At 33.2% G+C, this 57671-nt stretch carries 49 protein-coding genes and 18 pseudogenes (1 of these 67 running past the window's edge); 53 read left to right on the forward strand and 14 right to left on the reverse strand.

The window, feature by feature from the left end:
• The first annotated feature begins 489 nt into the window (after positions 1 to 489).
• The 5 genes and pseudogenes from ACU8YW_RS27190 to ACU8YW_RS27210 all read left to right on the forward strand — a co-directional run bounded on the left by ACU8YW_RS27190 (position 490) and on the right by ACU8YW_RS27210 (position 6011).
• Positions 490 to 1152: a response regulator transcription factor gene (locus ACU8YW_RS27190; protein ID WP_097890038.1), complete on the forward strand. Its 663-nt coding sequence runs from the start codon at positions 490 to 492 to the stop codon at positions 1150 to 1152.
• The gene (locus tag ACU8YW_RS27195; RefSeq protein ID WP_426934667.1) at positions 1149 to 2492 is read left to right on the forward strand and encodes a sensor histidine kinase; all 1344 of its coding nucleotides are present in this window, start codon (positions 1149 to 1151) and stop codon (positions 2490 to 2492) included. The genes ACU8YW_RS27190 and ACU8YW_RS27195 overlap by 4 nt, the downstream gene beginning before the upstream one ends.
• Before the next feature lie 20 nt (positions 2493 to 2512).
• A complete protein-coding gene (locus ACU8YW_RS27200; protein WP_426934668.1) occupies positions 2513 to 3046 on the forward strand; it encodes a VanZ family protein in 534 nt (177 codons plus the stop codon).
• A 734-nt stretch (positions 3047 to 3780) separates the two neighbouring features.
• Positions 3781 to 4770: a glycerophosphodiester phosphodiesterase family protein gene (locus ACU8YW_RS27205; protein ID WP_426934685.1), complete on the forward strand. Its 990-nt coding sequence runs from the start codon at positions 3781 to 3783 to the stop codon at positions 4768 to 4770.
• Between the two features lie 486 nt (positions 4771 to 5256).
• Positions 5257 to 6011: pseudogene (locus ACU8YW_RS27210) on the forward strand (DUF975 family protein).
• A gap of 644 nt (positions 6012 to 6655) precedes the next feature.
• Here ACU8YW_RS27210 and ACU8YW_RS27215 read toward each other — a convergent pair.
• Positions 6656 to 7537 (reverse strand): LysR family transcriptional regulator, encoded by an 882-nt coding sequence (locus tag ACU8YW_RS27215; RefSeq protein ID WP_097859116.1) that lies wholly within the window; start codon positions 7535 to 7537, stop codon positions 6656 to 6658.
• Between the two features lie 243 nt (positions 7538 to 7780).
• On the opposite strand from ACU8YW_RS27215, the gene ACU8YW_RS27220 reads away from it, so the two are divergent.
• A complete protein-coding gene (locus ACU8YW_RS27220) occupies positions 7781 to 8119 on the forward strand; it encodes a VOC family protein (protein ID WP_097859115.1) in 339 nt (112 codons plus the stop codon).
• Positions 8120 to 8371: 252 nt separating this feature from the next.
• Complete coding sequence (locus tag ACU8YW_RS27225) at positions 8372 to 9283, forward strand: NADP-dependent oxidoreductase (RefSeq protein WP_446894137.1); 912 nt, start codon at positions 8372 to 8374, stop codon at positions 9281 to 9283.
• Between the two features lie 73 nt (positions 9284 to 9356).
• Here ACU8YW_RS27225 and ACU8YW_RS27230 read toward each other — a convergent pair whose 3' ends face one another.
• A complete protein-coding gene (locus ACU8YW_RS27230) occupies positions 9357 to 9872 on the reverse strand; it encodes a hypothetical protein (RefSeq protein ID WP_426934683.1) in 516 nt (171 codons plus the stop codon).
• Positions 9873 to 10004: 132 nt separating this feature from the next.
• Entirely contained in the window at positions 10005 to 10319 is a 315-nt protein-coding gene (locus tag ACU8YW_RS27235; RefSeq protein WP_426934682.1) for a hypothetical protein, read from the reverse strand.
• A gap of 445 nt (positions 10320 to 10764) precedes the next feature.
• Between ACU8YW_RS27235 and ACU8YW_RS27240 the strand changes: the two genes are divergently transcribed.
• The 8 genes and pseudogenes from ACU8YW_RS27240 to ACU8YW_RS27275 all read left to right on the forward strand — a co-directional run bounded on the left by ACU8YW_RS27240 (position 10765) and on the right by ACU8YW_RS27275 (position 16718).
• The gene (locus ACU8YW_RS27240; RefSeq protein ID WP_060488470.1) at positions 10765 to 11709 is read left to right on the forward strand and encodes a nucleoside hydrolase; all 945 of its coding nucleotides are present in this window, start codon (positions 10765 to 10767) and stop codon (positions 11707 to 11709) included.
• Between the two features lie 505 nt (positions 11710 to 12214).
• Positions 12215 to 12595, forward strand: coding sequence for a GntR family transcriptional regulator (locus ACU8YW_RS27245; protein ID WP_088123242.1), 381 nt, complete (start codon positions 12215 to 12217; stop codon positions 12593 to 12595).
• Positions 12592 to 13290, forward strand: a complete 699-nt coding sequence (locus tag ACU8YW_RS27250) for an ABC transporter ATP-binding protein (protein WP_098625688.1) — start codon at positions 12592 to 12594, stop codon at positions 13288 to 13290. Before ACU8YW_RS27245 ends, ACU8YW_RS27250 begins: the two co-directional genes overlap by 4 nt.
• The gene (locus ACU8YW_RS27255) at positions 13287 to 14081 is read left to right on the forward strand and encodes an ABC transporter permease (protein WP_088123240.1); all 795 of its coding nucleotides are present in this window, start codon (positions 13287 to 13289) and stop codon (positions 14079 to 14081) included. The genes ACU8YW_RS27250 and ACU8YW_RS27255 overlap by 4 nt, the downstream gene beginning before the upstream one ends.
• A gap of 39 nt (positions 14082 to 14120) precedes the next feature.
• Entirely contained in the window at positions 14121 to 14855 is a 735-nt protein-coding gene (locus ACU8YW_RS27260) for a Bax inhibitor-1/YccA family protein (RefSeq protein ID WP_426934681.1), read from the forward strand.
• Between the two features lie 319 nt (positions 14856 to 15174).
• Positions 15175 to 15801: pseudogene (locus ACU8YW_RS27265) on the forward strand (ribonuclease domain-containing protein).
• Positions 15802 to 15821: 20 nt separating this feature from the next.
• Positions 15822 to 16097, forward strand: a complete 276-nt coding sequence (locus ACU8YW_RS27270; protein ID WP_098961703.1) for a barstar family protein — start codon at positions 15822 to 15824, stop codon at positions 16095 to 16097.
• Between the two features lie 264 nt (positions 16098 to 16361).
• Positions 16362 to 16718, forward strand: a complete 357-nt coding sequence (locus ACU8YW_RS27275; protein ID WP_431144419.1) for a hypothetical protein — start codon at positions 16362 to 16364, stop codon at positions 16716 to 16718.
• Between the two features lie 180 nt (positions 16719 to 16898).
• On the opposite strand, the gene ACU8YW_RS27280 is transcribed toward ACU8YW_RS27275, so the two are convergent.
• The 3 genes from ACU8YW_RS27280 to ACU8YW_RS27290 form a co-directional block, all read right to left on the reverse strand.
• A complete protein-coding gene (locus tag ACU8YW_RS27280) occupies positions 16899 to 17789 on the reverse strand; it encodes a helix-turn-helix domain-containing protein (RefSeq protein WP_157349567.1) in 891 nt (296 codons plus the stop codon).
• A 574-nt stretch (positions 17790 to 18363) separates the two neighbouring features.
• Positions 18364 to 18474, reverse strand: a complete 111-nt coding sequence (locus tag ACU8YW_RS27285; protein WP_000540373.1) for a YjcZ family sporulation protein — start codon at positions 18472 to 18474, stop codon at positions 18364 to 18366.
• 333 nt (positions 18475 to 18807) lie between these two features.
• Positions 18808 to 19470 carry a CPBP family intramembrane glutamic endopeptidase gene (locus ACU8YW_RS27290; RefSeq protein WP_176546164.1) on the reverse strand — a complete coding sequence of 221 codons (663 nt, stop codon included), beginning with the start codon at positions 19468 to 19470 and terminating at the stop codon, positions 18808 to 18810.
• An 840-nt stretch (positions 19471 to 20310) separates the two neighbouring features.
• Between ACU8YW_RS27290 and ACU8YW_RS27295 the strand changes: the two genes are divergently transcribed.
• Complete coding sequence (locus ACU8YW_RS27295; RefSeq protein WP_426934679.1) at positions 20311 to 20736, forward strand: DUF4879 domain-containing protein; 426 nt, start codon at positions 20311 to 20313, stop codon at positions 20734 to 20736.
• A 326-nt stretch (positions 20737 to 21062) separates the two neighbouring features.
• On the opposite strand, the gene ACU8YW_RS27300 is transcribed toward ACU8YW_RS27295, so the two are convergent.
• Positions 21063 to 21791 (reverse strand): hypothetical protein, encoded by a 729-nt coding sequence (locus tag ACU8YW_RS27300; RefSeq protein ID WP_242015969.1) that lies wholly within the window; start codon positions 21789 to 21791, stop codon positions 21063 to 21065.
• 158 nt (positions 21792 to 21949) lie between these two features.
• Here ACU8YW_RS27300 and ACU8YW_RS27305 point away from each other — a divergent pair.
• From ACU8YW_RS27305 to ACU8YW_RS27350, 10 genes and pseudogenes are all read left to right on the forward strand, one after another.
• Positions 21950 to 22772: pseudogene (locus tag ACU8YW_RS27305) on the forward strand (putative phage replisome organizer).
• Positions 22756 to 23516: pseudogene (locus tag ACU8YW_RS27310) on the forward strand (ATP-binding protein). Before ACU8YW_RS27305 ends, ACU8YW_RS27310 begins: the two co-directional pseudogenes overlap by 17 nt.
• A 14-nt stretch (positions 23517 to 23530) precedes the next feature.
• Entirely contained in the window at positions 23531 to 23794 is a 264-nt protein-coding gene (locus tag ACU8YW_RS27315) for a hypothetical protein (RefSeq protein ID WP_426934678.1), read from the forward strand.
• Positions 23751 to 23996 carry a helix-turn-helix domain containing protein gene (locus ACU8YW_RS27320; protein ID WP_426934687.1) on the forward strand — a complete coding sequence of 82 codons (246 nt, stop codon included), beginning with the start codon at positions 23751 to 23753 and terminating at the stop codon, positions 23994 to 23996. The genes ACU8YW_RS27315 and ACU8YW_RS27320 overlap by 44 nt, the downstream gene beginning before the upstream one ends.
• On the forward strand, positions 23993 to 24256 hold the full coding sequence (locus tag ACU8YW_RS27325) for a hypothetical protein (RefSeq protein ID WP_426934677.1): 264 nt from the start codon (positions 23993 to 23995) through the stop codon (positions 24254 to 24256). Before ACU8YW_RS27320 ends, ACU8YW_RS27325 begins: the two co-directional genes overlap by 4 nt.
• A 782-nt stretch (positions 24257 to 25038) precedes the next feature.
• A complete protein-coding gene (locus tag ACU8YW_RS27330) occupies positions 25039 to 25284 on the forward strand; it encodes a hypothetical protein (RefSeq protein ID WP_426934686.1) in 246 nt (81 codons plus the stop codon).
• Between the two features lie 1566 nt (positions 25285 to 26850).
• Positions 26851 to 27480 carry a Holliday junction resolvase RecU gene (locus ACU8YW_RS27335; protein WP_426934676.1) on the forward strand — a complete coding sequence of 210 codons (630 nt, stop codon included), beginning with the start codon at positions 26851 to 26853 and terminating at the stop codon, positions 27478 to 27480.
• A 136-nt stretch (positions 27481 to 27616) separates the two neighbouring features.
• Positions 27617 to 27981 (forward strand): annotated as a pseudogene (locus ACU8YW_RS27340) (ArpU family phage packaging/lysis transcriptional regulator).
• A gap of 1055 nt (positions 27982 to 29036) precedes the next feature.
• Positions 29037 to 29234, forward strand: a complete 198-nt coding sequence (locus tag ACU8YW_RS27345; protein WP_016119215.1) for a hypothetical protein — start codon at positions 29037 to 29039, stop codon at positions 29232 to 29234.
• A 441-nt stretch (positions 29235 to 29675) separates the two neighbouring features.
• Positions 29676 to 29867, forward strand: a complete 192-nt coding sequence (locus tag ACU8YW_RS27350; RefSeq protein ID WP_446894138.1) for a hypothetical protein — start codon at positions 29676 to 29678, stop codon at positions 29865 to 29867.
• Positions 29868 to 29976: 109 nt separating this feature from the next.
• On the opposite strand, the pseudogene ACU8YW_RS27355 reads toward ACU8YW_RS27350, so the two are convergent.
• Positions 29977 to 30084: pseudogene (locus ACU8YW_RS27355) on the reverse strand (DUF3956 family protein); the annotation flags it as partial.
• Positions 30085 to 30379: 295 nt separating this feature from the next.
• On the opposite strand from ACU8YW_RS27355, the pseudogene ACU8YW_RS27360 reads away from it, so the two are divergent.
• Positions 30380 to 31166, forward strand: a pseudogene (locus ACU8YW_RS27360) (N-acetylmuramoyl-L-alanine amidase); the annotation flags it as partial.
• 40 nt (positions 31167 to 31206) lie between these two features.
• On the opposite strand, the gene ACU8YW_RS27365 reads toward ACU8YW_RS27360, so the two are convergent.
• Positions 31207 to 31518 (reverse strand): contact-dependent growth inhibition system immunity protein, encoded by a 312-nt coding sequence (locus ACU8YW_RS27365; RefSeq protein WP_000923399.1) that lies wholly within the window; start codon positions 31516 to 31518, stop codon positions 31207 to 31209.
• 16 nt (positions 31519 to 31534) lie between these two features.
• Positions 31535 to 32950: pseudogene (locus ACU8YW_RS27370) on the reverse strand (WXG100 family type VII secretion target).
• Positions 32951 to 33406: 456 nt separating this feature from the next.
• Between ACU8YW_RS27370 and ACU8YW_RS27375 the strand changes: the two are divergent.
• The 8 genes and pseudogenes from ACU8YW_RS27375 (at position 33407) to ACU8YW_RS27410 (ending at position 40773) form a co-directional block, all read left to right on the forward strand.
• Positions 33407 to 34087 (forward strand): S-layer homology domain-containing protein, encoded by a 681-nt coding sequence (locus ACU8YW_RS27375; protein ID WP_426934675.1) that lies wholly within the window; start codon positions 33407 to 33409, stop codon positions 34085 to 34087.
• Positions 34088 to 34183: 96 nt separating this feature from the next.
• Positions 34184 to 34747 (forward strand): annotated as a pseudogene (locus ACU8YW_RS27380) (MerR family transcriptional regulator).
• Positions 34748 to 34919: 172 nt separating this feature from the next.
• Positions 34920 to 35120 carry a cold-shock protein gene (locus ACU8YW_RS27385; RefSeq protein WP_000434817.1) on the forward strand — a complete coding sequence of 67 codons (201 nt, stop codon included), beginning with the start codon at positions 34920 to 34922 and terminating at the stop codon, positions 35118 to 35120.
• Positions 35121 to 35897: 777 nt separating this feature from the next.
• Positions 35898 to 36623 (forward strand): annotated as a pseudogene (locus tag ACU8YW_RS27390) (pre-toxin TG domain-containing protein); the annotation flags it as partial.
• Between the two features lie 16 nt (positions 36624 to 36639).
• The gene (locus tag ACU8YW_RS27395; RefSeq protein ID WP_426934734.1) at positions 36640 to 37185 is read left to right on the forward strand and encodes a hypothetical protein; all 546 of its coding nucleotides are present in this window, start codon (positions 36640 to 36642) and stop codon (positions 37183 to 37185) included.
• A gap of 297 nt (positions 37186 to 37482) precedes the next feature.
• Positions 37483 to 38013 carry an RNA polymerase sigma factor SigX gene (locus tag ACU8YW_RS27400; protein WP_426934736.1) on the forward strand — a complete coding sequence of 177 codons (531 nt, stop codon included), beginning with the start codon at positions 37483 to 37485 and terminating at the stop codon, positions 38011 to 38013.
• 3 nt (positions 38014 to 38016) lie between these two features.
• On the forward strand, positions 38017 to 38994 hold the full coding sequence (locus tag ACU8YW_RS27405; protein WP_446894139.1) for a DUF4179 domain-containing protein: 978 nt from the start codon (positions 38017 to 38019) through the stop codon (positions 38992 to 38994).
• Positions 38995 to 39352: 358 nt separating this feature from the next.
• A pseudogene (locus ACU8YW_RS27410) lies at positions 39353 to 40773 on the forward strand (IS4 family transposase).
• Between the two features lie 21 nt (positions 40774 to 40794).
• Here ACU8YW_RS27410 and ACU8YW_RS27415 read toward each other — a convergent pair.
• Positions 40795 to 41037, reverse strand: coding sequence for a DUF3937 family protein (locus tag ACU8YW_RS27415; RefSeq protein WP_088610648.1), 243 nt, complete (start codon positions 41035 to 41037; stop codon positions 40795 to 40797).
• A gap of 328 nt (positions 41038 to 41365) precedes the next feature.
• Between ACU8YW_RS27415 and ACU8YW_RS27420 the strand changes: the two genes are divergently transcribed.
• From ACU8YW_RS27420 to ACU8YW_RS27435, 4 genes and pseudogenes are all read left to right on the forward strand, one after another.
• Positions 41366 to 41794, forward strand: a complete 429-nt coding sequence (locus tag ACU8YW_RS27420; protein WP_426934560.1) for a GNAT family N-acetyltransferase — start codon at positions 41366 to 41368, stop codon at positions 41792 to 41794.
• 463 nt (positions 41795 to 42257) lie between these two features.
• A pseudogene (locus tag ACU8YW_RS27425) lies at positions 42258 to 42686 on the forward strand (MFS transporter).
• Positions 42623 to 43786 (forward strand): FAD-dependent oxidoreductase, encoded by a 1164-nt coding sequence (locus ACU8YW_RS27430; protein WP_426934559.1) that lies wholly within the window; start codon positions 42623 to 42625, stop codon positions 43784 to 43786. Before ACU8YW_RS27425 ends, ACU8YW_RS27430 begins: the two are co-directional and overlap by 64 nt.
• Before the next feature lie 55 nt (positions 43787 to 43841).
• The gene (locus ACU8YW_RS27435) at positions 43842 to 44522 is read left to right on the forward strand and encodes a TetR/AcrR family transcriptional regulator (RefSeq protein WP_170958245.1); all 681 of its coding nucleotides are present in this window, start codon (positions 43842 to 43844) and stop codon (positions 44520 to 44522) included.
• Between the two features lie 415 nt (positions 44523 to 44937).
• Here ACU8YW_RS27435 and ACU8YW_RS27440 read toward each other — a convergent pair.
• Positions 44938 to 45147, reverse strand: a pseudogene (locus ACU8YW_RS27440) (hypothetical protein); the annotation flags it as partial.
• A gap of 585 nt (positions 45148 to 45732) precedes the next feature.
• Here ACU8YW_RS27440 and ACU8YW_RS27445 point away from each other — a divergent pair.
• From ACU8YW_RS27445 to ACU8YW_RS27455, 3 genes and pseudogenes are all read left to right on the forward strand, one after another.
• Complete coding sequence (locus tag ACU8YW_RS27445) at positions 45733 to 46227, forward strand: DUF2716 domain-containing protein (protein ID WP_098155618.1); 495 nt, start codon at positions 45733 to 45735, stop codon at positions 46225 to 46227.
• Between the two features lie 256 nt (positions 46228 to 46483).
• Positions 46484 to 47068 (forward strand): annotated as a pseudogene (locus ACU8YW_RS27450) (IS4 family transposase); the annotation flags it as partial.
• A 386-nt stretch (positions 47069 to 47454) separates the two neighbouring features.
• Positions 47455 to 47688 carry a hypothetical protein gene (locus ACU8YW_RS27455; protein ID WP_141499126.1) on the forward strand — a complete coding sequence of 78 codons (234 nt, stop codon included), beginning with the start codon at positions 47455 to 47457 and terminating at the stop codon, positions 47686 to 47688.
• A gap of 309 nt (positions 47689 to 47997) precedes the next feature.
• Here ACU8YW_RS27455 and ACU8YW_RS27460 read toward each other — a convergent pair whose 3' ends face one another.
• Complete coding sequence (locus ACU8YW_RS27460; protein ID WP_426934558.1) at positions 47998 to 48867, reverse strand: hypothetical protein; 870 nt, start codon at positions 48865 to 48867, stop codon at positions 47998 to 48000.
• A gap of 94 nt (positions 48868 to 48961) precedes the next feature.
• Here ACU8YW_RS27460 and ACU8YW_RS27465 point away from each other — a divergent pair.
• The 7 genes and pseudogenes from ACU8YW_RS27465 to ACU8YW_RS27495 form a co-directional block, all read left to right on the forward strand.
• Positions 48962 to 49585 (forward strand): annotated as a pseudogene (locus ACU8YW_RS27465) (peptidase M4 family protein); the annotation flags it as partial.
• Positions 49568 to 49792 (forward strand): annotated as a pseudogene (locus tag ACU8YW_RS27470) (acyl-ACP desaturase); the annotation flags it as partial. The pseudogenes ACU8YW_RS27465 and ACU8YW_RS27470, both read left to right, overlap by 18 nt.
• 252 nt (positions 49793 to 50044) lie before the next feature.
• On the forward strand, positions 50045 to 50506 hold the full coding sequence (locus ACU8YW_RS27475) for a CarD family transcriptional regulator (protein WP_426934557.1): 462 nt from the start codon (positions 50045 to 50047) through the stop codon (positions 50504 to 50506).
• Positions 50507 to 51053: 547 nt separating this feature from the next.
• Positions 51054 to 51200, forward strand: a pseudogene (locus ACU8YW_RS27480) (BC1881 family protein).
• Between the two features lie 297 nt (positions 51201 to 51497).
• Complete coding sequence (locus tag ACU8YW_RS27485) at positions 51498 to 51731, forward strand: hypothetical protein (RefSeq protein ID WP_098155388.1); 234 nt, start codon at positions 51498 to 51500, stop codon at positions 51729 to 51731.
• 237 nt (positions 51732 to 51968) lie between these two features.
• Positions 51969 to 52202, forward strand: coding sequence for a YuzF family protein (locus ACU8YW_RS27490; protein ID WP_330939165.1), 234 nt, complete (start codon positions 51969 to 51971; stop codon positions 52200 to 52202).
• A gap of 215 nt (positions 52203 to 52417) precedes the next feature.
• Positions 52418 to 52532, forward strand: a pseudogene (locus tag ACU8YW_RS27495) (RNA chaperone Hfq); the annotation flags it as partial.
• A 307-nt stretch (positions 52533 to 52839) separates the two neighbouring features.
• Here the strand turns inward: ACU8YW_RS27495 and ACU8YW_RS27500 are convergent.
• A complete protein-coding gene (locus tag ACU8YW_RS27500) occupies positions 52840 to 53424 on the reverse strand; it encodes an SCO family protein (protein WP_098155382.1) in 585 nt (194 codons plus the stop codon).
• Positions 53425 to 54228: 804 nt separating this feature from the next.
• Between ACU8YW_RS27500 and ACU8YW_RS27505 the strand changes: the two genes are divergently transcribed.
• The 4 genes from ACU8YW_RS27505 to ACU8YW_RS27520 form a co-directional block, all read left to right on the forward strand.
• Complete coding sequence (locus ACU8YW_RS27505; RefSeq protein WP_097890057.1) at positions 54229 to 54576, forward strand: cupin domain-containing protein; 348 nt, start codon at positions 54229 to 54231, stop codon at positions 54574 to 54576.
• A gap of 396 nt (positions 54577 to 54972) precedes the next feature.
• A complete protein-coding gene (locus tag ACU8YW_RS27510; RefSeq protein ID WP_097890058.1) occupies positions 54973 to 56247 on the forward strand; it encodes an ATP-grasp domain-containing protein in 1275 nt (424 codons plus the stop codon).
• A 149-nt stretch (positions 56248 to 56396) separates the two neighbouring features.
• Positions 56397 to 57305: an arginase gene (gene rocF, locus ACU8YW_RS27515; protein ID WP_426934556.1), complete on the forward strand. Its 909-nt coding sequence runs from the start codon at positions 56397 to 56399 to the stop codon at positions 57303 to 57305.
• A gap of 91 nt (positions 57306 to 57396) precedes the next feature.
• Positions 57397 to 57671, forward strand: the 5' portion of a protein-coding gene (locus ACU8YW_RS27520) for a lysine N(6)-hydroxylase/L-ornithine N(5)-oxygenase family protein (RefSeq protein WP_426934555.1). Its footprint extends 1015 nt past the window's final position; 275 of the gene's 1290 nt are visible here — the first part of the coding sequence; it begins with the start codon at positions 57397 to 57399; its stop codon lies off the right edge, out of view.

The following is a 57671-nucleotide window of genomic DNA, read 5'->3' on the forward strand; positions in this document are numbered from 1 at the left end:
TGGCAGTACCCCTTATAGGCAAAGGTTTTGACCCTTATTTTAATGGTGGGTGTTGTATATTGATAATAAAGTCATTTAAAAACAAAAGTAAATCTCTTATTTTTATTTTGTTAATTTTTACCATGCGAAAAAATAAAGTTAAAAGTGATGTAAAATGAATTCTTAGATTTGAATAAATAGGAGGGAAGTTCTAATAAACGAAAAAGAAATTGAAGAATTATTTGAAGGCGTAACCCCAACATTTCGGCACTTTGTTTTTGGTAATGAGTTTTGGTGACAGCGAAAGAAGCCAGTGAGAAATGGGGCATTTCAGATCGTCGGATATAGCTTTTATGTAAGTAGGCAGGATTATAGGTGAATATCGCTCGGCTGGACATGGGCTATTCCAGAGAATACCGTAAAACTTGTTGATGGACGAATGAAATAAATCTTAAAACTACAGGGAAAATACAGATTGCTGTGTTATCCTTTTTTCGGAGGTATACATTTATGGATATACGAATACTGCTTGTCGAGGACGATGAGCATATTTGCAATGCAGTAAAAGTCTTTTTATCTGGAGCGGGATATAAGGTGGATGCCTGTTTTAACGGGGATGAAGCGCATACCAAGTTTTATGATAACACCTATCAGCTTGTCATTCTTGACATCTTGCTGCCGGGAATGAACGGTCATGAGCTTTTAAGGGAATTCCGTAAGCTGAATAATACGCCGGTTCTGATGATGACTGCTCTTTCCGATGATGAGAATCAAATCAGAGCGTTTGATGCGGAAGCGGACGATTATGTGACTAAGCCGTTCAAGATTCAGCTATTGCTGAAACGTGTGGAGGCGCTGCTCCGTCGCAGCGGTGCGGTGGCAAAGGAACTTCACTATGGCAAGCTGACTCTTTTGCCGGAAGATTTCAAGGTTTTTTATGACGACGAGGAATTACTTTTGACCCTTAAAGAGTTTGAAATCTTAATGCTACTGGTGCAAAAAAACGGAAAAACACTATCTCATGAAGTTATTTTGTCCCGCGTGTGGGGCTACGATTTTGACGGTGATGGCAGCACCGTGCATACTCACATTAAAAACCTACGGGCGAAGCTACCGGATAATATCATCAAAACAGTGCGCGGAGTGGGCTACCGATTGGAGGAAACTTCATGAAAAAGAATGGTATATTTGTTAAGACTTTTGCCTATACGATAGTTGCTATGCTGTTGATTGTTTTCGTAACTGCCGCATTGTTTTCAAGTCAATTCTTAACACTGTACAGAGCAGTTGAAAGGGAACAAATAGTAGTGTCCTATCAGCCTTTGGTCAATAGAGTAAAAAATAGTGATTATAACGATATTCGCGCAGCAGCGCAAAGGTTTCGTGACAACAACCAATCATTTGAGTTTTGCATTATAGATGATAATCGCGGCGTGATTTACGCTACGCCGGGTGCTGATACCACGGATAATTTCAATGGTGACTTTTACTATGTGGTGCATAATGATAAAGCCCACGGTTATTCTGTCGTCGCCCAGACCAGACCGGGATTAACTGCCTTTTACAATGAAATAATTGTGCAGGCATTGGTCGCGTTTACCATTATACTCGCCCTCTGCCTTGTGTGCGCGTATGTTTTTGCACGGCAGATAACCAACCCAATCAAGCGACTGGCGGATGACGCCGGGAAAATGACAAGGCTTGAAGATGTACCGCAAAGCCTGCCTATACGCCGGGATGAATTAGGCGATTTGTCGCGTGACATTCACTCTATGTACGATAAGTTGAAAGATACCATTTCCCGGTTAGAAAATGAAATCCTGCGGGTAAGGGAAATGGAGGAAGCACAGCGATATTTCTTTTCGGCGGCTTCACATGAGCTAAAAACGCCTATCGCGGCAACAAGTATCTTGCTGGAGGGTATGCTCGAAAATGTAGGTGATTACAAAGATCATCCCAAATACCTGCGCGAATGCGTGAAGATGATGGAGGCGCAGGACGATGTGATTTCCGAGATACTGGAGATTGTCAACCTGAGCGATGGGAAAATCTCTCAAGATCCTGAAAAACTGAAAGTTAGGCAATTAGTGGCTGACATACTGCCTGACTTTCAGATATTAGCTGAAGCAAACGGTCAGTGCATGGTTATGGACATTCCTGACGGACAAAACTGCCTTGTCGATTCTAAAATGCTTCAAAAAGCACTTTCCAATATCATTTTGAACGCAGTACAGAATACGCCTATAGGCGGTGAAATTAGGATATGGAGCGAGCCTGCGGCTAAACAATATCGCCTTTGTATACTAAACACAGATGCAAGGATAGACGCTACAGTTCTGCCTAAGTTATTTGACCCATTCTACCGTATGGATAAAGTGCGGGGGCGGAAAAGTGGGCGCAACGGTTTAGGCTTGACCATCGTGCGGAAAACGTTGGAAGTAATGAACATTGAATATGCTTTGGAAAACGTTCCGGATGGCGTTCTATTTTGGATGGATTTGCCAAAGGCATAAATAACACAAGGAGAAAAATAATGAAATCAGAAAACCGAAATAAACTTACAATTGCATTGTTTGTAATATATATGCTGCTGTTGACAGGCGTCATTCTCTTCAAATTACCGTTTTTTTCTTCTGAAATATCAGACGGGATACGAGTAATCAATCTGATTCCATTTCAGGGGTCTTTCGATGACAGCGGAACTATTGATTTTAGAGAAATAAGAGGTAATATACTTATTTTTATCCCTTTAGGTATATATATTTGTATACTAAAAAGCAAATGGCCTTTTATGAAGAAAGTTCTTCCAATTGTTGCTTTGACATTGGCGTTTGAAGCTATACAATTCATTTTCGCAATAGGAAGAAGCGATATTACTGATGTACTTGACAATACGCTTGGAGGGGTAATCGGCATTGGTATTTATGCTTTATTTTTCAAGATTTTCAAAAATAGGACTGTTAAGGTTGTAAATATACTTGCCTTGGTAGTAACTGTATTCGTAGTATTATATTTCGCCTATCTGTTTTATCTCAGCCATTTTGTTATGAGGCGTCTGCACCCCTGATGTTAGCAACCAAGCTTTATCACTTTGATCGACAGGGTTATTCCTGCCGGTCTTTTTTGATTTTCTCCGCTACAGAAAAACTACAGGTTGACTACAGGGAAAATACAAATTGCTTTGCCATAATAGGAGCATGACAAACGTAAATGTCTATTTTACGCCATACATAGAATGACTACCGCAATGAAAATGAAAAAACTAATCCCACTCGCTTTAGCACTTTTTCTCGTACTATTATTTCAACCAACCTGCTGGTTGATTGAAATAGGGATATTTGATTAACTTTATTGTCATTGGATCCTGCCATATTCCAACCACCTATACTCCAAAAAATGAAAATCCGAGCTGTATTCCGCAAATAAGTCTTTAAAATTATCATTTTGGGGTATTTATTTTTCTTAGCTTGATGGGTATGTGGCGAGCCCCCTGTTAGAGCAAATAAAAAAACGTTTTTTAAATAGTTTCATTTAAAATCAATTGAATTTCATTAATTGAAAGAGAGGAAAACACTACGATTTTTTTCAAATCAATGCATAAGACATAGAATTACCTAATAGAAAAAGCGTAGCAACATATTTATATTAATTTTCAATTTCTCCCGCTTTATATCAAAGTACGAATCTTTAATTTCCAATGATATCCATTGCATTGTAATAAGATAGGTTGTAACATTTACCGGTATTTAAATGACAAACGTTGTTTAAATCATTTCAACAAATAGTTAAGAGGAGAATACAATGATTAAAATAAAAAGGTTACTGAAACGTAAAACGATTTGGATAATTCTTATCCTATTTGTATTTATTTATGTAAATAACAGTTCTTTTTTTGCTAAAAGGGACGAGGGGGCTCCTATTCTTCTTGCTCACCGAGGACTTTCACAAACATTCAGCATGGATGGGATTGAGGGTGATACATGTACAGCAGAACGTATAAATAAACCTGAACACTCTTATTTAGAAAATACAATTCCATCTATGGAAGCTGCATTTAAAGCTGGAGCTGATCTAGTAGAGTTTGATGTTCAACCAACTAAAGATAATAATTTTGTTATTTTTCATGACTGGACGCTTGATTGCCGTACTAATGGTAAAGGCGTTACAAGAGATTTTACAACAAAAGAATTACAAGCACTTGATATTGGATACGGTTATACAGCTGATGGGGGGAAAACATTCCCGTTCCGTGGTAAAGGGATTAATCTTATGCCAACACTCGATGAAGTACTTAACCATTTTCCAGATCGTTCTTTTCTTATTCATATCAAAAGTGATGATGAAAATGAAGGAATCCAATTGGCTGATTATCTCAAGAAACTACCAGCAAAACGCCTTGAGCAACTAACTGTATATGGTGGTGATAAACCAATTGCTGCGATTGAGGAGCGTATCCCTAGTTTACGAACAATGTCAAAAGCAACTATGAAAAAGGATCTTCTTACTTATATTGCGTTAGGGTGGACTGGTTACATGCCTTCAAGTCTAAAGCATGGAGAGTTGCATATTCCAGACAAAGTAGCTCCTTGGCTTTGGGGATGGCCGAACCGTTTTCTTAATAGAATGGATAAAGCAGATACTCGCGTTATCATTGTAGGTGGAAATGGATTTGGATTTTCAAGTGGATTTGACTCATCCGAAGATATAAAACGTATTCCTGAAGATTATACAGGTGGAATTTGGACAAATCGGATTGATAAAATAGCACCTTTATTTAAGAATAAGTTATGATATAATACTCGAAGTGTTCATATGCTGAAAGAATTACTTTATGCTCCTAGAATTGTTTTGTAGAATTAAGTCTTTAACAAATAAGATGAATTTGTGATGTGTTTTTAAAGTAGTGCACAAGTGCAAAATTACAAAAAAGATCACCTATGAAATTGTGTAGGTGGTCTTTTCATGTTCATAAAAAAACTTTTGTTCCAATTAGTCCAAATGTTTTTTTACTTATTTTCAGTAGATAAAACTACATGGGAAAAAGTAAAAAAGTGGAGAAATATTTATCTGAATATATATAATTTTTAACAAAAATTCATAATTATGTTATATAATGATGATAACAAACCATATTTTAGGCATTACCCCCGATTGTGTAGAATAAATGATTTTTTACTGAGTTAAAGTGTTTGGCTAAAAGAACTTGTAGCGGGGCCTGCTACAAGTTCTTTTGTTTTTTCAGTAAAGGAAAATAAGAAAAAAGAAGGGGACACAAGTATGATTGGAAAATTAAAGAAAGCAGCACTGAATTCGTTAGATGGGAAATGGGGGGTAGGTATAGGAGTATCAGCTTTATTCTATTTTGTACCAACCTTAAGTGCATCAGCAATTGCCTTTTTTATGTATTTAATATTTGTACTGTTTATCGGGATAATTGGCCCTGATGCATTATTTATTCAATAGGTGGGCAACCACAAGTAGATCCAGTAGCACTTGCTGTACTTATTTTAAGTTATATTTGTTTAGGTGGGGTTTGTTTCCTAATTTACAGTGTTATACAAGGTATCTTTAATTATGGATATTCTGTTTTTACTTTACACTTAGGGAAACAAGAAGAAGTTAAGGTAGACGATGTATTTTCAGGATTTAAAAAGAAGAATTTGTTTAAATCAATAAAATTAGGTTTGATACAAGCTATTTTTCTTTTTTTATGGAGCCTATTATTAATTGTTCCAGGTATTATTAAATATTTTTCTTATTCCATGTCGTATTACATATTAGTAGAGAATCCTGATTATACAGCAAGTGAAGCGTTGAGAGAAAGTAAAAGAATAATGAAAGGACAAAAGTTAAAGTTATTTGTTCTTTGGCTATCATTTATTGGTTGGTTTTTATTAGCTGCATTTATAGGAATGTTTACGTTTAATCTATCATTTATTTTCATTTCTCCTTATTACAATACAACTGTCTCACATTTTTACTTAGATTTAATTAAAAAACAGGATATTGGAGAAGCGAAGGTAAGTATATAAGTAGGAAGAAAGTATGTGCAAGGAAAGTGTATACTATCTTGATAGTGGATATATTACGTTTATTATGATTAAAGCAAGGGTACTGCAAACATGTTGCAAGTTGAAGTGTATAAGATAAGGATAATACAAAGACTGGAGTACAGCTTACTACGAACCGTTTTGATACAGAATTATATTGTAGATTTAAAATAAAGTTTAATCAATTTGATACTAATAATCTTGATAAACGATCATAGAAAAGGGCGTGTTTTGAAAAAGATTGATCAAAACACGTTCTTAATATTTTCATTTAGTCCATTATTTCATAAAAAAATTTGAACATTTTCTGCCTGTGTTACTCCACAATCACGCCCTTTAATGGAAGATCGTTCAATAAGTTTCTGAGATATATGTCTACGTATGTTAAGGGAAAAAAGCTCCAGTATGTTAAAAGTATTATTTTACTTCATATTAATAATCTTTAAATTTATCAACTACTAAATAGAGACTACTAGTTAATTTATGTAAGAAGAGGTGTGATCATGTATGAATCCATCATTGGCCTGAAAGTTAAGAAAGGAGACAGTCATGTTCAACCTTTTACCTTCGGGTCCTAATATTTAGAGCTATAGGCTGATAAAGTTCGAATCTAAACTAAGGGTTTATTACTTCCTTAAATCAGTAAAGTTCTGGACAAAAAACTCCTGAAATTTACGTTCCGCCACGGACATATAACGGCCTTCAAGCCATGCAATTTGATAGGTACGCTGACAAATAGGATTATCAATATGCACTAAATGAAATGACGTCTCTATTTTTTTTATTAAGGTTTCTGGCATAAAAGCAATACCAATTCCCATACGGATGAAATAACTTACTGCAGAATGTTCGTCAACTTCACATATAATATTCGGAGTAAATCCTGCTTTTTGACAAAATTCATCCGTCATTTCTCGGAATGGATTCCCTTGCTTTATACAAATAAAAGGATCATTAGCCACTTCTCTCAAGTCTATGTTGCTCCGATTAACAAATCGATGTGTATGAGGAACAGCTAGTAAGATTTTTTCAGTGAGAAAAGACAATCCCTCTATCCCCGTCTGCTCAATAGGAGGGAAAGTGATACAAAAATCGATATCTCCACTTCGGAGCTGTTGCACCTTTTCCCTCTCTGAAGCTTGAGTGATTTGAAGTTTGATATCAGGGTGCAAGGATATAAAAGAACCTATTACATCAGAAAAGCATTTATGAGTTGTTGTTGCTAAAGAAACACGCCCTCTTTCCATTGCCGCAAGATCTTCAACTTCTCTTCTGCCCTCTTCAAGTAACATGAGTGCCTTTTCTACTTTCTTTAGATACGCTTTTCCAAATGAGTTGAGTCGAATCTTCCTTCCTTGGCGATCAAATAATGGTACACCTAAATCCTCTTCCAACCTAGCGATGGTTTTGCTGAGAGCAGGCTGCGCGATGTGAAGCTCTTGCGCAGCCTGCGTCATATGCTCCAACTTAGCGACTTTTAGAAAATAATGCAGTTGCAGTAGTTCCACATTCATCACTCCTTTATTCATATACTCGAGTATATAAAGAGATATATTAAAATGTCTTTTTATTTATTAATAATCAATTATAGAATAAAACATGTAAGCAATAAAAACTTTCAAAGATTTTAAAGGATTCTACTGTTTTAATTATGAGTATTTTTTCTTAACTACTTCCCATTTTGGGAAGGCATTCTTAAACAGTGAATATGGAGATGAAGGTATTATACCTAAAGAGAGGAAGTGGAACCTTTGAAACTAAACCATATCAACCTAACGGTCACTGACGTTAACGCTGCTCGAAAGTTCTTGGAGAAATACTTCAGCCTACAAACTAAGAGCACGCATGGCGATTCGTTCGCTGTACTATTAGACGAAGATGGATTATTGCTCGCTTTGATGAAAGGTACTCAGGTCAGTTATCCGAAGTCCTTTCATATTGGTTTTTCACAGGAGAGCGAAGAACGGGTGAACGAGATCTATCAACACTTGAAGAATGATGGATTTGATGTAAAACCACCCAAAAGGGCCCATCGCTGGACATTCTATGTTAAGGCCCCGGGTGGATTTACCATCGAGGTGCTTAGTTGAATAAAGACATTCAATAATCGTTCAATAGCAGAACATGTCAATTTGTAATCCTGAGATTACATTTTAAAATAATGTAAAGGGCTGATTACCTATGAATAACGATCAAACGATTCGATCAATTAATCTTTTCAAACAAGAAAAAGAGATTTTAAATTTCGCCTGTCTGGGTGTTAATAAATATAATTACCTAATTCATGCTCAATTCCACTCCACTATAAGCTGGAACGCCTACCCATTAAGGAGGGATATAGCATGAAAGCTGCTGCAATTTCTACTTCTGGTGCTCCAAATGTTTTGAAAGTGATGGAATTTGATACCCCTCATGCTGGTGTAGGGCAAGTTCGGATCCGGGTTAAGGCTGCTGGAATCCAGCCATTCGATTTGTCGGTGCGTAGTGGCTGGGCACCACCCGGTTTTTCGGTGCAGTATCCACAGATTCTCGGTAACGAATTCGCAGGAATTATTGATCAAGTCGGGGATAAAGTTACAGACTTCTCTATCGGCAATGAAGTACTTGGATGGGCATTACTGGCCTGCTATGCAGAATATGTGGTGGTTAGCGTTGACCAGATTGTGCATAAGCCACAGAGTATGCCTTGGGAGGAGGCTGGTGCAATAACAGCTTCTGGTCAAACGGCTCACATCGCATTACAGGAACTTCGTGTTGACAAGGGAGACACCATATTGATTCACGCTGCAGCTGGTGGAGTTGGTACATTCGCTGTACAACTGGCCCAGGCATGGGGAGCAACTGTCATCGGTACGGCCAGTGAACGAAACCATGATTACCTTCGATCGCTGGGTGCAATCCCTGTCACTTATGGAGACGGTCTTGTTGATAGAGTTCGTGCTCTAGCACCGGATGGCGTGGACGTAGCCCTTGATGCCGCTGGGGACGATGCTCTGCGCGCATCGTTGGGGCTTGTCGAAAACAAAGAACGAATCGGCACAATTGTTGCTTTCGACCTTGTAGAGGAGCTTGGTGTTCGCCCTATACGCAGCCAAAGGCCCGTGGATCGGCTTGCCCAGCTGGTAGAGCTTTACTCCAAAGGGAAATTGCACATCCACATTAGGAAGTCATTTCCGCTACACCAAGCCGCAGACGCACATCGAGAGATCGAAAGTGGTCACGGCAGAGGAAAAGTGGTTCTTACAATTGGCTAAAGCGTTACATCTTTTTATAAACAGTTAATCTTTATTTTAAATCCACACAATAAGAAAAAGGTATCTATGATTATTAAAGTGGCCCACCTTCAAAACCAATAGGCCATCCATTGTCTTTAAATTTTACTTTATACTGAAACTCAAAGATACCTTCATAAATAAATGCTAAACTAAAACCAGGAAATATATAATCGTCAAAATTAACCATCTTTCCAAAATATATAGTGGATAGGTAGTAGTTCTTCATTTCTTGATTAGGGAAGAATTTTTGTAAATATTTTAATGCACAACTTATATGTAGAGGGAGTTCATCGAATATTTTTTCTGCCATTTCGATAATCTGAACATTTGGATTTTCATTATTTCCTTCAATAATAATATCTACATCTTCCCATTCTCCGATATTAATACTATAAAACCACCGTTCTTGAATGAGATACTTCTCATTTTCGTATACAGTAGGATTAACTAAGTTTAATTTTTTTATCTCATCTTTAGTTAGCGGTTTATCAAGAATAAGCTTTTTATGCAAAATATCTTTGATATTAGAGACAATATATTTAGATTTGTTTAATTCTAAAGAGTCCATTTTCCACCTCATAAATTATAATATAAAGTAAACTGCCCTTAATTATATCATCATCCCTATTAAACTATCTTGCACAGTTAGTTTAAAAAGAATTAAACAATAACTTTATTATCTCTTTATATAAGAAAACAATTATTTACGACGCCTTCTCTTTGCTTTTTTTCGCTGATTTGTTTGACTATATTTTTTTATATGAGTGCTTTTGCTCCTATTATAATTAGGTAACTTTAATATAAAAACAGAAATCGCAGAAAAAATGCAAAATATAAATATTGCAATCATCCAAAGGTTAATGTCATAGTCATATAGCTTACTAATATACTTTTTGTCATGAGTAATATAGCTTACATTACTGTCAATGGTTTCTAGGGTGTAGGGAATAACCCATAAGAAACCAATTAACATAACAAATGTTCCGAGTATGAAACGGAGTATATGTTTTATCATGTTCTGTTCTCCTTAAAGTATGTTTAATGTATACGTGTATATAGTATATATGGTTTTGCTGCAAGGATTATATTTATTTGAAGGAGTAATATAAATTTCTGTTGGAATCTATTTTTATTAATAGGTTATCACGGCATCACAGTCAAACCATTAAAGGCAAATGTTTCTAAATGAAGCGTTTGCTTTTTTAGTTCGGAATATACAATTATATTTTTTAGGGGCCACTTAATGAGCATGGGATATCAGAAAAAATACGTTAAGATTAGTAACTATAAACTATTTCATTTTATAGAAAAGGAATGTATTCATTATTAACGAAATTATATGTTAAATAGATAAATTATCGCATAAACAATACTACAAAATGACTTGGGAATAACCTTATACTACGATCCCATAATTATAATCTGTTGAAAAAACCATTAAAAATAAGGAGTCACATTGTATGGGAAAAAAAGTATTGTTTTTTGGAGATTTTGGAATTGACGATACAATAGCTATCATATATGCGCACTTAACAGATAAAATTGACGTTATAGGAATTGTTGCAGACTATGGAAACGTACCTCAAGCTGAAGTTGTTAGAAATGTTCGTTTTTTACTTAAAAGTGTAGGAAAAGAATATATAAAAGTTTTTGGTGGGGCGGAGCATTCTATGTCTTCAGAAACTGAAACTTTTTATCCGGAAGTTCACGGTAAATTTGGGATGGGGCCCATCCAAACAGGACTAGAGCTTCAAACATTTGAGAACTTTTTTGAAGTTCTTACACTTATAAAACAGTATAAAAATGAACTTATTATCGTGAATACCGGCAGGCTAACTTCACTTGCAACTTTATTTCTCCTTTATGGAGATATGATGGAATATGTACATTCTTATTATATTATGGGCGGATCTTTTCTATATCCAGGAAATGTTACTCCTATTGCTGAAGCTAACTTTTATGGCGATCCTGGAGCTGTCAACATTGTAATGAGATACGCAAAAAATCTATCAATTTATCCTTTGAATGTTACACAATCCGCTATTGTAACACCAGAAATGGTCAATTATATTCACTCTAAAGGAAAAACTAAGTTTTTAAAGCCTCTTTTAGACTATTACTATTATCAATTTTATAAAAAAAAAGTTCCTGGAATACAGGGTAGCCCGGTTCACGATGCACTCACTTTGATTGCGATTAATCGTGATGATATTTTTACGTACCATCAATCAGCAGTTACGGTTAATGTACTTGATACTGTACGAGGACAAAGTATAGGAGATTTCAGGTCTACCTTTGAACCAGAAACATTCGGTAATCGTCCAAAACATAGGATTGCAATGCAAATGAATTATGAACAGTTTTTTAAAGAGTTTATGAGTGTAATGACTGGCGACCTATTTTAGGAAAAACCTTATATATCTAATCACTACATGGTTATCAAGTTTAACTTTTTAAGCATCCTCTAAATGTTCGTTTTTTTTTTATAGAACTGGAATTTTTTTTATAATTTTGGAAGAAGTTTATATTGTAGTTTCTTAATTAAAAACCAGGGCATAATAGAAAGAAACTGTAAAGATAGAATAAGGGCATTATCTAATTTTACTTTTAATTTAGTAGAACTGTTGAATTTAATCAGTGTATATTAGGAAACTGAGTTGAAATTTATAATTTTAAAAAAAGCGTAGAAATAGACCTTATTTCTACGCCTTTTCTTATTAATGGGGTCCCACCAGGTGCCCATCAAGCTAAAATCTTGAATTGTTTCAAAGTAGAAATCACATTATTTTACAGTTGTTAATAAGAATTTATGCTCTTCTTTTATTTATTATAGTTTTCAAAATAACTATTTACATATAATTTACATTAGTGTACTATTTGTCTAGTACACTAATACAGAGGAGGAAAGAAATGAGAACTGAGTTTTCTCCTAATATCCCCATTTATGTTCAGGTAATGGAATACATCAAAAAAGAAATTGTAACAGGACGTTTGATGCCAGGTGAAAAAATTCCTGCTGTACGTGAATTAGCGGGGGAATTACAAGTGAATCCAAATACAATTCAACGTACATTTCAAGAGCTAGAACGGGAAGGTGTTGCTGAGACACGTAGAGGAACAGGAAGATTTGTAACAATGAATGAAGAAAAAATTACAGAGCTACGCAAAGAAATGGCTAAAGAGTTGCTTGATAATTTTATAAATGGAATGAATAATTTAGGTTTTATGGAAGAGGAGATTCTCTCAATACTCCATTCTTCTTTGGAAAAGAAAAAGGAGGGGAATGAATGAAAGAATTATTGAAAATTGAAAATCTATCGAAAAGATATGATTTAAAAACAGTGATTCAAGATGTAAGCTTAACAATATCAGAAGGGAAAATTATCGGTCTTGTTGGTGAAAATGGTAGTGGTAAAACGACATTATTAAAAATGATATCTGGTTTACGTTACCCTTCTAAAGGAAGTATTACAATTAAAGATAAAAGGGTGGGATTAGAAACGAAAAAAATCGTTTCATTTATGCCCGATAGTCCTGTTTTTGAAAAATGGATGACTGTAAAAGATGCCTTGTTGTTCTATCGAGATATGTATGCCGATTTTAATCTACAACAAGCAATAGAATTAATAGCTAACTTTAAAATCCCGCTAGAGGAGAATATAAGCATCTTATCAAAAGGGAAAACAGGGATATTGCAGCTAATATTAACCTTTTCAAGGAAAGCAAAGGTATATGTATTAGACGAGCCATTGGGTGGAATTGATCTTGTTTCTAGAAAGCATATATTAGATTTAATTCTTAACTTTTATCGTGAAGATAGTACCATTCTTATTTCGACTCATTTAATAGAGGAAATTGAAAATATATTTGATGAGGTAATCTTTTTAAAAGACGGGAGTATTGTATTGCATGAAAATGTAGAAGAAATTCGTTTTCATCATGGAAAAGCAGTACATGAGTTATTTAAGGAGGTTTTTGGGAAATGAATCCGCTTTTTCGTTATTTATTTAATTGTAATAGAAAAAAGATAGCCGTTTTTTATTTTGGATTTATTACTATTTCGTTACTTCTTTTATTTAATATGATGGGATTATCGGAGGTTACAAATCAGCTTACAAAGGATATAACATTAGGTATATTTATTTCAATAATAGGTAGCACTGCATTTTTACTGATTTTAATAGCTTTGCCTTCTTTCAATAAAATGCTAAAAAATACCATGATACGTTATACAGCCATCTCAGGAAAAAAGTATATATATGCAAATTTATTCTTTTTCACGTTAATGTTTATTCTTTTCCTAGTAATAGGCTTAATTTTTCTATACTATTTCTCCCAGAGTACCTACGGTGGAAAAGTAGTCGGGGGATACCAACAGGAATTTCATGAGTTATATGCATATGGATTTCTTCATCACATACTTTCTGTTTTATTATGGGGAATCGATTTCATGAGTATATTAATCTCCTGTTATTTCATCATGGTAATTACAAAGTTGATTCCTATAAAGTCATCAAAGAGTAAGATGGTTTTATCTGTTATTTTCTTTGCTTTATTTTTAACAATCCAAACAGTCGTACTGGATTTATTAAGTAAATTAGAGAAATATGTAATCACTATAAAGAGTACGGAATTCATAGATAAAAATGGTTTTATTGACACATCACTGTATCCTAGTGAAGGATTTACTATTTTAGATGTATGTTTTACTTGCTTATTCATAATTGTCCTAGCAGCTATTACAGGGCGTATCATTGATAAAAAATTAGAAATATAAAGATCCACTTTAAAGGTAGAGTGTATTTAGGAGGAACAAATGAGAACAACTAATCCAATATTAAAAAAAGAAAAATTTCATAAAGAGAAGACAAATACTTCTACAATGACTATTGGTGGAACGATAGCAAAAACATTCATTTTGCTTATCTTACTTCTTACAGCGTCTGTCTATTCATACGTACAAATGACACAAGGGACAATGAAAATACCTGTGTTAATTGGAATTATAATAGTTACTCTAATTGTCGCATTTGTAGTTATATTCATTCCTCGCATATCACCAATTTGCGCACCGATTTACGCAGTATTACAGGGTATTTTATTAGGAAGTATTTCAGCATATTATACAATGCGATTTGGTGATTCTATCGTTTTAACTGCCGTATTACTAACAATTTCGATTTTATTTGCCATGTTAGTGTTATACGCAGCTCGAATAGTAAAAGTGACTAAAAAGTTTCGTGCGGTTGTAACGGTTGCAACACTTGGAATTCTTATTATGTATTTTATTGTTTTCTTACTGGGCATCTTAGGGGTGACTGTTCCATATATTCACCAAGGTGGGACAATTAGTATCATCATAAGTACAATTGTAATTATTGTCGCTGCATTAGATTTATTACTAGATTTCGATTCAATTGAAAATGGTGTTCATAGTGGAGCACCAAAGTATATGGAATGGTACAGTGCAGTAGGGCTTATAATGACATTAGTATGGTTATACTTGGAGATCCTTCGTCTGGTTTCTTACATTATGAAAAACAAAGACTAAAAACATCCTGCATGGTTCAAACATGCAGGATGTTTTTGGTATCTCATATTATCAATTAGATTAATATAGGTAGTAACAAATGTATGATGTTACTGTACAAAAGGCCCAACCCATACTTATAAGCTTTAAGCGCCCCCTCTGTAATCTTCCTTTGATTACTACAAACGAATTAACAGTTTACAAAAACCGATTATTCCTTATCGTACGATATTCACGTTATGTTGGCGGAACCCCATGCCCATCAAACTAAGAAAACGGATCAACCGCAAAACAAAAAAATCCTTCGCATAATATGTGAGAGTAAAGGAGAGATAAAGGTATTTTAACCTTATCTCTCTTTTTCTATATTAATTTATTTTCGGGTAAGGAGTCGATTAGTTATTACTATTTGGGTATTACACCTATAATTGGTACAGGAAAAGAAATTGGACAACTCATAAAAGGGGAAGACTTAGTAACAGGTCAAAAATATGTTCCAGAAGATTATGCATGGGGGACACTGGCTGTCGTATCTGGTGGTACAACACGAGTTGTTGGTAAAGTTTTTGGAAAGATTGGTGATTTTGAGAAGAAAGGTAAGGCTTTAGAAGCGGCAGCCAAAAATACAAAATTCACGCATTATCCTACGGGTTTTGATGAAGTTGCTCAGTATATAAAATAAAGCAAGAAATTACCGGATAATTACATCACAAAGCAACAAGCTGAGGCTCTAGGATGGGATAGAAAGAAAGGAAATCTCCAAGAAGTAGCTCCAAGAAAAAGTATTGGTGGAAATGTTTACTATAATAATGAAAGGCTATTACCAAGTACCCCATATAGGACTTGGCATGAAGCGGATATTAATTATTCATCAGGGTATCGAGGGAATGATAGAATTCTTTATTCTAATGATGGATTAGTGTATAAGACTTCTGATCATTATAAAACGTTTACCGAAGTAAAATAGGAAATAGAGGGATTAAATTTATGGATATAGTAAAATTGGATGGAAGAACATTCACTAGTAAAGAAGTATTGCACCAAGCATTAAAAAAACAATTAGATTTCCCTAGTTTTTATGGGGAAAATGCAGATGCTTTGTGGGACTGTTTAACTGGATTTATAGGTCTTCCTATAACAATAGAATGGGAATTTTTCGAGAGTACTCAAAAAATGTTAGGGCCTTATGCAGATTTAATTTTAAAAACATTTCAAGATGCACAAAATGAAATGCCAGGTAAGTTCTATATTGTTGTAAAATAATTTAAAGAGCCTTAGGTAAACATAAAAACCGTGAAAATATTTAATTTCTACGGTTTTTATTGTATCAATTAGATTTTATTTCATAGTGGCCCCTCATACCCAGAATCGTTTCCGTACCCCTTATTAGTAAGGGGTTATGATTGTGATGCTAAATTAAAGGTTATTTTGGGATGTTTGAATCGTGAATTTGATAAAGGGATTATAAGAACGAGTTCTATGTCTGATATATCATTTCAGATTAATAGTTCTTTTAAGAAGGATCTTTTGCCTTATACAGTTAAATCAACAACAAATTATGAAATAGGTAGAATGCTTGTTAATATAAACAGTTATGTAACTCATACAAAGTCTAATCCTAGAGGCAATGGAAATACATTCACTTTGTTTTATCCTGTTCAAACAGTTTTAGATAATGAAAAAAGATATAAAAAATTTCTTGATGAACTGAAGAGTACAAATTCGAAAAAAGTTATACTTATTACAACGAATGAATGGAGTATAAAAGAATGGGATATTGAAAATTACATGGATGAAGTATATTTTTATAGTGTAGAAAATGACAATCCGGAAATTATGAGGAATTTAAGGAATAATGGCTTTATTGTAGTCTTATTTGAATGAAGCGAAAATTAAAGATTTTAGTGAGAATACCTGCATATTGTGTGGGTATATTTTTAATAAAGAAAAGACACCCTAAGGTGCCTTTCTCCGACTTGAACCACTTTAATTTTAATAATATAGTTCTAATTTAAAAAACTATAGGGATTTTTCCTGTGGGCTTTGTAAGTAGTTTTTACGAAATTATGAGTGGTTATATTTTTTTTCGAAATATTCTTTTTTAATTATTTTTAATTTATTTTCGTTTTTTGTTAATTCAAATATAAATAACGCTGTTTTCATGTTATTAGCAACATTTTCGTCATTAGATTGTTTAAGCTTTAATAAGTTTGAACCTTTTCCATAGTATAGTTCACCCAATAAGTATAAAGTATTTAGATTAATAGCTAATTGGATGCCCTTATCAATGTATTTTAGTGCCTCTTCGTATTGACATGTGTAACTTAAACATTTTGATAAATTATAAATGATTTTTAATTTAATTTCTTTATCTCTAGGAAAATCTAACTTGTTAAAATTAGTTAAACATCTTCTTAATATATTAATACTTTTTTTGTATTCTTTATTTTCTGCATGAAATATAGCCATTGTTTGCATAATATCTATTTCTCTCTCAGATAAAAAATCAATATTTGTTAAAGTTAGTTTTAATGCATTATTTAAAAGAGTTAAAGCCGATTTTATTGAGTTATTCACAAGATATATAGCAATTGCTTCATGCCATAGTAGAAATTGTTTATCTTCTTTTGTTTGAAAATTATTTAAGTTTTTTTCTTTTGTTACTATTTCATAAAGCTCTGTATATTGATGTTGTCTTATGCAATCCTTTATTACATATTTTACATTTTCTATATATTTTAATTTTTTATTTTGAGTTAGTGCAAATATATTATTTGGATCAACACCAAGTCTTTCAGATAATTGATATAACAATATGCTAGATGGATAAATCACACCTTTTTCGATTTTGCTAATTTGGCTTTGTGAACATATTCCATGACATAATTCGGATTGAGATATATTTTTTTTAATTCGAAGTTCTTTAATGGTATTACCCAAATCGTTAAATTCCATTTTCTCCACCTACTATTTAGCGCTTTATTAGTATAGTATTCTCTAATCTTAATGTAATGTAAAATTAATTTAGTTGCAATTATTATTTGTTGTAAAGGCCTTATCCTTTCTATAGGAAGGATAAGGCTTTTTATGCATAAAAAAGACACCCAAAGGTGCCTTTCTCTGACTTGAACCACTTTAATTTTAATAATATGTATTGGACATTAAGTAAACACGTCCTATAAAACAGATTATTTATTTTCACCAGATTGTTAGTGTACAAATACAAGAGAATCGAGATCGTTTGTTTGGCTAGATTAAAGCAACGCCACATCTATATGGTTGAGATGTGTTACGCCTTCTAATCGGAAAATCTGCTTTATAGAATGTGTTCACAAGTTATATTTTACTACGTGTAATATTTATTTGGTGTAATTTTATTGAATATGTATAATTGCATTAAGTTTACGAGAAAAAGAGAGTATACTTTGGTATTGTGTAATAAAGATAAAGCCCACCTGCGGAAATAGGTGGGCTTTTTAACGCATAAGGAAAAGACACCCATATAAGAGTGTCTTTTCCGATAGTTTGTTTAGCAGAAGCAGCTAGCTCCAACTATAATTAATAAAATAAATAATACAACTAATAAAGCAAATCCTCCAGCGAAACCGCAGCCTTCGCCGCAACTACCACCATATCCCATAATAATAGTGCCTCCTTTAGATCAGAGGGTAAAACTAGGGTTCATTCCATACGTTTAATGGGTTCACTTTACCTTATGTTTTGAAGAATGAATTGAGCAGGTCCTTTTGAAAATAAAGAAAAGACACAAAAAGGTACCTTCCTCCAACTTAAGCTACAAGCTTTTTTATGTAGAATTAATAGTGAAAATAATAAACCCAAAACAAACCGGACCGTCCGGTTTGTTTTGGGTTTAAGATATTAACAAATTAATTTTCTTAATATTCACTTGAGAATTTAACATATTCCTTCTTATTCTCTGGATTAAAAGAATCATACTATAAGATTCTTTTAATTAAAAATAGTAAATAGCAATCACTGCTAGCGAATTACTAATCATGTGCATTATAATTCCCACATATAAACGACCGGTTAACTTATAAGTACAACCTAAACCAATTCCCAGAAGGAAATATGGAATTGTTTCCAAAGAAAGAAGGCTAACATGCAAACCCGCAAAAATAGCTGAAGAAACAAGTACACCTAACCAGGAATTTTTAAAAATTCCATGCTGTATAACACCACGATAGACAATTTCTTCTCCAATGGGCGCTACCAGAGCAATAGAAAATGCGAAAACTAAAATGGGTAATGTTACTTGGCTTTCTACTTCAACTTGATTAGATGATTGAAAACTTATAACGTCTGCTAGTAACAGCGGTAGAAATTTACATACTACAGTTAGTACTAGACCTAAAAGTAAGCTCTTTTGCAAACTCATCGTAAAATTATTTTGATTTGTAAAGGGCTCTTTAGATCTACGATAATAAAAATAAATTATTAGAACAATTAACAAATCAATTGCATCAAACGAAAAGCTAATCCCACCGAACTCTTCATCACTAATGAAATAAACTAGTGCGATAAGTTGCTTTAAAATCATATAAAACACAAAAATCCCTAACGATATTGCCGACATTTTATTGAATCGACATTGTTTTTTTAATATACCAAACACCAAAAAGCCTCCTTTAAATAATTTTAATTCGTAGAACATGATAACAAGGCCTAACTTCTTTTGCACTACTTATATAATTAAAATACAATTTGAATATATTGGAATTGTATAATATTAACTTAGAGATATTTAAATAAATGGTAATAAGGGTTACCATTTATCACACCTAGGGAAATAGGTGGGCCTTTTCCATAAAGAAAAGACACCCCAAAGTGCCTTCCTGCGACTTGAACCATCTTAATTTTATTGTGTTGTTATCATATAAGAAAAGAAGACATCGATTAAGATGTCTTCTTTTCCTTGTACAATGGGTGTTAAGAAGGTATTTTATTACTTAAAAACCATAACAAAATATAACAATCATCGAGTAAGATTATTATAGCTTCAATAAATAGGGTTTTATATGTAATATTTAATATATATAGATTTATTTATGTTTTATCTATATAGTTTAATTGTCTGTTATTTGTTTTAATTCATTTACTTATATTATTTTTTGAGCGCTCCAGAAATGGAGCTTTTTTTATACAATAAAACATTTTCTTTACATTATTTAGTCGATCTATATTAGCTTTTTCTTCTTAAAAGATACCTATATTTTACTAAACTATTGTATAGACGACCAGTCTTTTAATGAGAATTTAGTGAGTTAATAGTATTAAATTTGAAAATAGTTTTTATATTGAAAGTAGTGGATGGATTATTTTGTATGTCAATCAATATGCTAAATTGCATATTGAAAAAAAGTAGAATTTGTTAACGTTTCCAAAATAAAGAATATTCTTATAAAATCCTGCTAATATCAAACTTGTACTTATTAAAAAACAAGGGGATGTTTATATGTTTAAAAAAGTTACATTAGGGATATCATCATTAGCGGTGGCAGCGGTAGTTGGGTTAGGAATGGCATCGGAGGCATCAGCAGGACCAGCAGCACCTCTAACTTCTTTAAGTGTAGTAAAAGTGGAATCACAATTGGGTGGAGTTGAATACATTACTCCTAATAATTTTAGTACAACTAAAGATCATGGGGGAAGTTACTTATATGTTTACACAAAAGAAATAGGATATGGCCAGTTTCCTTTTGCCAAAATGAATGGATTTGATGTGAAAAGTATTGGTTCACAAATAATTGGTGGTAATCCTATTGTAGGTTGGGAATATAAATGGGACGCATCAAATCATCAAGAAGGGACTTTTGAATATCAAAAGACTTCAATAAATTATCCAAGAGATACGTGGCGCACTTCGTTATATATTAAATAATCAGTTTTATATATTCGTAGCATGAAAATCCCTGCACTTTGTGTAGGGATTTTTCCATAAAGAAAAGACACCCTAAGGTGCCTTTCTCCGACTTGAACCACTTTAATTTTAATAATATGTATTGGACTCCCATCCAAATATTATTTTACCATGTTAAGTAATGTTGTGCATTGAGAAATACGGTACATTTCTTTATTTAAACGTAAAAAGCCCTAGAGGGGACTAGGGCTTTTTGACAGAATGAAAATGATTCAAAAAAAGGACTTTTATAACGTAACATACGAATGTTTCATAAATGTATCGTAAAAGTGAACAAAATCTATATTTTAATTAAAAGTATCCATCTGTACTTTCTCGTAAATGTATCCAGCTTCTTTAGCTGTAATTCCGAAACGTTTAGCAGCTATTTCAGCAACCTGAGGATCATGGACTTCAGGTATGTAGTTTTCATCGTTATTTGTTAGGATGTTATATTGTTGTTTCATAAAGTCGAATATGACCGTATAGCTTATTCCGTTACTTGCATATTGTCCGTTATTTTGCGATGTATTATTTGAATTAAGCGTATTATCCTTATTAGCGTACTCTCTTTCTTTCTTTTCTCTTTCTGTATTCATATCTGACTTATAATCGCTTTTTGTATACTTTTCAAAATCATTAATAATAAGTATGTCGTCAAAAATGTCCATAACATATATATCGTCGTCATAGAATACTTTGAGTTTCTGGTAACGGCATGAATTATTTTCACCGCAAGAAACAGAATTAAAAGACCCCATTATCTTTTCAAATGTATTGTTCAAAACTTCATATTTTTCCATAGTTGATAAGTCGGAGAATCTTTCATCTACATGTATTTGGATGTTTACTGGCGTGGTATCGTCTTCCTTTTTATCAGCTTTATAATCGACTTTTTCAATATATGGGCCTAACGGACTATCTTCTAATTTTTCCTTAGTTTCATGTTCTACATATTTCATATTCGCTGAACAACCTGTGAATATAAGACATATAGCAGCCAATAATATCCCCATAAATCTCTTCTTCACACACATCACCCCTAATTTTATTTATGTCTGAGAACAAACTAAAAGCACTCTTTTGAGTGCTTCCCTCCAACTAAAATCATCTTAATTTTAATGCTATCCGTATTGAAAACTTGTTCAAATGTTATTTTTTTAAACTTTCTTCGTACGCTTTTACTTCATCTAGTATGTTTGAAGATGAAAAGATTCGGTTGATTGAAAGCTTACCAGAGGCAGACACACTACTAATTATTTGGATTAAATTGTTGTCTCAAGCAGGTAGAACGAATGCCAATGGTTACATTTTCTTGAGTGAAAACATTCCTTTTACAGAAGAAATGCTTTCTACACTTTTTAATAGACCGATAGCAACTGTAAGACTGGCACTACAAACATTTAAACAGTTCGGAATGATTGATGTAACAGATGATCAGTACATATGCATCTCGAACTGGGAGAAGCATCAGAACATTGATGGATTAGAACGCGTAAAACAATTGAATGCAGAACGAAACAAAAAGTACCGCGAACGCAAGAAACAACAGCAATTAGCACTGGAAGATAAGGGTGAAGAAAGTGACGCAACAGATATAGAAGAAGATAAAGAATTAGATATAGATAAAGAAAAAGATAAAAAGAAGAAAGAAAGAAAAGCATTCCCGTCACAAGTTTGAAACCTGCGACACCAACGGGGCTAATTATCTATTTGAAAAAATTAAGGGTAATAACCCTAAACAAAAAGAACCTAACTTCGATTCTTGGGCTAACGACTTTAGATTAATGCGCGAAAAGGATAACCGTGAATTACAAGAGATTAAGGATGTTATTGATTGGTGCCAAGCTGATCCATTCTGGCAAGGAAACATTTTATCTCCTAAAAAGCTACGTGAAAAGTTCGACCAGTTAACAATCCAAATGAATTCTAAAAAAGGAGCGAAAAACAATGCAGAGAGCAGCGGCAGCAATACCAACCGATATAGCCAAAAAGGTGAATATGACTATGGATTCTGATGTATGTGATACGCATGGCATGAATAAGATGAAGTTCGGTGGACAAGTTGTTTGCCCTCGCTGTTTCCTTGAAAACGATAGTAGGAAGCTTCAGCAACAGGAACAAGCGAAATACGATGCAGATAAGGCGAATGAGAAGAAATTCATGTTCCACCAACAAAGTATGATCGCTGATAGCAACATCAAGAAAGCTAATTTTGATAATTACCAACCTACTAGCGATGAAGGAGCAAAGAACCTTGAACTCTCAAAGGTAATCGCAACTGATTATCTCAACGGGAAAGTGTTTAACACGATTATGGCCGGGAATTGCGGAGCGGGGAAAACACATCTTGCTTACGCTATAGCGGATCAGCTTGCTGGAACAGGTAAGTCAGTTGTCTTCGTCACAGTTGGTGAATTGCTACGGAAGATTAAAAGTACATTCAATAAAGATTCTACATTAACTGAGGATGCAATTATACGAAGTTTAGTAAGAGCAGAAGTATTGATAGTCGATGATTTGGGAGCAGAATTAGGCGCATTAGATGCCAATACAAAAGCAACAAACTTCATTAACAGGGTATTATTCGATGTTTTCGATGGAAGGCAAGGTAAATATCCACTATCTTTACGACAAACCTTACAGGAGAGCATTTAGAGGGCGCATACGATGAACGGATTGTATCACGTATCTTCAATAAATTCAGGGCGCTAGTTTTCAAAGATACAAAGGATTACAGAAGAAAAGCATTGCCATTTTAAAAGGGGGATTTGAGATGTGTGCGTGTAACGGAACGGGAGTAATTCAGAACAGCATTGGAATGGGTATGTATCAGTTTGGACCATGTATTTGCGAAGCGGGGAATCGCAGTCCTGAAGAAGTGGATAGAAAATGTCATGCTGTTATGGCGGAGTTAAGAGAGATTCATCAATTGCAACTGGAGGTGAATTGGGATGCCAAGACTTGGAACGGATTTGGAAAAGGAAAATTATATGATGGCGTTGCAGCAGAGGAAGTACATGAAGAAATCGCGTCGTAACTTGTATATCGCTTTAGAAGAGTGGGACCTGGTATTTGATGAGATCGAAGTGATTCGATTGCAAGAAATGTGGAAGGAAGGCAAAGGAATCCTTGAAATTGCAAAAGAGTTGGGAAGACATCAATTAGAAATTGCCGCTTTGATTATGGATCAGGCAGATAAAAATATCATTAAATCGCGTCCGATGGGGCTGGGGGCATGAAACAACTAACACTAGAGGATGTTGTGAGAAGTTTCAATTACACAGCAACAAGTACCGTGGACAAATTTTTGAAGCGTAATAGCTTTATGACGTACTCAGTAGAGTTTTACGACAAAGACGAAAAGTGGAAGCTTCGTTGGTTTGAGGCGAAGTCCGAGGGCGAGGCTATAGAAATGGCTAAAAAGAAATACGAAAGGATACAAATCATTAATACTTATATTTCGGATAGAACTTTAGAGGAAATCATGAATTTGGATTAGGAGGCATAGCGCTATGACATGTAAAACAAAGTTAAGGATCGTTTTTGGAACTGTGGAAAGAGCACACAGCAAATGTGTACTCATAACAATCTCAATTATTTTAAGGACCATGATATATCATCAAGGGCTTTATAAATATAGCTATACATGTGGTAAAAGAGATACTTTGGATTGTATTTTTGTTTCCAGTTCATAATAATCACCTCTCATACAAATAGTTTAATTATATTATACAGTCATTAATTCGAATGTTAAGAAAACTTAATGTGAATTAAGGTAAATTTAAACAAAATAGTTATTTGAAAAAAAGACCTCTTACGGAAAGATAAGAGGTCATCAAGAAAATGTTGTATTTGAAACACATGATGTTTCACAAAGGAATTATAACATATATTCGTATATTAAGTATATATAATATTAAGAGCGTAATGAAGATAGCACGTGAATGTTTCATAAATGTATTAAAAAAGTGATTTTGTAAATCAAGGTAGTCAGCACAGTTAACTAAGGGCTTGTTGAAAAAAAGAAGCCCCGCAGAAAATGTTACTGGGCTTCATAAAATTGAGCTATGTCGTACTCACAAGAGATTTTAACATGGATTTAGTGGTGAATAAATCGGTAAATATGTCCAATTAATCTAGAGCTATTATCTTAAACAAAAACGCTATTTTCATAGCTGAGGGGGATGAATGATGGTTGTAGAAGCAAATGTGAAATTTGAATTAGATGAAGAACAAAAATTACAGTTTCAGAATGTAAAAGAAAACGAAGGGCAGTTATCGATATTTGATATAGATGAAACAAAGATCAAGCTGTATGAAGTCTTGGAAGCTAATGGCTGCCATTACGAGATTAGGAGTTATTACCTACACAACGATTACATGGGTGAAGTTAAGTACTTCTTTATTAGAACTACAGGTGACACAATTATTGACATGTGTTTAAGCCAGTTCCCTGAATTGTTCGCTGTGTACAAGGGATTCACTGAAACGCAGATCAAGAAGATATACAGAGGTAGATTGCAATAATCCTATTTTATAAAAAAGAGAAGCCCTTAATCAGGTCGCTCCTCTTACTGCCAATATACAATAACTATTCCATTATAATGTATGAGCTTAAAATATTTAATAATTATCTTCATGGTAAAAATTTCATTTTGTATGTATTTGAAATACGAAAAGAGCACTTAATAAAGTGCTCTCGTGACGAGATCATCCGTTTGTAAAGACTAACTTATTTCATATAGAAAGGAACACAGAATATTATATGTGTTTCTTGTCAATTGAGTGCTTTTTTACAAACAAAGAGCAGCTAGCAAAAGCTAACTGCTCAATACAAGGAGATACAGAGAAAACTAAATGGATTTTGGCATACAGCCTATCAACATTATGGACATAATATTGATTTTTATTCGAAGGATTTCATGTTTTATAAATCAGATTATGATAGTCGATATTCTCCATATTGACCAGAAAAGAACCAAGAGTTCTAGGAAAATTCCAAGTGTTCTTTTTCTAGTTTTTTGAAATTCTTTTACTAAATAGCCAATAGCACAAATTGCTAGAAGAATGAAAAGAATAAGTTCTAGTGTAACTGGCATTTAATCTACTCCTAATCCATTAATTAATTTATTATATAACGATTATAAGATATTTTTGCGGTTAATGGTGAAAAATTAAACAAAACTATCTCTATATGTAAAAAGGACCTGTTGTCTCCAACAGGACCTTTCCTAAAATGGAAAAGAGTAACTCTTACCTTACTCTTTGTTCATATACTACAAGATTGTTAAAAGAAATCCAAGGATCTTTATATTGAGAAATAAAGAAGAGTCATTATAAACAATTTTATATTTTTTCATAAATAAAAGAGCAGCTAGCAAAAACTAACTGCTCGGCTGGTTCTCCAACAGGGGGAAAGGAGAAAGGTTAGGGACTTCATTAAATGAGTTCTGGCCATCGCCTATCTATATTATTGACGGAATATTGGGTTTTATTCAGTCGATTACGTTAAATGTTTGACGATATAGTCTTTTATTAGTAAAAAAGCTGCAAGGAGAAACATTACGTCAATTGAGAACCAAAACATATCTTTTTGAGGTTTCTTAAACTCTGATATTATCGAAAACATTAAAAATAAGGCAACGGCTATTACAATACAGAGTTTAATCATATCAGACATTTATAGCACTCCTAACATTTAATCTATTTTATTATATAGCTATTTCCAATGTTGAGGAATTTAAAAAGTGTTTTATGAGAATTCAAACAAAATAATCCTTTTACGAAAAAAGGCCCCGTTGTCTCCAACAGGACCTTTCCTAAAATGGCAAAGAGTAACTCTTACCTTACTCTTCTGCTATATAATACATAAAATACGTATAGATGTGTAGAACAAGAAATTCCAATACAATTATTTTGATATATAAATTAAATGTATTTTAGCGAGATTAAACATCAGGAATTAAATTACAAATGTTGATTTATCAATGAATATCAATGGTGTGATAGAAAATAATTATTAATAAAGGAGTATTATAATAAGAAAATATGAAATATTGCATATTCAATTAAAGTAGAAAGCAAGGAATAACAATGGGACAAGGAAACCGTGGTATGGCTTTTGAAAAGCTTATCAATCTAGCGAATGAAATATATCAAAGAGGGGGAGTGGCACTTATAAACAAGCGTCCGACTCCTGTGAAGGTGTTAATAAGTAAAGGTGGTCGTGTACTAAGTGGTTACTATGAAGCTAAAAGTACAGTAGATTATGATGGCGTGTATAAAGGGCGAGCTATAGCATTTGAAGCGAAGTCCACAGAGAATCCTACACGATTTGATTTAAAGAACATTGCACAGCATCAATTAGATTGCCTGGAGAAAGCAAAGAAGATGGGAGCAATTTGCTTCTTCCTTATTGAATTTAGCAAGGACAAGTCAGTATTCGCAGTACCACTATCAGTCATTCAATCTTACGTAAGGATATCGCATCAACCAAAAGGCAAGAAGTCTATACCGAGGGTGGACTTTGATATTTATGGGTACTTAGTAGAACAGATGGAACGAGCGCCAGTGGATTACTTACAATATGTAGACGAAGCAGTAACTCCAGTTATGTTTGACGGCATGATTCAATTTGATCAGGACCATCAAAAGGTAGCGAATAGCATTGAAGCAGCGAAAGAGAAGATGGCCAACAAGAAACGTAAATTTTTAAAGGCTTAATGGATAACGGAACTATGCAGGGGGGATGGTGGGGATACTCGCTATGCATGTTTCTCTTATTCAACAAAGAGATAGTAAAATTTCACGTACCTGATGTGAATGCAAAAACCAAAATTCGAAATAGGGGGATTCCTTCATGGAACAATTAACTTTATTACCAGCAATCGATGACAAGAAAGTGCAAAAGGAAGTAGTCAGCATCTTAAAGGAATACCGTGCATTAAAGATGCGACTCAATAATGAAGTGGAACAAGAAGGGATCAGTCTGTTTCCAGAGATACGAAATTCAAGAAAAGTAAGCGAATTAAAGGTGAAACAAATAGAGAAGACTTTAGAACATATCTTAGATGCGGATGAAAGAAACATCATCACTATGAAGTTCTTAGACAACAAACCAGTTAAAGATTCATTCGTACAAAACGAATTGATGATGAAAATTCATACTTTTATGAGAAGAAGAGTGCAATTAAACGGATCGCTACTACATTAGGAATCATTTGAAAATGGCAGAGAAAAAGCAGAGAAATAGCATATTTTTTGGGGAGTTTTTGCAAATGAAAATAACGGTAAATTATATGTACAAGCCCTTTGACAACCGCATATCGAAGAGGATTAGTACACCTTAAAGTATACCGCGGCAGGGCGGGCATGGGCGGTAAGAATCTCGCCATAAGGGTGGTAAGATTCCCTTAAATGATTAATAATGACATATTCCAGGGTGGCGGGTGTGAGATAACTCGCATTCGTCATGCTGTTTCTAATTTGTATTTATCAATTAGTTCGGAACGCGTCCTCTGGGTTGATAATAAAGTGAAACTTTAATCAGTGGGGGTTTTCTTCATCCCCCACTGATTATTAGTTGAACCAATCGGACTTTAATGGGCAGTTGATCCCCCACCTAAATTCTTTGCTTTCGCTAAATTTTGAGGTGGGGGTCTTACTGCCCATTAAAGCGGGATAAATATAAGTCTATTACTCTCTAGTATGTCGGTCTTGAAAATGGAATGGGGGTGGTTGCTCATGATTGAGTGACACTTGCATTCTAAAAGTCTAAAACAGTATACGTGATCTCGTGCATTAGTAATTATTCACGACTCTTATTAATGACCAAAACAAGGGCAAAGAGTTCCACTCTTTGTTTGAGCCAATACAGCGGAAATATTCCCCTTCCGTCCCCTTAGTGTATTGGTTCAAACAAGGCGTCGGAAGAAACACATACGTCTTGATATAAATCCTTTATAATTTGGCAACGGTCAGCTAAGGTCAGCGACAACCGATGTATTGACCAGGACGACAAATTCTCATAGGGAGGACTATTCTTAGTCTTCTCCCAGTCACCGAACGTAAAGTGCGTAGCTAATAAGAGCTAAAAAATTACATGATGCGGTGGCTTGGATAAGGTTGCGAGTACTCAGCCTTGATCTAAGAGAAACTTTGCCATTTGTTTTCTCTCTTCCCCTTTAGGAGCTGTCACCTTTCGGTGATGGCTTTTTGTTTTGTAGGATATTCTTCTTTTCTGTCGAATAGATAGATTGGGAGAGGCGGGGGATAAGTAAATGAAAAAATTTATAATAAGTATAGAAGCAGTCGATGGTAAACAACACGAATTTGAAATTGAGCATAAAAAGACAGTAACAGTTGCTGCTATAGAAAATTCTATACAAGCAAGAGAAGCTAGATTCTTCAGATTTGGAGATCGTATGGTTAATTTGGACAATGTATTCTCTTTGGTGGTAAAGGAGAAGAAGGATTAAATACAAAAAAAGCATCCATAACGGGTGCTTTTTTCTTTGTTAGATAGAAATTACACATTAAACCAGTAAAACTTTGAATGAGACAAGCATATACTAATAACTGAACACGACGTATTCATTCTTTATAATCGTATCGGACGAGCACCTTTTAGGGCTCTTTTTTTATTGCACATAAGGAATTCCCAAACATACAATATCGAGTCAATGCCAACTAACTTATTCCTTTTCCGAGAGCTATATATATTCCGCTATAAAGCTCTTTTATGTTGCGCCATTAGAACGGGCTGGGCATTGTCGTATATTTAATACTCAGAAGCTTAGGGCACTTTATAGTGTTCTTTTTTTATTGAACAAAATGGACATTTGGGTTAAAGGATATCTATATAAATAGGTAGAATCTAATTAGTTGGTTCACATTTTAATCCAAGGGGTACTAATTCGATGCGGCGTGAAAAGGGTTTGTTGAAACAATGGAAGGCGGATCTGCAAGCTATTCAAGAAGAGAAAAGACTGAAGAAGAAGGCTAAGAAAAAGAATAAGAAATATAGCATTCCTGGTAATACAGCTGACTTCATGAATGGCAAGAATACTTATCGTAAAGAGAATGGGGTATGGAAGCAAAGAAATAAATAATGTGAGGAAATATGATTTTGATTAAGTGTATAGGAATTATCGTAGGCGCTACCGCAATCTGGGTGGCGTCTTGTTTGTTGTTAAGGAAAGATAAAGGAGAAATAAAAAAGAGAGCTAATGCTACTTGAAGAGAAATCTCCAATCTAGCAATTTCAATACCAGCTACTGAGAGAACTAAAAAAGGTTGTCCATTTACAAACACAACGCAACTATCCATGGTTACGCCTCCTTTCTAGTAATCTACTATAGTATATGTATTAAACTTTAATATGTAATAGTCGAATTAATTGATTTAATATAATTGATAGATTAACCTATTTAAACAAAACAATGGATGGTTTTAATTTTACAAAAAGAACCCGATAGAGTTCGGGTTCTTTTCAGAAGTGATGATGTTTCCTCGGCTTGGTAACTGAGAAAATACAAAAATATAATACAATGAGTTTTAGAGAATTTCAAGACTAAATTTGGAATTACCATGAGGGGGAGTTAAACAAGTTTCTTCCTATTAGATTGCGGATACAAAGTATATTGCTTACGGCGGTGGCCCTGCTGCTAATAAACGATTTGTTCATGTAGAATTATGCGAAACAAGCGATTATGAGAAATTTAAACGCAGCTATGATAAATATGTTAAGTTATTGGCTAAAATCCTTCGTGATCGTGGATTGTCAGTAGAAAAAGGATTATGGACTCACTACGATGTGACGAAATATCTGGGTGGTACAGGTCATGAAGATCCACTTAATTACTTAAAGTCTCATGGCGTTTCAGAAGCTCAATTTAGAGCAGACGTACAACGAGCATACAATAATTCTAATGTGGATATTTCTGTACCTGAAAAGCCATCTAAACCAGCAGAAGTTCCAACAGTTGTAACAGACGGAATCGCGTATATTGAAGGTTACAATGTTAACTTACGTAAAGGACCTGGTACAAGCTATTCTAAGGTTCGTCAGTTAAACAAACCAGAAGCTTATGTTGTATGGGCTGAAAAGGATGGTTGGTTAAATTTTGGCGGTGAGAAATGGATTAAAAATGATCCATCTTATGTGAAGTTTAGTAAGAAAAGCACAGTGGATTCTTCTATTGTAGGGAAGCGTGTTGTTTCAAAGGTTAACAATCTACGATGCTCCATCTTGGCAGGATAAGGATGTTGCGGGTTCTGTAGATGCAGGATTAGGTTTCACAATTGATACAAAAATAAACGTCAATAGATCCCTACAATTTAAAGTACACAATAGCAAAGGGAAAACATACTATGTAACAGCAAATGAAGCCTATGTGTATGTGAAGTAATATGAACAAAAGACCGCCTATTACGGGCGGTCAATTTTTACTAATTATTTTTTAATGCTTGTTTTATCGTTTTAACTGTTTGTTCCAGCCATTCTAATGGTGTTACTTCTAACCCATCAAAATATATTCCATCTGCAGAATACCGTATGTATTCATTTTTTTCGGTATTACTATAATCGCTTTGAATAAATTCAGTTAGAAAAATAACAGCATCTTGCAAATACTCTTTTGATACCTCTTCTAGTAATTCTTGGAGCGCTTCTTCATAGAAAGTATCTTGGTGAAAAGTACCTGCTAGAAATTGAAATACCTCATCATCTTCGAGATTATCGAAATTGTCTTCTAATAACATAATCTTCCTCCTATTATCAAGATGGATATCCAGTTAAAATAAAACTTCCATTTCTATCCTTCTTAAGTACAATTTTTGCATTTGACATATCTTCAACTGTTATAGAACCTCTTATTACACCTCGTCCAATTATTTCAGTACCATGATAACGTAAAATTAAATTATTGTCCCTTGGACTATTTAACCAACTTTGAATGCGTGCTTGATTACGAGGGTTATTCAAGACGGTAGCCGCTATTTTTTCAGCTGATGCCCTATCAGTAAAAGTAGATGCACCTGCTATTCTAGGATCATTTTGTATTCTTTGTAATAGTTCTTCATCCGTTTTTCCTACATGTCGTTCAAGTAAATGCCCACCTCTAGCTTCATGTGCAGCTAGTCCGCCTCTTGGAGTAAGTGAACTGCTATCACCGGGTTTCACAGTAGTGGTATTTTCTCCTTTAGCAAACTGATGGGTCGATAGCTTTTCTTCAGCTTGTCTAAAATCAGGTGTATCAAATACAGAGCGTATATTATTTCCACCAGCTAAAGCAAACTCATTGTGATTACGATTGAATAAGGATGCAGCGTCTTGCAAGCTTTGATTAGCAGTTCGTGAAATCTCAGCTAATTTTGTGCCAGGGTTCAACATTGCAATTTTATCCACGCCTTTTGTTCCTACGAATAGTTGTCCAACAGCCAATATAGTATGACCAGCCGCGCTTCCATACCATTCTGCACCACTATACGAGTCACCATTAGTAACATCACGATTCCAAGAATCAGAAATTGTTTATTTTATCGCATTGAACGTCTCGACTGGGTGAGAAACGGCTTCAATCTTGTTATTAAATGTGTCAATTGGATGGATAACTGCATCTGCAAGTCCTAATAATTCATCAACTATAGCGTCTCCCATTCCCTTTTTTAAGTGATAGGGGACACCTAATCCAGCTTTTTCAAAAGCAGATTCGATTTCATCATCTATAGTGTCTTTTATTTTATTCACATCTTTATAAGCTGTATCGATACCATGTTTAAATTTATCATATAAAGACTCATCGGAATTTTTTACTTTACTAAAATCCTCATAAGTTTCTTTGAGGCCATGCCAAACTTTATCACGTAAAGATCCATCATTTTTCTCACTATTTAACGGACCACACATTGCTCCTTCTTCAAGATTTTCATCATATGAAGCATCTGCGGTACGGAATTTTTCGGCAATTCGTTTCAAATCCTCTTCCACTTTTATAATCGAATTGATAGATGTAAAAGCTTTTGGTCTCGCATCGTTGAAAATTTGAACGAATTGTTGATTAGAGTCACCAATCCATTGAAAACATAAACGATCTATTTCATTACATAGATTATTATGTATAGATTCTAATGCGATTCTGGTATTATTTGCACGATTAGCGACGTCTTCTAGTACTTCAGGTGTTACTTTGATTTAAACCATTTTTCGCCTCCCTTTCCCCAATTAAAATTATGAGATAAAAGGAAAAAAATGTAAATATAAAAACTTTAGATTAGTATAATAATAATTATGCGAAATAAAGAGAATCCGCCCTATTAGATGATTTTTTTGTTTTACACCAATAATATCGATAAATTTCAACGTCATATTATTATAAAATGCATCCGTTGTAGCGTTATGCGGCTTGTTCATTATGGTAGGCAGCCAGGAACGGGGATTCTCGCTAATCAGTCGTGCGGATTGTAGTCCAAATGATTCCGTTATTTATGAGATTACTTGTTGAAATCGCTAAAGCTATTTAATTCTATTAATGGGTTTATTATTGGAATAAAAATAAAAAAATTCCTTCTTTTACTAATCCTAAAATAGTTATATAATGATTGTTGGAATTGTATTATTGACGTTTAAAATAAAGGGGAGAGAATAGTAATGAAAAAATTATTAATTTCAGGTGTATGTGCAGCAGTATTCGGTACAACTTTTTTTGCAAATAACTCTATGGCTGAGACATCAGGGAATACCACAAATCAGGGAATACAAGCAGCGAGTGCTCAAACTAGTAAATTTATAGATGTGCCCGATTGGAATTGGGCATATAATGAAATTAACTACATGGTTGACCACAATATAATGTTGGGATACCTCAATGGTTATTTTGGAGCTGTAGAAAAAATAACGCGTGAAGAGTTAGCGGTATTCTTATATAGAACGGTGAAAATTCCGGATTATGATATGTCACAGCCGCTTCCTTTCAATGATATAAACGATTCAATGTTTAAAAAGGAAATTGCAGCAGCATATAAAAGTGGAATTTTCTCTTCCGCGTCTGATGGTCGTTTTAATCCAAATAGAGTTGTAACCCGAGCAGAACTTGCTCAAACTTTCAAAAACGCTTTTGGGTTAAACAAGAAGTTTGATCATCAATTTAACGATATGCAAGGGCACTGGGCCAATGAAGCCGTAGAAATTTTATCTAGTAATGGTATTACTGGTGGTGTAGGTAATAACAACTTTAATCCAGACGGTACAGTAACACGTGAACAATTAGCAGTATTTCTATATAGAACTATTCCAATGTCTATCAAAGATCTACGAGATAACGCTAAGTAAAAATAATTAAAAGACTGACTCTTATGAGTCGGTTTTTTATTTGCAGGAATTTATAAAACATCATGGAATACTGTCACTAGGAGGTGTTGTGACGTTATGACGGACCGAATTGTTTATTCTGCTAGTGAAGTATACAAACGACTAGGAATATCCGATAGCACCCTTAGAAAGTACATGGAAGTATTATCACGTGAAGGATTCGCAGTAAAGAAGGATAATCGTGGTAGACGTTAATACACAGACAGTGACATTATGGTGATTGAGAAATTAATTGATCTGAGCAAGCATGACGGTATGACGCTAGAGAAGGCAGCGAAGATGATTGCGCAGCAAATAGAAAAGGTTAATCCAGATTTGATTAAAGAAGAGCCAAAGGAAACAGACCTAATCCCATTCCATATTCAAGAACAACTCCAGCAGCAGTACGGCGTTATGGCGCAAGAAATGAAACAGGGTATGTTGGCAATGGAGAAACGATTAAGTGGCCAGGCAAAGCAGAGTAACGAGGAAATTAAAGCGAGCGTAGAATCGCATAATGAGCAAGTGGAAAAACGATTGGAGGCGCGCGATGAGACGCTTATGAAAACACTTCGTGAGATGCAGGAAACTGTGATTACTATCATAGTGACTTTTTCTCCAGCAACCACTATTAGTGGTTAATTACTATAAGGATTTATTTTTGAAATTTGCTATTTTTTAGAAAGTATGTTAATTTAAGAAAGACCTATTTTTGTTCGGTTTGAGATTAAGAATAAATTTTGTTTTTCGTCTAAGGTATTTGAGCAAGGGTAGTAACAATATGTGTGGATATCCACACTAGGAGGCAACAATTATGGAACAAGGTAAAGTAAAATGGTTTAATGCAGACAAAGGTTTTGGATTCATCGAGCGTGAAGGTGGAGAAGACGTATTCGTACATTTCTCAGCTATCCAAATCGACGGTTACAAATCTTTAGACGAAGGACAAAGTGTAACGTTTGAAGTAGAACAAGGACAACGTGGCCTACAAGCTACTAATGTTCAAAAAGCTTAATATTAGCTGATGAAAGACCCTCTTGTAGGGTCTTTTTTTGATTTTGCCACAATATTCCGAATACAACTTTTTTAAGGGAACTTTGGTTGCTTAACTTTTAATGAAAAAGAAGCTGATTCAGCTGTAAGAGAAAAATACAATTCTACTATCGCAACTTTAGAGATGATGAATGAGGATTTTGGGAAAATCCATAAATTAATGCTACTAAAAGATAGTGTTATGATTATCGATAAAGCGAATCAGGGTTCAGATAATATTATTCAACAAATTCAAGAAGGTAAATATTTAGTACAGCAGGATAAAGCTAACGTTGTGAATGATTTAACGAATTATAAAAATAGTATGACAGCCTATAAAAAGCAAATGTTGGAGTGGTTTGTAGATACTGCAGAAGCAGGAACAGATGCCATGATAATGTTTGTGGATATGACAACAGCTTACTCGCTCTCAATTAATAAGGTGTTTATCGAACCAGCGGAAAAATGGGTTGGCACATTACCAAAAGGTGAAATAGAAAAATTTGCAGTCGGTGTTCGCGACTATGGACAGCAAGTTACAGCTATGCATGAAGGGTTTAAAAGCAGATTACCTGAATATAAACAAATGGCTTCTGATTTACGTGTTGTAAATCAAAGTTTCCTTAAATTTGGTGATTCTGTACAGAAGGCTGGGGCATCACTTCATAAACAAGCAGTAATGGCTGATGGACTAATTAATAGTGTCTCAACGCATGTTGCAGAAGCCCAACAAGCATTTCCAACAATACATACAGATATTATGTCTGGATTAGATGCTGCCAATAATATTATGGACTCTGCTAATAAAATTGCGAGTCATAAAATTGATGTACCTGCAGCATCCAAAAACATTGGAAATATTGATTTGAGTAATGCACTACGTGATTTAGGTGCTGATTCATCTAGAGTATATGATCGTAAGAATGATGGAGATTTATCTTTCATATTGGGTATTACGCCTATAATTGGTACAGGAAAAGAAATTGGACAACTCATAAAAGGGGAAGACTTAGTAACAGGTCAAAAATATGGTCCAGAAGATTATGCATGGGGGACACTGGCTGTCGTATCTGGTGGTACAACACGAGTTGTTGGTAAAGTTTTTGGAAAGATTGGTGATCTTGAGAAAAAGGCTAAGAATCTCGGTAATGTAACGAAAAATGTACCAAAAGGCTCCTTTGATGTAGCAGCCTTTGATAAAAAAATCGCAAAAATGAATGTAAACGAAAGAGTTGCTGAAATAAAAACAGTTTCTCGGGAGGTTGCAAATCAAAAAGGTTGGAAAAAAGATAATAAACGAACTAAAATGAACAAGAGAGAAGTATATTATGATAAAAAAACAGATACTTATTACGCTATAGATACACAACACGGAAGATTTGAAGTAGTTAATAGTAAAGGGAAACACCAAGGAGAGGTAGATTTCAATTTGAATCAAACGAAACCTGCAGATAAATCTGGAGGGCATGATTTAATAATGAGTTAAAAGAAGGGATTTAGTCATGAATGAATTAGTAAAAAGAGCAATACAACAATTTTATGTAAAGGAAGATAAAGATGCATATTTGTTAAAATGTGAAAGCAAAATTGAATTACCAATAGAATTACAATCATTCACAAACAACAGTAATATTCTTACTACATCTGTTAAAAATAATGTGATTTGGCCAGCAGAAAAATATATATTTGATTTTAAACCATATAAAAAAGATAATTTAAAAGTTGACTACAGCAGTACTTTATTAATTTCAAAGTTGGCGCCCGTGTTTTACTTTCAACATGAATTTTCAGTTGACTGTCCTGATGATACATCACTCCTGTCCACTTTAGATGGAGATAACACACAGGCCTATACGATTCAACAATTGGAATTCGAACAACAAGTCATTCAATCTTTAACATCGAAAAATTATACAGAACTATCCTATGCAGAAGTAAATGAGGTTGTTATGGATCTCAAATTCCCAGAGGGTGTAACTTTCTTTGGCCCTCAGGTGACTGTAGAATATGCTCTTTTTCATGATGTTTTAGATATTTGTCCAGATTAATGAAATTTTAAATAGTCGTAGGTAATAGTTCCTACGACTTTTATTATTGAATTTTTTTCCAGAATGACCCCTCATACCCAGAATCGTTTCCGTACCCCTTTTACATTAATAGAAAACTATTGCAAAAGTTATAATTATAGTTTTATGTTTTCATATCCCTTTTGGCATTTATCTTCTAATAAGATGAATGCTTTTTTAGTACATAATAAAAAAATAATCAGAAAAACTGTCACAAAATCCGTTTTTCTGGTTTCTCTATAATATAGGCATCAAATTGAAAGTGAGGTTTAAACTAACATGTTAACAATAGAAAATGAAGAAAGTCCTGCTTCTGATATGAATTTTGAAGATTTATTTAAGCAGTACTATGCTTACGCTTTAAAACAGATCATATGGATTGTTAAAAATCAATCTATCGCTGAAGAGTTAGCACAAGAAGTATTTTTACAATTATATCGTAGCGATTGGAAAGTAATTGAAAACGTACCTGGATGGTTGATTAAATCTTCTACCTATGTAGCTTATAACCATTTGCGATCTGAAAAAAGGCAGCAAGCGAAGATTGATAAAGAAATACAATACCATGAAGTACAAAATGTTTCATCATTAGACGATGATTGGATAAGAAAAGAAGAAATTACAAAGGTCCAAACAATACTAAATAAAATGAATGATCGAGAACGAACCCTTTTACTAATGAAATTCTCTGGTTTTCAATATAAAGAAATTGCAGAAATACTTCAAACTGAAATATCTTCTATTGGAACATTATTAGTCCGAGCCAAAATGAAATTCCGCAAGATTTATAAACAAATAGAGGAGGCATAACAAATGAAATGTTATGATATCGGATTTATTCAAACATATATTGATGGAGAACTTTCTCATGATACAAGAAAAGAATTCACAAAGCACCTAGATACATGTGAAGCATGCCAAGATTTATTAGTAGAAATCAGTAAATTAAACAACTGGGAAAACATAATGCTAGATGAAGAATCTGCAAATTCACCACAAGAAATCAAAATTGATATAGAACAAGCATGGAAAACATTTGAAAGTCGTTCCAAGTCAGACAATGTTTCTAATATAAATCACAAAAAACAACAGAAGAAGGGACTCTTTACAAACATGAATAAAAAATCAAAACGTTTCATTTATACAGCAGTAGCTGCAACAGCACTTTTCACAACAGCAATGATTCCACAAGTACAAGTGGCGGCTACAAATGTTGCCTCATATTTTTCTGATGCAATTACAAATGATAAAGTTGTAAATGAAGGAATACAAGATGAAAATGGTGTCACACAAGATATGATGAAGAATGGTAAATATATTCCTATTGATGAAAAAATTACAGATCAAGGTATTACTGTACATCTCAAAGAATTATATATCTCAGATTTACGTATATCAGTTCATTATAGAATGGAAAAAGCTGACGGAAGTTTAGTACCCTTTGAATTTGATACATCAGGATTAGAGCTCGCAAGTGATGGTAAAATTAATGGGCAACAAGAGGAAAACCCTGAGATCAAAAATGAAGGGAGACTATCATTTATCGATGATTCAGATGATTATCTTCCTTTTGAACTTATGGCAGCAGGTAAAAAATTAAATGATATAGGTATTCGTGATAATGATAGACCCGAAGGTGTTTCTACATTTGTTATAGTTAATGAAGGAAGAGACGATTTTAAACAGCCCCTTACTTTAGATGTAAATATAACTAGAATTGGAAAAGTAGTTGGATCTTGGAAAGGTCAATTTCAAATTGATACTTCACATTTGATAAATAAAACTAATTAAAATGAAAAGAAGAATAGAACAATATGTATTTAATGCTCAGTTTATATGTTTTCTTGTTTTCGTTACATTTATTTTTTATATAGTTTTTACTCTATCTTTTATTTATGAATTAAGTTTATAACTTTAAATCAATCATTTAAGATCATTACAAGAAAAAAATCCCTAAAAAAGTAGGGAAATAAATAACCGGTTCCTTAACGTATTAGGAATCGGTTATTTTATATCTGAAATATGTCTAAACATACAATTTTTTTTGATATGGTGACCCCACACCCATCAACTTAAGAAATATGACTATCCTCAAATGTAAAAAACGTTATTCTTTTTGTAAAAATATACAGAAAGGATGACGTTTTTTATGAACCTTTCGATTCAAAGTGAACTACAATTATTTGTTGAAGAATTATATGAATATCTTACCCCTTCGTTCTTGGAAAATCTCGCTAGAGAACTAGGTTTTGTACAGCGAAAACGTAAATTTTCAGGGCATGATTTAGCTACTATATGCGTCTGGATTAGCCAACGAGTAGCGAGTGATTCTTTAGTGAGACTGTGTGGTCAACTTCATGCTGTTACAGGAACCACTATGAGTCCAGAAGGACTCAATAAGCGTTTCAATAAAAAAGCTGTTTGCTTTTTAAAACATATTTTCTCTTCGTTACTAAAAAATAAAATTTGTGAAACATCAGTAATTCCTAGTTCTTCAATTGCTTATTTTCAACGAATTCGTATTTTAGATGCAACAATTTTTCAAGTGCCAAAGCATTTAGCTAGTGTATATCCTGAATCAGGTGGTTGTGCTCAAACAGCGGGTATAAAAATTCAGTTAGAATATGATTTACATAGTGGACAATTTTAAAATTTTCAAGTTGAACCAGGGAAAAATAATGATAAAACCTTTGGAACAGAGTATTTAGCGACATTATGTCCCTGAGACCTCTGTATTCGGGATTTAGGCTATTATTCACTGGATGATTTAGATCAAATGGATCAACGTGGTGTGTATTATATATCACGACTCAAATTAAAAAATATGGTGTATATCAAAAATCAATTTCCTAAATACTTTCGAAATGGGGCAATAAAAAAACAGTCTCAGTACATCAAAGTTGATTTAGAACAAATTATGAATACCTTAAAATCCGGGCAGGTCTATGTAATAAAAGATGCTTATATTGGAAAAATACAAAACTATTCACTCGGGTGATTATGTATCGATTAACAGAACAACAACTTTGTGAACGTAGGAAAAAACAAGTGTATACGGAAAGTAAAAAGGGTATTACGTATTCAGAGAAAAGCAAACGATTAGCTGGCATTAACATATATGTTACCAATACACCTTGGGGGATTGTTCCAATGGAACAGATACATGATTTTTACTCCCTCCGCTGGCAAATGGATATCATATTTAAAACTTGGAAATCTCTATTTCAAATTCATCATTGGCAAAATATCAAACAAGAGAGATTAGAAAGTCATGTTTATGGCAAACTCATTGCCATTTTTCTATGTTCTTCTACTATGTTTAAGATGCGACAATTTATTTTACAAAAGAAAGAAAAGAAATTAAGCGAATATAAAGCAATTGGAATGATTCAAGATCATTTTGTTTCCATTCTTAAGTTGATGGGCATGTATGGTGAGTCCTATAAGCAAACAAAAGATGTCGCTATTTTACAAGAAATACTCAATCATAGTACACCACAAATTACACTTAAATATATTGGGATTAATAAAGAAGAGAAAGACAATATACTAGATAATTTCTATATTTAAAATCTATCAAAAAAACGACATCTATATAGATGCCGTTTTTTTTGGTTCTTTTTTTGTAAATTGATATAAAGCAATTGCTCCTAGAATAACAAGTATTCCTTCAGGAACATCTAATAATAATGTTTTCCAAGTTTCTGAAATTAATAATTCGTTACCTGTAAAAGATCTATAATATCCTTTTATATAACCAATGGTAAACTGAATTACAGATAAAAAGACAAATAACCATAAACCAAATCGAATCATTTTTTTATCTTTAAGCATATAGCACCTCGCAAATTTAAAAACGTAATATTAAGATTATTATATCATTTATCCATTTTTCTGTCAATAAACTGATAATCCTTAGCGTACAAAATTCGCGTTTTGTTGGTGCTACCATATCGCTATCAAGTTAAAAAAACAAAATACCCCCTAAAATGAAAAAATACTGTAAAGTAATAATAAAGATTTGATATTATAATCAAATTATCTAAATGTTTATTTGGAGGTTTTATTAATGAACATTTTAAGTTCGTGGTTATATAACATGAAAATCATAAAATACTTATTGGGAAGGAGTTGATAATTTAAAACTAAAGGAGAGATATTAATGATATATAGAAAAGCAAATCAGAAAGATTATGATACAATTTTGAATATATGGGAAGAGTCGGTTATAGCTACTCATCATTTTTTAAGAGATACCGATAGAGAAGAGTTTAAAAAAGAAATACCCTCATATTTCCCACATCTTAATGTCCAGTTATGGTATGAGAAAGAGGATTTAATTGGCTTTTCTGCTATAAATAAACAACACCTAGAAATGTTATTCTTAAAACCTAATAAAATAGGTAAAGGATACGGTAAAGCTATTATTAATTCTTTAATTAAAGACTTTGATATTACAACAGTTGATGTAAATAAAGACAATAAGAGTGCAACTAAATTCTATATTAATAATGGCTTTTTTATAGTAAGTGAAACGGAAACAGATTCTTCTGGACGTCCATACCCTATACTAGAGCTAAAGTTAAAATAAGGTAAAGGTGGAAATCCTCCCTTACCTTTGATTTTTGCACTAAACTGCGCGTTAGTCCAATAAGAATTAAACAACTTTATTGTCACTTAACAAATACGCTATTCTTTTCGTAGAATCATAGGAAAGGATGGCGTTTTTGTATGTAAATATAGGTCTATCTAACTCATTTGGTTTCGGAGGTCATAATGCAGCTATTGTTTTAAAGAGATACGAGTGAATAAACTTTCGCTCGTCAATCTAACCGTTTCCTCTAGAAACGGTTAGATTTATTTAACTTTAACATAACGAACAATGTACTTTGCGAACAGTGTTCGTTATGTTAAAGTTAATGTGCGAGAGAGAACAAACATTAAAAAATAAAATTAACAAGGAGGTTTGAGGTTTGACAGCCCAGCAAAAACTTCAACAAACTGAATTTTCATTTAAAAAAATCCTTTCAGTATTACTATCCGTTGCACTTGGTATGTTCTTAGTCATTTTGGATAGTACGATAATGAATGTCGCTGTTCCAAAATTAATGAGTGCATTTAATGTCAGTCTCAGTGAAATTCAATGGGTAATTACTGCCTATACTTTGGCTCTTTCAGCCGTCATTCCGTTGGCTGGATGGTTTTCTGATTGATTTACAGCAAAGAAAATGTTTATCGTTAGTATTGTTCTCTTTGTGGTAGCATCTATGCTTTGTGCACTTGCCCAAACTGCAGAACAGTTAATTATTCTTCGTATTATCCAAGGCCTAGGCGGAGGTATGGTAGCTCCAATAGGAATAGCAATGGGTTTAAAAAACTACAAGCTGAAAATAGATTATAAATTCAAGGAGTGTTTATCATGTCAACTTTATCTAAAGAACAAAAACGTATCGCAATTATTGGTGGAGGCCCAGGAGGGTTAACACTTGCTCTACTTTTACAACAAAATGGTATGGAACCTGTTATCTATGAACGAGAACTACTTGATATGAACAATCAAAGAGGTGGCTCTCTGGATATTCATGAAGAATCGGGACAAATGGCACTTAAAGAAGCTGGCCTTTACGAGAAGTTCCAGGAAATAGCTCGTTATGAAGGTGAAGATTTCCGTCTTCTAGATAAAGATGGAAAGAGTTTTATTGACGAAATAACTGCGCCTGATGAAAAAGGGGATCGACCTGAGATTGATCGCGGTGTGCTTTGTGATCTTCTTTTAAACGCTCTTGATACAAGCTGCATTAAATATGGGTATAAGTTAGAAAAAGCCATTTCACTTGAGAACGGCATGACACAACTTCACTTTGAAAATGGATTTGTGGATACAGTTCATGGTCTTGTTGGGGCAGATGGGGCATTTTCACGTGTCCGTCCTTTGCTAACAAATACCGATATTGAGTATACAGGCATAACTTTCTTTGAACTTAATATACTAAATGTAGCTGAGAATCATCCGGATTTATTCGAATTCAACAGACGTGGTAAAGTGTTCGCTTTAGGTGATAATAAGGGAATTCTTGCGCAACTAAATGGGGATGGACGAATTAAAGTATACGCTAGTTTAAAAGTTGAAAAAGACTGGCCAGAAAAAAATGGTATTTCTACAGATAAGCCTTTAGAAGCGAAAGCTAAATTATTAGAGTTATTTAATGACTGGGATGAAGACCTAAAGAAATACATTCATTATGCGGAAGATTCAATCATACAAAGACGAATTTATATGCTACCAATTAATTTTAAGTGGAAACGTAATCTTGGTGTTACTTTGATTGGAGATGCAGCTCATGTAATGTCGCCATTTGCAGGTGAGGGCGTTAACTTGGCGATGTTTGATGCATTGAATCTGGCTCTTGCAATCATCCGAAATAACTATTTTGCTAGTGCAATTGAAGAATACGAAGAAAAAATGTATGCATATTCATCTGAAAACGCGCAAGAATCACATGATAATTTAGAGTTAAGTTTCTCTGATGATGCAGCTGTTAAACTTTCAGAATTAATGAATTCATTCCATGAGCAATACTGATCTTGAAAATTGATAATATATTTACTAATATATTTGTCCATGATATAAAGTAATTATGGAAAACTCGAATCGAAAAATAATTAGTCGTAGGGATCGACCAGCCAAAGAGCCCTTAAGCCATGAACTCATCGTAAAAACTGCTTATGAACTTCTTAAAGAGCAGGGTATTGCAGGTATGAGCATGCGTAAGGTTGCAAAAGCATTGGATACTGGTCCATCTTCATTGTATGTTTATGTTAAAAATTTCCAAGAATTAAGTTCATTTGTATTGGATCATGGCCTTGGTCAATTGGTATTACCTGAACCAAAGCAAGACTCATGGAAGGAAAATTTAATTGGAGCACTAAGTGCATATTTCTTATTACTATACGAAGAACCTGGTATCGCTGAACTTACTTTCTCATCTATTCCAAAGGGGACAAACTTTCTTAAATTGACAGAATACATTCTTGCTACATTGCAGGATGGTGGAATTAATTCTAGATCCGCAGCATGGGGAGTAGACCTTTTATTACTATACGTTTCTTCAGTAGCATATGAACATACTTCTAGGAAGAAGCATGGGAATATGCAAATATCTGATATAAAAGAAACTTTCCAAAATGTTGACCCAGTTCTATTTCCAGTTCTTTTCAGCCTAAGAGAGGAGATGTTCTCCGGAGACATGGAGTCAATGGAACGTTTTCATTGGGGACTTGAAGTGTTATTACACGGTATTCAACATTTTAGTAAATAGTAAGTTCAATCAAATTTTTATCAAGAAAACAAGCAGCCAATTCATTGTGGCTGCTTGTTCTTTTTTTACGAAAAACCTATACTTTTGAGGCAAGTTTATGAGTTAAAAAAAGATTTATGGCAATGTTATGCTTCAAATTGTGGCGGACTTATGATTCAAATCACAAAACAAACAAAAAGGAGTACAGCCGAGTTACGTGTAAAAACAGGTCATGGAATTACTTATATTTCCAATTATAGATTTAAAATGAAGTTTAATCATTTTTGAAATTCTTGAAATCCTTGAAATCCTTGAAATCCTTGTTACACTATAGCACCTGTTAATTGAATAGGTACCCTGCAAATTTAGTAGGGTGCTTTCATTTTATTGAAATATGTCCTTTTTGATGCGGGACCTGCTGAATAAGCAGACCTTTTCATTTGAATTCCGCAAAAAAAATTGTGTCTATAATTCCAAAAGCGACTTTACAGGGGAAGGGGGTTTTTCCTTCTGAAGCAGCATGCATACAAGAAATTACCCAATATTCCAGTTCTAATGGTAAGCGGTATATTTGAAGACTACCATCATTGTTTTTTGCTGTTACGATCGGTACATTTACCCTGGTTGTAGCAAAACCAGCTAAAGTGAAGTTTTCTTTTAAAGCATCAGATACTATTTGGAAGTAAAGTTTTCTTTTTAGGTAGATAGGCAGCCTATCTACCTTAGGGAACTACTATTGATTAAAGGAACAAAGTATATAAAAAAGACACCCTATGGTGTCTTTTTTATATATGGATGTATTTCTAAATAAATGTAGTGATTAATCAAAGAATCTTGGATGCTTCTTGGTTAAACTAAGTATAACATTAATTTTATTTTAAATGTAATAATTTTTGAATATATAAATATATTCCGAATAATCCTTTTTGTTTTATGATAAAAAGGATATCGCCAGTATTTTGAAAAACCTCCACGTTAATATTATGCAAGATTTTAAACAGTTATTTGACTGATTCAGTAAGAAACAAGAACAATAAAAACGCGTCAGGATAGGAATGTGAAAAAATGTATAGATTCATAGAACTAAAAAAGAAAGTTTCCTTGTGAGAGCAGGATTTTCCTTTTTCTTGCTACCGATAATGAGACGTTATGTAAATTAGCAATGAATAGAATATACAATTTCATCGTGGTATTTTAATTATATAAAAATATTAGAAAGTAGGTACGGAGTTTGAAAGAATGGATTTTATTAGATGAACAGGAATATGAGAATGTTTGGGATAGATTTTATGATGAATTTGCTTTTAATCCTAATATAGATGGTGAACAGTCATTTAAATTTTCTTGTCCATATATTACTTATGATTTATCTAATTACTTTGAAGGAAAATGGACTGATGACGATGATTATATTTTTGATCATATATTATTGGAAGCTCTTATTTTATGTACCGAGAAACATGAATATATATATGCGTTAGATTGGCACCATGATAGCTACTGGATGAATCCTAGTTTAAATTTAAATCTAAACGAAAAGGATCATCAATGGAAAATCCCATTTTTTCCGGATGGAGATTATTATTTCTTTTTACAAAAAGACTTTAAGTGGGGTTATTTAGGGCATCCATGGGAAAAAGTTATTTATATTTTCGGAGAAGAATTAATCAAGAATTTCAAAGAATTAAGGACTAGTAGATTAAAAAAGACCAATGAGAAAGTATAAAATTCACTTCCCATATCGAATTTTATGTAAATAAGCTGTCCATATGGATGGCTTATTTTATTGTTTGCTTAACGTGATTTTTTCCGAAATGCTGGCGGTACCCCATCGCCAGCAAGCTAAAAGTAAGAATTTCCCTAAAACAATAAATACGAGCAAAATGCACAAAATGGTCGTTCTTGGGGTGGTATGAGATTTTAAGTTGATGGGCATGGAGTATCGCCCCACATCCATCAACTTAAGGATTTAGACTATTTTTATGAGTATGCATCAAAAACAAGAGCTGTCTTTATTTGCCGAAGAGTTATATCGATATATGTCTCCCGCTACACTTAATTAATTAGCTATAGTATCAGGTGGAATGAAACGAAAACGTAAGTGCCATGGGCACCATTTTTTATCTTTGTGTGTATGGTTAAATCAACAAATCGCTACAACCTCTCTTACTCAACTTTGTAGTCAATTAGAAACTTTAACAGGAATTTTATTAAGTCCTGGGGGACTTAATCGACGATTTAACTCAACTTTTGTAGCCTCCTTTCGAAATGTATTTACTACACTTCTACAAGCTAAAATTGGAGAATCATCTACAATTTCTCATTCTCTCTCTGCTTACTTTGAGCGAATTCGCATCCTTGATTCTACAACCTTTCAAGTTCCAGATTGATTCGCAGCCACTTATCCTGGTGCCGGAGGCTGTAGTCATACAGCTGGTGTAAAAATTCAATTAGAGTATGACTTGTTGAGTGGAGAGTTTTCTGATGTGAAAATTGAACCAGGAAAACGAAGTGATCAGGCATATGGGGCGACTCGAATGGACATGACACAAAAGAATGAACTACATTTTGTGCTATTTCTTCAACAAAATCTAAAGCATCCTCTTTAACATCTGGGTTCTCTATAGATGTTTCTTCTAGCAATTGTATTAATTCTTGAGCTACTTTTTGAATATCATTATTTTCCCCCTGATTAATTGTTTGGTGAGAATCAATATTTTCCGTCTCTGCATAGTTTAATTGTCCTAAATTCCCTTGTACTAGTATCTTTGGATTTGGTTTCTCGTCAGTACCCAATTTCATATTCTTCCACGTTATTTCTTCCTTAATGTGTAAAAGTGTAAACGTGGACATTTACACTTTTACACAAGTTCACAAAAAATTATATAACAATAAATTTTTATATTATAATATAATTGAATAACTTCATTATTTACAAATAGGAGGGATTTCATTGGAAGATTTTGATGATGAGCTACGTCAAATTGATATGGATCAAAAAGAAGCAATACTAGTTGTAAGGGCTTATAAAAGATATTTAGCAAAAACAGATGAAGATAGAGAATATGGAATAGAAGTGATTGAACGTATTTGCAATAGTGATACTACTCGTGAGGATGCTGATTTTATTATAAGATGCACGGAAGTTTTTGATGATATTATCGATAAGTCGTCGAGGAGAAATTAACAAATAAAGGCTAACATACTACTATGGGGATACAGCCGAGATATGTGTAAAAACAGGTCATAGCCTGACTTTTATTTTTAAATAATTGGAGTTGCTAAGGAATTAGAAGATTTAATACCAGAAGAACAAGAAGTATTGATGATGTACGGAAACGATTCAAAGAATAACCCACCATAACTAAAAATCCCTCCAATTTAAACGATGAAAGGAAAATGATACACACATTTAGGGATTCATTTCAAGAGATGCCTAAATGTGTGTTAAGGGGCATAGAAACGTTGGAATTCACTTCTCGTTTCACTTATGAATTTAAAGATTTCGCCACTCATCACATGCCTTGCGAATATTTTCACGCATATTATTTGTAATTTCTAACCTGTCATTTAAGAAAGTATCTCTCTGTGAGATTATCTCATCTTTAGCACCCAAATAGACCCTTTGAATAGATGAAGCATTTCTACCAGCTTCCGTTAATCTATAACGTGGGATGCCTGGAGATTCTGTGTACCATAGTGGATCTGTTAGTGATATAGCATCAGAATCATATATATGAACCTTTGTGTCTAAATTCTCATCCCATTCATCTACAAAATTAAACCTGTATTTGAGTGTAGGATAAGAATTAGAAGTAGTAGGAGCTGTAATCATATCGTAGAGACCACTATTAGCATACATTGCATCGCCTACACTTGCATTTGTAAAGTGAACTAATTTGTCACCACGTGGTTCACATAAAGCAGCATACTCATCCCCACAACGACTTAAAGTAGCTTTATACCCAGAGTCAATTTCACTAAGAGCTTTTATGTCAGTTAGATGCAAAGTACAAATGTAAACAAGGGCTGTTATACCTTCAAACGTTTCAAAACGTACTAAATCTGATACTAAATCTGAACCATCGTCATATATGCCGTGTAAAATATTTACATCACTGCTCTCTGGATAGCCCTGAAGACGTCTCGCAATACTGTCACAATTAGCTACATAGTGATCTAAAAAGGCTTGGTCAACTATTTTTTTAACCCTATCACAAATTTCTTCTACTGCTTGTTTCACCGCTTCTTGAGCACTATCTTCTGATGGAAAGATTTCGCTTATTATTGCTGTACCTATTGAAGAACCCAAAGAACTAGCTCCTATTTCTAATGTTTTCTGCCAGTTTAACTCGTTAGTTATCATAATGAACACTCCTTTATAATTAGAATGCTTACTATCATTTCAGTTTTATACATTTTTTATACCCTTATGCATTTTGGACACACTTTAAGTAGTTATGGCTTTAGGAGCATTTGCGACATTTGGAACGTCACGTACATATGCAGCAGAGCAAAAGATTCAATACAACCAAGAATTTCAAACACTATCTTATATTGGGGAGGAGTAGAAAGCGCCAGAAGGACTAGATAAAAAAGAGACTGTGTTCGAGTATTTAAAGAGTAAGAAAGACATGTTTAAATTAGCAGGAAATATGGAGAAACATTTTGAAATCGTTAAAGAAGAAAAAGAAACAGGAGCAGAAGCAGAAACAACGCATGTGAAGCTTATTGAAAAATATAATGGTATTCCTGTATATGGCTCTGATCAAACAGTAGCACTTGATCAAAATAATAATGTGAAAGCATGTTTTGGAAAAGTTATCCCGAATTTAGAAAATAAAAATATCCCATCAACTGCAAGCATTTCAGAAGATGAGGCTGTAAATATTGGGAAAGCTGGTATTGAGAAAGAGATTGGAAAAGTAGATAACTATGATGGTATGAAGAAAGATTTATACGTTTATGAAAAAGATGGACAATATTATCTTTCCTATCTTGTAAAAGCATCTGTTTCAAAACCGGCACCAGGCTACTTGGATTATTTTATTGATGCAACAAATGGAAATGTGATTAAGAATTTTAAAATGCCAGGTGCCGTCATGCCTGATTTTGAAAATAGAATGGCCGTGATTGCAAAAGAAGTAAACTATGGACCACTACATCAAGTACTTGATGTAGTGGTTGAGTATTGGGGATTAAAAGACTTACGACCAATTGCCCCTCTAGTAGAAAAAGCAAGAATTGAGATTTTGGAGTATCATATAAGATTGAAAAAAATACGGGATTGATTTGGCCGGTTTCAAGGGAAAACTGATCTACGTTAATGGGTAGAGATTTCAGGATATACGCGTGGGAATTCCCTTTTCTTTTATTTGAAATCTGGAACGCTCTCTATTATTTTACGGCTGTTTTATTTGATTTAACTTCCGAAGAAAAAAGTAATTGACACCAAAAGAAAACTTATGATATTATTAAATATTTGATAAAAAATAACATATGTGTTAAGCTTGAGAAGGTTACCACATATGGAGGTGGATTATATGTTTCAAATTGGCGATAACATTGTTTATCCAATGCACGGAGCAGGTATAATTGAAGCCATAGAAGAAAAAGAATTCTCAGGGAAAAAACAACAGTATTATGTCATAAAAATGTCAATCAGTAATATGCAAGTCATGATTCCTACGGGTAAAATATTGAGTTCGAATATACGCCCAGTTATTGATATACTTGCATTAACGCACATTATACAAATTTTTCAGCATGGAGAATCAGATGAATTACTGCCGTGGAAACAAAGGCATAAAGTAAACACAGATAAAATAAAAACGGGTGAAATACAAGAAGGTGCTAAAGTTATACGTGATTTAATCCGTATGAAGAAGGAAAAAGCACTGAATACAAGCGAAAAAAAATTGTTGGATGATGCATATAAATTTTTGGTCAGTGAGCTAGAATTAATTAAAGGAATCACTGAAAAACAAATAAAAAGTTTCTGTTAAGATTTATTATAAATAATGTATGACATCCCCCAGAAATATCCTGAATTTTCTGGGTATATGATGGTTATTAAAAGTAAATTATTTCAAAGACATTCAACTTCTTCAACTCACTTTTAGAGTAGATACCTCTTTTGTTATCACTTCAATCTAATCCATTTTTATTTTTAAATTTCTTTTACGAACGTTCCAAGTTTCATCAAATAACTCGATTAAATAGTCACTTGATTTTTGCAATCCTGATTCACACTGGCACGGACAAGGAGCCGTAAGGATGAAAGAGAGGTAGGGCTTTCATTGTTTTAGGTAATATACTATCTAAGTCATTATTTCTAGAAGAAAAAACAATCAATCTCACCGCTATCTTTAAAAGTTGCTTACATCTATTGAGACAGTGAATAGTAATTGTTTATCTTCTTTACGTAAAATTGATAAACGGACTGGTAACACCATATGGTCAACTACAAAAAAATGGTTTCCAGACAAGGAAACCATTTTAAATTTTATTTACATACATATAGTAAATTAAGCAGTAAGAAGGAGTGCACACATGAAAAAAATGTTAACAAAAGAATTAAGTAATGCATTAAAGAAGCGAGAAGGGATTATCTCTATTACAGTTGAACCTTAAGAAAAAATCGAAGTTGGTGGAATTCGTGTAGATGGACCAGCTGTTATTCTAATTAATCAAGAATAGCTAAAAATAGTTGTATGCAAGAAGAAAAGGATCAGCCTTTACGAGAAGGGAAGATCCTTTTTGTTTGCTACAGCTAATATGGGATATACGTAACTTTTATCTGATGTGTTGGGGTTAAAAGGAAGGAGAGGGTCGGGATTATCATGGTGGAAAGCTTAATATTGGTAGGATTTCTTTTTACGTTATATAAATTAGTTGATAAAAAAACAAACTAATTATTTAAAACGATAGATTGTTTCCTTTTTAAGGGCGAGATTTATTTGAGAGTGAAATGGATTATTTAAAGGAGGAATTTAGATGGATGCAAGGAAAGAACGCATAAAATACGAAAAGATATCAAAGAATTATGAACGTATTTATTCGGTTTCGTTTATTCTATTAATTATAATTGTTTGTAGTAGTGTGATTATCATAGGAGCTACAGGAGGAAAATATGGAGTGTTTTTATTATTAGCAATTTTACTTAATGCACGTATTACGAAAGAATCTCAAAAAAAGTATGAGCACTATTCTAATAAAGGCCGTATTTAAAATCATACATATCCAGAAAGGAACAACCTAGATGTACATTCAAAATATCCCTTTATCATCACCTATTAACTAGTAAAAGTAACTTTATATAAATAATTTTTAGCAATTTTGAAATAGAAACCGTATCTTATTAAAATGTTATTTCCGTTCCTATAATGAATTATCCTTCTAGCATATTTATAAGATTTATATCATATATTAGGAGAAAGAATGCAAATTAGAAAGGAGTCGTATAGAATGAGTTATTTGGAAGGAAATGACTTGAGTGAACAACATATGGTAAGTACACCTAATCCCTACGTATATCAGACATTACAATCAGTAATTGGTAAATATGTGGTTATTGAAACTGTAAGAGATAATGTAAGAGGAAAGTTAAAAGATGTTAAACCAGATCATTTGCTAATTGAAGATACGGTACCGTATATTGTACGAATTCAACAAATTGTATGGATTATGCCAAAACAATGACTAAATTACATCTAATTTGATTTATAACAAATTGGTTTCATAGACGTCCAAATAAAAACACAGGATTTTATCTCTGTGTTTCTTCAAATTTTCGTTTTTGGATATATGCTTGAGCATGGATAATTTCTTTCTGAAGTTCTTTTAATTCTTCCGTAGATCCAGATTCAATCCTCATGTACGTAGTAACTAGACTAATCATCATATCCATCTTTTCTACTATATTTTTAAAAAGTAGGGTTCCCTAACGTGGGCAGATTGTTTCAACAGATAAATTTACTGTCGATGGTTCATAGTAGGAAGCAAGTGGTCTACAAACAAATGATCTCCTAAATTATTAAAAATTTTTAGTTCCAGTTACAGAATTCTTATTTTATAAGGATTCATTTTTGTATCAAAAGCATACAAAGTAAAAAAATAAGATCGGCGAACACGATCTTATCTTTAGCACAAGGAGTAAACAAAAAGGATAACCATTATATTTTTATTTTGCTTAGATTTTTGCTGATTCTTAATATTAAAACCATAATCAACAATAGTATATATATTGAGAAAGTAATTACAAATTTTGTTGTAATTATTTTTAAAAAATGAATGTAAACTTTCACTTTCCTCAAACTATTGACTTAATAGAATTTTATTATCTAATTTTTTTAATGTCTTGAATAATTTCGTCATAAGGAGTATTTTCGACACCTGAATATTTTTTTAGAACTTTTCCATTTTTGTTAATCAGATAAAAACTTGTGCCATGTATAACTTGTGTATCATTTTCTGGCTTAGTTACAAGTGATTGGAAGTTTTCTTTAGCAAACTTTTCAATATCTGCTCTTTTATATCCCGTGAGGAAATGAGTCCTACTTCCATCCATTGCATAGGTCTTCATAAATTCTGTTATTTTTTCTGGTGTGTCTACTTCAGGATCAACACTAAATGATACAAATTCTACATCTTTAATCCCGTCCGTATTCAACATTCTCTGGAGTTTTGCCATATTGGCTGTCATAGGTGGACAAACTGTTTGGCAACTTGTAAAGAAGAAATCAGCTACCCAAATTTTATCTTGTAACTCAGCTGATCCAAATTGCTTCCCATTTTGATCTGTAAATGAGAACTTCTGTACATCCCAATCTAGTGAATTGTTGAGTTTTGCATCTTTGCATGCTCCTAGAGCTATAACTGTGATTATAAGTATAAGTGATCTAATGAAATTCATTTTTTTCATATGTATTTATCTCCTTTCATTTTTTATAGATTTTACGGAATGGTTATATGAACTACCCAACAATCGGTAGTATTTACTTTGGTTAATTTTTATTTTTAATAGCCATCGAATTAATCTTAACAAAACCGAATGAATCCCCTTGTTCCAGGGTATTTATAATAATACTACTATGCATATAGCTTCCTCTTTGATGTTTATAGTTCACAAGACTGCTTATAATTAAGATTGTTAGGTATGTCATTATTACATACATAGCTTCTTTATTTTACGGATCATAATAAAAGGTTAAAGGTAAAGTAAAACAAGAAGATATTATCTAGTACTTTGTTATACAAAGCGCGATATCTGATAAGAAGTATTTTATATAAGGAAAAATAGATAGTTCATTCAAGAACTTATTGATAATACTGGTAATGAATTCATCTCGGTATGATCCTTGAATTAATATCCTTAATAAGAGTGAAAAAACACTATATATTTGGCTAATGTGTTAAAAATAGAGTTAACTATAGTATAAATTAAAGATTAAATTATACATATTGAGAAAATATTTTAGAGATTGAATATTAAGATTTCTCCTATTAAAATTAAATTTGAAATGAAAGGATAATCTGTAAGCATGGCCCTTATGTAGAAAAGAGATAGGACTATTTCTATCTCTTTTTGTTATGCTGGCAGTTTATATATCTTTAATTAATTCTTTAGACACATGTAAAGGAATTTAGTTTATACCTGATATATTCCTTTTATTAAGTTAACTAAGTTAATTGATTCAAGAATTTTATAACATTAGGAGGATAACAAATGAAAAATTATCAACTTACACAGATTTTAAGAGAAAAAAGAAATATAGACAAAAATTATTATGAATTTTTGCATGAAACGGATCTAAGTATGGGAATTTATGAATTGAAAGCAGGATCTTTAGATATCCAACAACCACATACAGAAGATGAAGTATATTATATTATCAATGGCAGAGCACAACTTGAAGTAGAGAGTGAAAATATTTTTGTTGAATCTGGTTCTATTATTTATGTAAAGGCTAACATGGAACATAGATTTCATACTATTGAAGAAGATCTCACGGTACTTGTTTTCTTTGCACCTGCTGAATACTCTTGCGAAAAAGATTTTAAATTACAACGATAATTGCATAATAAGAAAGGTGAAAATAAAAGTCTTTTTATCAAGTTTGTTTAAATTAGACAACAACTAATTATAGGCAGGTATGTTATTCCATTAAAGAAAAATAAACTTTTTCAATAAATAAGAATCAATAGAAAAAAACAAAAATGTTAAAATCAGGAAATTTATGTTTAAAAAAGGTAAACTTTACGGCGTTTTTAATGAATTCTTGTTAGTTTTTTCAAGTAAAAATATCTAGTTGCATGTCTTTCAATTTGAGGTTTTTTGGGTTTTTTTTACATGAAAATATATTTATGGAAAAATGTTTCTAAATATTTCTAATCTATTGAACAATCAAAAGTTTTAGTATACGATTACAACGTGTTATCAAGATATACAGAGAAGAAAAGGAGATTACATATGAAAAATAAAAAAATTGGAATCATCATGAGAAAAGGTTATAGCATTCATGGTGATCATATTGAAACTGCAGGAAGAATATCTGATGAACTTTACTTGTTTACGAGTGTACCAAGTAAAACAATGGATGCGCGCTTTAAAGAAGTAATTGTACTTGAAGAGGCTTCTGAAATAGATGCTGAAAATTATATTTTTACAAAAGGAAAAGATATAGGAATTAACTTTTTTGTAACTTGGCAAGAAACTGATATTGTATTAACTGCTAAAATTAATGAACGCTTTGGCAATAAAGCGTTATCTGTTGAAGCTGCTACGACATCTCGAGATAAATCAAAGCAGAGAGAATTTATGTTAAAGAATTCTATTGCTAGTCCTAAATTTGCAAAAGTTAATTCTATAGAGGATGCAGAGAAAGAAATAGAAAATATTCCTTTCCCTGTAATCATTAAGCCTACTATGGCTGCTAGCAGTGAATCTGTATATTTAGTTAACAGCTTAGAAGAATTGAATAATTCATTAGAAAAAATTATTAATCTTTCTAAAACAAATAAAGGATTCTATTTTAATCAAACACAACAATGTGTGGCATTAGTAGAAGAATTTCTGACTGGAGAAGAAATTACAGTTGATGGAGTCGTTTTAAATGGAGAATTTTACCTTGGTGGAATTCACAATAAAAATAAAATGATGGGTCCATATTTCGAGGAAGATGAATACACTTTACCGTATGTTGGTGTAGATGAAGACGTAGTTGTTAATATTGCTAAAGAAATATGTGGAAAATTAGCTATTGAAAACAGTTTATTTAATGTAGAACTACGCCGAGATACGCAAGGGAATTTTAAAGTTGTAGAATTTAGTACTAGAATCAGTGGCGGGCATGTTTATCGTAATATACGTGATGTGCATGGAATTGATTTAGTAGCCGTTAATATTCTTGGTTTATTAGATTGTAAAGGGGATATTATGGAATTCTTCTTAACTAGATCTAAAACACCAAAATCTTGTACTTGTATTAAATTTGTATATAGATCTGGAATTATAAAGAAAAATGAATTGGGAATTGTTGCTGAACAGCCAGAGTATAAGGCTTACTATCCTGTAGCAAAAGTAGGAGCTGAAGTATATCATGCTCCAAAAGGATTTGATATAACGGGCTTACTTTCATTAAGAGCACCATATAATGATAAATCTGATGTAGAAAAATTGCGCCAAAGAGCTAGAGTATTAGATAATCAATTAGATATAGAATTAGAAATTCCGGTTCATGCATAAAAACTTAAGTAAATCTGGTTGTTATATTCCTTGTTTTAAATGAGGAATATAACCGCTAGATTTATCGATAAATTATTTAATAGTATCAATTTAAAACCAAGTAATCCTATATATATTATTATTATTATTGAAATGGAGTGGAAAATATTATGAATAAAAAAGTATCTATTTTGGGAGCACCTACTTACTTCGGAGCTAGTATAGGAGGGGTTGACCTTGGACCATATGTTATAAGATATGGCGGTATGTCGAAGCAATTAACTGAAATCGGAATTGATTTTGTTGATCTAGGAGACATTTCTCTTCCTTCAACCAATAATGAAAATTATGGAATTGTCAAACAAGAGTTTTCAAATGAAGTAATTGATATATGTAAAAATATTGCTTCGACAGTTGAGAACGAATTGGAAAAAGGGCATTTCCCATTAGTTTTAGGTGGAGATCATAGTATTGCAATTGGGACTGTAACTGGAATTCTTAGAAAAATACCACGATTGGGAGTAATCTGGTTTGATGCTCATGGGGATGCAAATACATTTGAAACATCGATTTCTGGTAATATTCATGGGATGTCTTTAGCAATTCTCTTAGGATACGGTAACGAAAAATTTAAAGATTTTCTAGAGAAAGAAACTAAAATTGATCCAAAGAATATCGTACAAATAGGAATTCGTGATTTAGACCCGGGGGAAGAAGAGTTTCTCAAAAATTTAGGAGTAACAATTTTTACAGCAGAAGATGTGAGAAAACAAGGAATAAAAAGTATTATGGAAAAGGCAATTAAGATTCTCAATAATAATACAGATGCAGTTCATCTAACATTTGATTTAGATGCTTTAGATCCTGAATTTGCTCCTGGAGGAGGATTAGCAGTTCCACATGGTTTAAGTTTAGATGATACAAAAGAGGCAATTGATATGCTAAGAAATAATACAAACATAGTAGCTGCAGAGTTCACGGAAATAAACCCTATATTAGACAAGGATAATATTACTGTCAACACAACAATTGGACTTATCACTGAACTTTTAAGTAAGAAAGTTACTATGTCTAAATAATTTTTTTCTGAAATTATTTTTAAAACTATAAAAAAACTATAAAAAATAAAATTATATACGAGAATTTAAAAAAACGAAAAGGACGAGTCAAATGAATAATAAAATATATGATGTTATTGGAATTGGATTTGGGCCAGCGAACCTGGCTTTAGCAACTGCTATTGAAGAAGAAAATAATTCAATGGAAAGAATTTTTCTAGAAGAAAAAACGCACTATCAATGGCATCCAGGGATGCTTTTAGATAATACAAATATTCAAATTTCATTTTTGAAAGACCTTGTAACTCTAAAAAATCCTAAAAGTAAATTCTCCTTTTTAAATTATCTACATGAAAATGAAAGACTAAGCGATTTTATTAATCTCTC

Source organism: Bacillus pretiosus, from assembly GCF_052947655.1.

Coding starts and splice junctions, on each gene's coding strand:
- ACU8YW_RS27190 (WP_097890038.1), top strand. CDS start 490: ATGGATATACGAATACTGCTTGTCGAGGACGATGAGCATATTTGCAAT.
- ACU8YW_RS27195 (WP_426934667.1), top strand. CDS start 1,149: ATGAAAAAGAATGGTATATTTGTTAAGACTTTTGCCTATACGATAGTT.
- ACU8YW_RS27200 (WP_426934668.1), top strand. CDS start 2,513: ATGAAATCAGAAAACCGAAATAAACTTACAATTGCATTGTTTGTAATA.
- ACU8YW_RS27205 (WP_426934685.1), top strand. CDS start 3,781: ATGATTAAAATAAAAAGGTTACTGAAACGTAAAACGATTTGGATAATT.
- ACU8YW_RS27225 (WP_446894137.1), top strand. CDS start 8,372: ATGAAAGCTGCTGCAATTTCTACTTCTGGTGCTCCAAATGTTTTGAAA.
- ACU8YW_RS27230 (WP_426934683.1), bottom strand. CDS start 9,872: ATGGACTCTTTAGAATTAAACAAATCTAAATATATTGTCTCTAATATC.
- ACU8YW_RS27235 (WP_426934682.1), bottom strand. CDS start 10,319: ATGATAAAACATATACTCCGTTTCATACTCGGAACATTTGTTATGTTA.
- ACU8YW_RS27240 (WP_060488470.1), top strand. CDS start 10,765: ATGGGAAAAAAAGTATTGTTTTTTGGAGATTTTGGAATTGACGATACA.
- ACU8YW_RS27245 (WP_088123242.1), top strand. CDS start 12,215: ATGAGAACTGAGTTTTCTCCTAATATCCCCATTTATGTTCAGGTAATG.
- ACU8YW_RS27250 (WP_098625688.1), top strand. CDS start 12,592: ATGAAAGAATTATTGAAAATTGAAAATCTATCGAAAAGATATGATTTA.
- ACU8YW_RS27255 (WP_088123240.1), top strand. CDS start 13,287: ATGAATCCGCTTTTTCGTTATTTATTTAATTGTAATAGAAAAAAGATA.
- ACU8YW_RS27260 (WP_426934681.1), top strand. CDS start 14,121: ATGAGAACAACTAATCCAATATTAAAAAAAGAAAAATTTCATAAAGAG.
- ACU8YW_RS27270 (WP_098961703.1), top strand. CDS start 15,822: ATGGATATAGTAAAATTGGATGGAAGAACATTCACTAGTAAAGAAGTA.
- ACU8YW_RS27280 (WP_157349567.1), bottom strand. CDS start 17,789: ATGGAATTTAACGATTTGGGTAATACCATTAAAGAACTTCGAATTAAA.
- ACU8YW_RS27285 (WP_000540373.1), bottom strand. CDS start 18,474: ATGGGATATGGTGGTAGTTGCGGCGAAGGCTGCGGTTTCGCTGGAGGA.
- ACU8YW_RS27295 (WP_426934679.1), top strand. CDS start 20,311: ATGTTTAAAAAAGTTACATTAGGGATATCATCATTAGCGGTGGCAGCG.
- ACU8YW_RS27300 (WP_242015969.1), bottom strand. CDS start 21,791: ATGTGTGTGAAGAAGAGATTTATGGGGATATTATTGGCTGCTATATGT.
- ACU8YW_RS27315 (WP_426934678.1), top strand. CDS start 23,531: ATGTGTGCGTGTAACGGAACGGGAGTAATTCAGAACAGCATTGGAATG.
- ACU8YW_RS27320 (WP_426934687.1), top strand. CDS start 23,751: ATGGCGTTGCAGCAGAGGAAGTACATGAAGAAATCGCGTCGTAACTTG.
- ACU8YW_RS27325 (WP_426934677.1), top strand. CDS start 23,993: ATGAAACAACTAACACTAGAGGATGTTGTGAGAAGTTTCAATTACACA.
- ACU8YW_RS27335 (WP_426934676.1), top strand. CDS start 26,851: ATGGGACAAGGAAACCGTGGTATGGCTTTTGAAAAGCTTATCAATCTA.
- ACU8YW_RS27345 (WP_016119215.1), top strand. CDS start 29,037: ATGAAAAAATTTATAATAAGTATAGAAGCAGTCGATGGTAAACAACAC.
- ACU8YW_RS27350 (WP_446894138.1), top strand. CDS start 29,676: ATGCGGCGTGAAAAGGGTTTGTTGAAACAATGGAAGGCGGATCTGCAA.
- ACU8YW_RS27365 (WP_000923399.1), bottom strand. CDS start 31,518: ATGTTATTAGAAGACAATTTCGATAATCTCGAAGATGATGAGGTATTT.
- ACU8YW_RS27375 (WP_426934675.1), top strand. CDS start 33,407: ATGAAAAAATTATTAATTTCAGGTGTATGTGCAGCAGTATTCGGTACA.
- ACU8YW_RS27385 (WP_000434817.1), top strand. CDS start 34,920: ATGGAACAAGGTAAAGTAAAATGGTTTAATGCAGACAAAGGTTTTGGA.
- ACU8YW_RS27395 (WP_426934734.1), top strand. CDS start 36,640: ATGAATGAATTAGTAAAAAGAGCAATACAACAATTTTATGTAAAGGAA.
- ACU8YW_RS27400 (WP_426934736.1), top strand. CDS start 37,483: ATGTTAACAATAGAAAATGAAGAAAGTCCTGCTTCTGATATGAATTTT.
- ACU8YW_RS27405 (WP_446894139.1), top strand. CDS start 38,017: ATGAAATGTTATGATATCGGATTTATTCAAACATATATTGATGGAGAA.
- ACU8YW_RS27415 (WP_088610648.1), bottom strand. CDS start 41,037: ATGCTTAAAGATAAAAAAATGATTCGATTTGGTTTATGGTTATTTGTC.
- ACU8YW_RS27420 (WP_426934560.1), top strand. CDS start 41,366: ATGATATATAGAAAAGCAAATCAGAAAGATTATGATACAATTTTGAAT.
- ACU8YW_RS27430 (WP_426934559.1), top strand. CDS start 42,623: ATGTCAACTTTATCTAAAGAACAAAAACGTATCGCAATTATTGGTGGA.
- ACU8YW_RS27435 (WP_170958245.1), top strand. CDS start 43,842: ATGGAAAACTCGAATCGAAAAATAATTAGTCGTAGGGATCGACCAGCC.
- ACU8YW_RS27460 (WP_426934558.1), bottom strand. CDS start 48,867: ATGATAACTAACGAGTTAAACTGGCAGAAAACATTAGAAATAGGAGCT.
- ACU8YW_RS27475 (WP_426934557.1), top strand. CDS start 50,045: ATGTTTCAAATTGGCGATAACATTGTTTATCCAATGCACGGAGCAGGT.
- ACU8YW_RS27485 (WP_098155388.1), top strand. CDS start 51,498: ATGGATGCAAGGAAAGAACGCATAAAATACGAAAAGATATCAAAGAAT.
- ACU8YW_RS27490 (WP_330939165.1), top strand. CDS start 51,969: ATGAGTTATTTGGAAGGAAATGACTTGAGTGAACAACATATGGTAAGT.
- ACU8YW_RS27500 (WP_098155382.1), bottom strand. CDS start 53,424: ATGAAAAAAATGAATTTCATTAGATCACTTATACTTATAATCACAGTT.
- ACU8YW_RS27505 (WP_097890057.1), top strand. CDS start 54,229: ATGAAAAATTATCAACTTACACAGATTTTAAGAGAAAAAAGAAATATA.
- ACU8YW_RS27510 (WP_097890058.1), top strand. CDS start 54,973: ATGAAAAATAAAAAAATTGGAATCATCATGAGAAAAGGTTATAGCATT.
- rocF (WP_426934556.1), top strand. CDS start 56,397: ATGAATAAAAAAGTATCTATTTTGGGAGCACCTACTTACTTCGGAGCT.